Source organism: Streptomyces djakartensis (assembly GCF_014651075.1).
Taxonomy (GTDB): domain Bacteria; phylum Actinomycetota; class Actinomycetes; order Streptomycetales; family Streptomycetaceae; genus Streptomyces; species Streptomyces djakartensis.
In genome coordinates, this window is record NZ_BMWE01000011.1 from 230687 (window position 1) to 287434 (window position 56748).

At 71.2% G+C, this 56748-nt stretch carries 49 protein-coding genes, 9 tRNA genes and 1 riboswitch (2 of these 59 only partly in view); of the genes, 30 read left to right on the forward strand and 28 right to left on the reverse strand.

Features of this window, described 5'->3' with window-relative positions; genetic code table 11:
* The 3 genes from IE212_RS20780 to IE212_RS20790 all read left to right on the forward strand — a co-directional run.
* Positions 1-516 carry the 3' portion of a hypothetical protein gene (locus IE212_RS20780; RefSeq protein ID WP_190199439.1) on the forward strand. It extends 1311 nt beyond the left edge of the window, so 516 of the gene's 1827 nt are visible here — the last part of the coding sequence; its start codon lies off the left edge, out of view; it ends in the stop codon at positions 514-516.
* Positions 517-756: 240 nt separating this feature from the next.
* Entirely contained in the window at positions 757-2232 is a 1476-nt protein-coding gene (locus IE212_RS20785; RefSeq protein ID WP_190199378.1) for a N,N-dimethylformamidase beta subunit family domain-containing protein, read from the forward strand.
* 70 nt (positions 2233-2302) lie between these two features.
* Entirely contained in the window at positions 2303-3202 is a 900-nt protein-coding gene (locus IE212_RS20790; RefSeq protein ID WP_190199379.1) for a phosphoribosylaminoimidazolesuccinocarboxamide synthase, read from the forward strand.
* A gap of 52 nt (positions 3203-3254) precedes the next feature.
* On the opposite strand, the gene IE212_RS20795 is transcribed toward IE212_RS20790, so the two are convergent.
* From IE212_RS20795 to IE212_RS20830, 8 genes are all read right to left on the reverse strand, one after another.
* Positions 3255-3330 (reverse strand) — tRNA-Gly (locus IE212_RS20795).
* Positions 3331-3352: 22 nt separating this feature from the next.
* Entirely contained in the window at positions 3353-3973 is a 621-nt protein-coding gene (locus tag IE212_RS20800; RefSeq protein ID WP_190199380.1) for a response regulator transcription factor, read from the reverse strand.
* Positions 3970-5283 carry a sensor histidine kinase gene (locus IE212_RS20805; RefSeq protein ID WP_190199381.1) on the reverse strand — a complete coding sequence of 438 codons (1314 nt, stop codon included), beginning with the start codon at positions 5281-5283 and terminating at the stop codon, positions 3970-3972. Before IE212_RS20805 ends, IE212_RS20800 begins: the two co-directional genes overlap by 4 nt.
* A 22-nt stretch (positions 5284-5305) precedes the next feature.
* Positions 5306-6109, reverse strand: coding sequence for an ABC transporter permease (locus tag IE212_RS20810; protein WP_190199382.1), 804 nt, complete (start codon positions 6107-6109; stop codon positions 5306-5308).
* Positions 6106-7077 carry an ABC transporter ATP-binding protein gene (locus IE212_RS20815; protein WP_190199383.1) on the reverse strand — a complete coding sequence of 324 codons (972 nt, stop codon included), beginning with the start codon at positions 7075-7077 and terminating at the stop codon, positions 6106-6108. The genes IE212_RS20810 and IE212_RS20815 overlap by 4 nt, the downstream gene beginning before the upstream one ends.
* 141 nt (positions 7078-7218) lie before the next feature.
* Positions 7219-7291 (reverse strand) — tRNA-Gly (locus IE212_RS20820).
* Positions 7292-7372: 81 nt separating this feature from the next.
* Positions 7373-7444 (reverse strand) — tRNA-Gly (locus IE212_RS20825).
* Between the two features lie 135 nt (positions 7445-7579).
* On the reverse strand, positions 7580-7897 hold the full coding sequence (locus tag IE212_RS20830; protein ID WP_190199384.1) for a histone-like nucleoid-structuring protein Lsr2: 318 nt from the start codon (positions 7895-7897) through the stop codon (positions 7580-7582).
* A 323-nt stretch (positions 7898-8220) separates the two neighbouring features.
* Here IE212_RS20830 and purS point away from each other — a divergent pair, with 323 nt between their 5' ends.
* From purS to purM, 9 genes are all read left to right on the forward strand, one after another.
* On the forward strand, positions 8221-8484 hold the full coding sequence (gene purS, locus IE212_RS20835) for a phosphoribosylformylglycinamidine synthase subunit PurS (RefSeq protein WP_030897988.1): 264 nt from the start codon (positions 8221-8223) through the stop codon (positions 8482-8484).
* Positions 8481-9161, forward strand: a complete 681-nt coding sequence (gene purQ / locus IE212_RS20840) for a phosphoribosylformylglycinamidine synthase subunit PurQ (RefSeq protein ID WP_190199385.1) — start codon at positions 8481-8483, stop codon at positions 9159-9161. The genes purS and purQ overlap by 4 nt, the downstream gene beginning before the upstream one ends.
* Entirely contained in the window at positions 9158-11416 is a 2259-nt protein-coding gene (gene purL / locus IE212_RS20845; protein WP_190199386.1) for a phosphoribosylformylglycinamidine synthase subunit PurL, read from the forward strand. Before purQ ends, purL begins: the two co-directional genes overlap by 4 nt.
* 113 nt (positions 11417-11529) lie before the next feature.
* Positions 11530-12030: an ArsR/SmtB family transcription factor gene (locus IE212_RS20850; protein ID WP_190199387.1), complete on the forward strand. Its 501-nt coding sequence runs from the start codon at positions 11530-11532 to the stop codon at positions 12028-12030.
* Between the two features lie 34 nt (positions 12031-12064).
* Positions 12065-12898: a M23 family metallopeptidase gene (locus IE212_RS20855; protein ID WP_190199388.1), complete on the forward strand. Its 834-nt coding sequence runs from the start codon at positions 12065-12067 to the stop codon at positions 12896-12898.
* A 5-nt stretch (positions 12899-12903) separates the two neighbouring features.
* Positions 12904-13701, forward strand: a complete 798-nt coding sequence (locus tag IE212_RS20860) for a maleylpyruvate isomerase family mycothiol-dependent enzyme (protein ID WP_190199389.1) — start codon at positions 12904-12906, stop codon at positions 13699-13701.
* A 37-nt stretch (positions 13702-13738) separates the two neighbouring features.
* Positions 13739-14512, forward strand: a complete 774-nt coding sequence (locus IE212_RS20865; protein ID WP_190199390.1) for an META domain-containing protein — start codon at positions 13739-13741, stop codon at positions 14510-14512.
* 62 nt (positions 14513-14574) lie between these two features.
* Positions 14575-16101, forward strand: a complete 1527-nt coding sequence (purF, locus tag IE212_RS20870) for an amidophosphoribosyltransferase (protein WP_190199391.1) — start codon at positions 14575-14577, stop codon at positions 16099-16101.
* A gap of 44 nt (positions 16102-16145) precedes the next feature.
* Positions 16146-17225: a phosphoribosylformylglycinamidine cyclo-ligase gene (gene purM, locus IE212_RS20875; protein WP_190199392.1), complete on the forward strand. Its 1080-nt coding sequence runs from the start codon at positions 16146-16148 to the stop codon at positions 17223-17225.
* A gap of 81 nt (positions 17226-17306) precedes the next feature.
* On the opposite strand, the gene IE212_RS20880 is transcribed toward purM, so the two are convergent.
* Together IE212_RS20880 and IE212_RS20885 are read right to left on the reverse strand one after the other, a co-directional pair.
* Positions 17307-17552, reverse strand: coding sequence for a DUF3073 domain-containing protein (locus IE212_RS20880; protein ID WP_030251636.1), 246 nt, complete (start codon positions 17550-17552; stop codon positions 17307-17309).
* Between the two features lie 306 nt (positions 17553-17858).
* The gene (locus IE212_RS20885) at positions 17859-18962 is read right to left on the reverse strand and encodes a Leu/Phe/Val dehydrogenase (protein ID WP_190199393.1); all 1104 of its coding nucleotides are present in this window, start codon (positions 18960-18962) and stop codon (positions 17859-17861) included.
* 223 nt (positions 18963-19185) lie between these two features.
* Between IE212_RS20885 and IE212_RS20890 the strand changes: the two genes are divergently transcribed.
* Entirely contained in the window at positions 19186-20031 is an 846-nt protein-coding gene (locus tag IE212_RS20890; protein ID WP_190199394.1) for a DUF8083 family protein, read from the forward strand.
* Between the two features lie 597 nt (positions 20032-20628).
* Complete coding sequence (gene bldC, locus IE212_RS20895) at positions 20629-20835, forward strand: developmental transcriptional regulator BldC (protein WP_003949541.1); 207 nt, start codon at positions 20629-20631, stop codon at positions 20833-20835.
* Positions 20836-21296: 461 nt separating this feature from the next.
* Here bldC and IE212_RS20900 read toward each other — a convergent pair whose 3' ends face one another.
* The 7 genes from IE212_RS20900 to IE212_RS20930 all read right to left on the reverse strand — a co-directional run bounded on the left by IE212_RS20900 (position 21297) and on the right by IE212_RS20930 (position 28181).
* Entirely contained in the window at positions 21297-21497 is a 201-nt protein-coding gene (locus IE212_RS20900; protein ID WP_190199395.1) for a DUF6274 family protein, read from the reverse strand.
* A gap of 253 nt (positions 21498-21750) precedes the next feature.
* Positions 21751-21825: transfer RNA gene (locus IE212_RS20905), tRNA-Asp, on the reverse strand.
* A gap of 93 nt (positions 21826-21918) precedes the next feature.
* A complete protein-coding gene (gene hrpA / locus IE212_RS20910) occupies positions 21919-25863 on the reverse strand; it encodes an ATP-dependent RNA helicase HrpA (protein ID WP_190199396.1) in 3945 nt (1314 codons plus the stop codon).
* A gap of 335 nt (positions 25864-26198) precedes the next feature.
* Positions 26199-26272: transfer RNA gene (locus tag IE212_RS20915), tRNA-Phe, on the reverse strand.
* Positions 26273-26296: 24 nt separating this feature from the next.
* Positions 26297-26371, reverse strand: a tRNA-Asp gene (locus IE212_RS20920).
* A gap of 37 nt (positions 26372-26408) precedes the next feature.
* Positions 26409-26481 (reverse strand) — tRNA-Glu (locus tag IE212_RS20925).
* 80 nt (positions 26482-26561) lie between these two features.
* On the reverse strand, positions 26562-28181 hold the full coding sequence (locus IE212_RS20930) for a metallophosphoesterase family protein (RefSeq protein ID WP_190199397.1): 1620 nt from the start codon (positions 28179-28181) through the stop codon (positions 26562-26564).
* An 83-nt stretch (positions 28182-28264) separates the two neighbouring features.
* Between IE212_RS20930 and IE212_RS20935 the strand changes: the two genes are divergently transcribed.
* The 4 genes from IE212_RS20935 (at position 28265) to IE212_RS20950 (ending at position 31799) form a co-directional block, all read left to right on the forward strand.
* Entirely contained in the window at positions 28265-28615 is a 351-nt protein-coding gene (locus IE212_RS20935; RefSeq protein ID WP_190199398.1) for a metallopeptidase family protein, read from the forward strand.
* A gap of 88 nt (positions 28616-28703) precedes the next feature.
* On the forward strand, positions 28704-29246 hold the full coding sequence (locus IE212_RS20940; protein ID WP_190199399.1) for a hypothetical protein: 543 nt from the start codon (positions 28704-28706) through the stop codon (positions 29244-29246).
* A 282-nt stretch (positions 29247-29528) separates the two neighbouring features.
* Positions 29529-31610 carry a DEAD/DEAH box helicase gene (locus IE212_RS20945; protein ID WP_190199400.1) on the forward strand — a complete coding sequence of 694 codons (2082 nt, stop codon included), beginning with the start codon at positions 29529-29531 and terminating at the stop codon, positions 31608-31610.
* A gap of 116 nt (positions 31611-31726) precedes the next feature.
* Positions 31727-31799 (forward strand) — tRNA-Lys (locus IE212_RS20950).
* A gap of 130 nt (positions 31800-31929) precedes the next feature.
* Here the strand turns inward: IE212_RS20950 and IE212_RS20955 are convergent.
* Together IE212_RS20955 and IE212_RS20960 are read right to left on the reverse strand one after the other, a co-directional pair.
* Positions 31930-32346, reverse strand: a complete 417-nt coding sequence (locus IE212_RS20955; RefSeq protein WP_190199401.1) for a YeeE/YedE thiosulfate transporter family protein — start codon at positions 32344-32346, stop codon at positions 31930-31932.
* Complete coding sequence (locus tag IE212_RS20960) at positions 32346-33005, reverse strand: YeeE/YedE family protein (protein WP_190199402.1); 660 nt, start codon at positions 33003-33005, stop codon at positions 32346-32348. The genes IE212_RS20955 and IE212_RS20960 overlap by 1 nt, the downstream gene beginning before the upstream one ends.
* Positions 33006-33975: 970 nt before the next feature.
* Here IE212_RS20960 and IE212_RS35775 point away from each other — a divergent pair.
* Positions 33976-34218: a DUF8730 family Cys-rich protein gene (locus IE212_RS35775; RefSeq protein ID WP_506005131.1), complete on the forward strand. Its 243-nt coding sequence runs from the start codon at positions 33976-33978 to the stop codon at positions 34216-34218.
* Between the two features lie 336 nt (positions 34219-34554).
* Here the strand turns inward: IE212_RS35775 and IE212_RS20965 are convergent, their stop codons facing one another.
* Both IE212_RS20965 and IE212_RS20970 read right to left on the reverse strand, forming a co-directional pair.
* Positions 34555-35391, reverse strand: a complete 837-nt coding sequence (locus tag IE212_RS20965) for an RNA polymerase sigma factor SigF (protein WP_190199440.1) — start codon at positions 35389-35391, stop codon at positions 34555-34557.
* 321 nt (positions 35392-35712) lie between these two features.
* Positions 35713-36207, reverse strand: a complete 495-nt coding sequence (locus IE212_RS20970; RefSeq protein ID WP_190199403.1) for a MarR family transcriptional regulator — start codon at positions 36205-36207, stop codon at positions 35713-35715.
* Positions 36208-36410: 203 nt separating this feature from the next.
* Here IE212_RS20970 and IE212_RS20975 point away from each other — a divergent pair, with 203 nt between their 5' ends.
* From IE212_RS20975 to IE212_RS20995, 5 genes are all read left to right on the forward strand, one after another.
* A complete protein-coding gene (locus IE212_RS20975) occupies positions 36411-37604 on the forward strand; it encodes a PP2C family protein-serine/threonine phosphatase (RefSeq protein WP_190199441.1) in 1194 nt (397 codons plus the stop codon).
* Between the two features lie 112 nt (positions 37605-37716).
* Positions 37717-38616, forward strand: a complete 900-nt coding sequence (locus IE212_RS20980) for an STAS domain-containing protein (protein ID WP_373301413.1) — start codon at positions 37717-37719, stop codon at positions 38614-38616.
* 41 nt (positions 38617-38657) lie between these two features.
* The gene (locus IE212_RS20985; protein WP_190199442.1) at positions 38658-39056 is read left to right on the forward strand and encodes an STAS domain-containing protein; all 399 of its coding nucleotides are present in this window, start codon (positions 38658-38660) and stop codon (positions 39054-39056) included.
* Complete coding sequence (locus IE212_RS20990) at positions 39056-39499, forward strand: anti-sigma regulatory factor (protein ID WP_190199405.1); 444 nt, start codon at positions 39056-39058, stop codon at positions 39497-39499. Before IE212_RS20985 ends, IE212_RS20990 begins: the two co-directional genes overlap by 1 nt.
* Positions 39499-40560: an ATP-binding SpoIIE family protein phosphatase gene (locus tag IE212_RS20995; RefSeq protein WP_190199406.1), complete on the forward strand. Its 1062-nt coding sequence runs from the start codon at positions 39499-39501 to the stop codon at positions 40558-40560. Before IE212_RS20990 ends, IE212_RS20995 begins: the two co-directional genes overlap by 1 nt.
* A gap of 95 nt (positions 40561-40655) precedes the next feature.
* Here the strand turns inward: IE212_RS20995 and IE212_RS21000 are convergent, their stop codons facing one another.
* The 3 genes from IE212_RS21000 to IE212_RS21010 all read right to left on the reverse strand — a co-directional run bounded on the left by IE212_RS21000 (position 40656) and on the right by IE212_RS21010 (position 42594).
* Positions 40656-41198: a MarR family winged helix-turn-helix transcriptional regulator gene (locus tag IE212_RS21000; protein ID WP_229864486.1), complete on the reverse strand. Its 543-nt coding sequence runs from the start codon at positions 41196-41198 to the stop codon at positions 40656-40658.
* 100 nt (positions 41199-41298) lie between these two features.
* Positions 41299-41940 carry a GTP cyclohydrolase II gene (locus IE212_RS21005; protein ID WP_190199407.1) on the reverse strand — a complete coding sequence of 214 codons (642 nt, stop codon included), beginning with the start codon at positions 41938-41940 and terminating at the stop codon, positions 41299-41301.
* 138 nt (positions 41941-42078) lie between these two features.
* Entirely contained in the window at positions 42079-42594 is a 516-nt protein-coding gene (locus IE212_RS21010) for a MarR family winged helix-turn-helix transcriptional regulator (RefSeq protein WP_190199408.1), read from the reverse strand.
* 78 nt (positions 42595-42672) lie between these two features.
* Between IE212_RS21010 and IE212_RS21015 the strand changes: the two genes are divergently transcribed.
* The 4 genes from IE212_RS21015 (at position 42673) to IE212_RS21030 (ending at position 46508) form a co-directional block, all read left to right on the forward strand.
* On the forward strand, positions 42673-43803 hold the full coding sequence (locus IE212_RS21015; RefSeq protein ID WP_190199409.1) for a dihydrofolate reductase family protein: 1131 nt from the start codon (positions 42673-42675) through the stop codon (positions 43801-43803).
* Positions 43804-43858: 55 nt separating this feature from the next.
* A tRNA-Met gene (locus tag IE212_RS21020) sits at positions 43859-43932 on the forward strand.
* Between the two features lie 289 nt (positions 43933-44221).
* Positions 44222-44378: riboswitch (cyclic di-AMP (ydaO/yuaA leader) on the forward strand.
* An 11-nt stretch (positions 44379-44389) separates the two neighbouring features.
* The gene (locus tag IE212_RS21025; RefSeq protein ID WP_190199410.1) at positions 44390-45418 is read left to right on the forward strand and encodes a M23 family metallopeptidase; all 1029 of its coding nucleotides are present in this window, start codon (positions 44390-44392) and stop codon (positions 45416-45418) included.
* A 145-nt stretch (positions 45419-45563) separates the two neighbouring features.
* Positions 45564-46508, forward strand: coding sequence for an aldo/keto reductase (locus IE212_RS21030; RefSeq protein WP_190199411.1), 945 nt, complete (start codon positions 45564-45566; stop codon positions 46506-46508).
* 37 nt (positions 46509-46545) lie between these two features.
* On the opposite strand, the gene IE212_RS21035 is transcribed toward IE212_RS21030, so the two are convergent.
* From IE212_RS21035 to IE212_RS21050, 4 genes are all read right to left on the reverse strand, one after another.
* A complete protein-coding gene (locus IE212_RS21035; protein ID WP_190199412.1) occupies positions 46546-47991 on the reverse strand; it encodes a PrsW family intramembrane metalloprotease in 1446 nt (481 codons plus the stop codon).
* 58 nt (positions 47992-48049) lie between these two features.
* Entirely contained in the window at positions 48050-48880 is an 831-nt protein-coding gene (gene trmB / locus IE212_RS21040) for a tRNA (guanosine(46)-N7)-methyltransferase TrmB (RefSeq protein ID WP_190199413.1), read from the reverse strand.
* A gap of 321 nt (positions 48881-49201) precedes the next feature.
* Positions 49202-50407 carry an L-2-hydroxyglutarate dehydrogenase gene (gene lhgD / locus IE212_RS21045; protein WP_190199414.1) on the reverse strand — a complete coding sequence of 402 codons (1206 nt, stop codon included), beginning with the start codon at positions 50405-50407 and terminating at the stop codon, positions 49202-49204.
* 68 nt (positions 50408-50475) lie between these two features.
* Complete coding sequence (locus tag IE212_RS21050; protein ID WP_190199415.1) at positions 50476-51900, reverse strand: NsdA family TPR-like regulatory protein; 1425 nt, start codon at positions 51898-51900, stop codon at positions 50476-50478.
* 753 nt (positions 51901-52653) lie between these two features.
* Here IE212_RS21050 and IE212_RS21055 point away from each other — a divergent pair.
* Positions 52654-54768, forward strand: a complete 2115-nt coding sequence (locus IE212_RS21055) for an asparagine synthase-related protein (protein ID WP_190199416.1) — start codon at positions 52654-52656, stop codon at positions 54766-54768.
* A 386-nt stretch (positions 54769-55154) separates the two neighbouring features.
* Positions 55155-56748: the 5' end (the start) of an AfsR/SARP family transcriptional regulator gene (locus IE212_RS21060; protein ID WP_190199417.1), read on the forward strand. Its footprint extends 1691 nt past the window's final position; only the first 1594 of its 3285 coding nucleotides appear in the window; the start codon lies at positions 55155-55157; its stop codon lies off the right edge, out of view.

A 56748-nucleotide genomic window follows, 5' to 3' on the forward strand; every position in this document is an offset into this window, starting at 1 on the left:
ACCGGCGAAACACATCGCGCCGCCAGAGCGCCGGAGCCGCCTCCCGGCGACGACGAGGACCTCACCGGCACCACCCCCCACAGCGCCACCCTGGCGGCCAGACTCAGCGCAGAACTGGCCCGCGAGGAGGCCACCGCGGCGCCCGGCCCGTCGACCTCCGCCTCCTCCGCCGCCGCGTCGGCCGCCTCACCGACGGCCGGCTCACCGGCCACCCCGGACCTCGCCCTCTGGGACGACCGGGCCCTTCCCCTCTTTCCCCTCCAGCCCCCGCGCACGGCCCGCGAGCTGCTCGCCGACCACCTCACCGCGATGGTCTGCTGTGCCGCCATGGACACCGCCGACGCGACTCCGGGCCTGGACTGGCTGGACGGCCCGACCCTCCTCCACAACGGCGAACGCACCGCCGATCTGACGCCCAGGGTCCTCACCCTGATCGAGGACGGCGACCCCACCCCGCTCCGCGTCTGGCTCGCCGAACTGGGGATACGCCCGGAGAAGCCCGTCCGGCTCGCCTGATCCGGACGCCGCACGAGCGGCTCCCTCGCCCGGATCTCCGACTTCCGCTTCTGGCCGATTCAAAACGAACAGTGACGAAGTGCGCGCGTTATGTGATGTGCTTGGACCGTTCGCGCACATGGCAAGGTCGGGCGACATACGACAAACACATAAGCGAGCCGCTGTCGCCCAGTCAGCAGGACCTGGCACACACCACACCGGTACGCGCACACACGGGGGCGAAGGGGAGGGGAAACAGGCATGGGATCTCAGCAGATCCGCCGCTGGGAGTCGGGGGCGCTGGCGCACGCCGTGACGGACCCCTTCGGGCAGGGCCCCGTACCGTGGCTGCGCGGCAACGTGACGTACTTCGACGACACCGGCCAGATCGTCCCCTGGTACGTGGACCTCGACGCGCCCCACACCGGGAAGAAGACCGGCCGCTCCGGTGGTCCCCGCGCGGCCGACGACGTCCACCTCCAGATCAAGGGCTTCACCTCGACCTGCGCGGTCGCCCCAGGCGAGGCCATCGACTTCCACATCACCGTCGACCCGCCGCAGGAGTTCGGCGTCGACATCTACCGCATCGGCCACTACGGCGGTGACGGCGCCGCGAAGATCACCACCAGCCCGCGCCTGTCCGGCATCGTGCAGCCCCCGCCGCTCACCGCGGACCGTACGGTCTCCTGCCACCACTGGTGGCTGTCATGGCGGCTCCAGGTCCCGTCGGACTGGAACATCGGCGCGTACGTGGCCGTCCTCACCACCGCCGACGGCTACCGCTCCCACGTCCCCTTCACGGTCCGCCACGACCAGCCCGCGGACCTGCTCCTCGTCCTGCCCGACATCACCTGGCAGGCGTACAACCTCTACCCGGAGGACGGCCGTACCGGTGCCAGCCTGTACCACGCCTGGGACGAGGAGGGACGTCTGCTGGGCGAGGCCGACGCCGCCACCACGGTCTCCTTCGACCGTCCGTACGCGGGCGCCGGCCTCCCCCTGCACGCCGGACACGCCTACGACTTCATCCGCTGGGCCGAGCGCTACGGCTACGACATCGCCTACGCCACCGCCGGCGACCTGCACGCGGGCCGTGTCGATCCCACCCGCTACCGCGGCCTGGTCTTCCCCGGACATGACGAGTACTGGTCGGCCGCCATGCGCGGCACCGTGGAACTGGCCCGCGAAGCCGGCACCTCGCTCGTCTTCCTCTCCGCCAACTCCATGTACTGGCAGGTGGAACTGGGCCCCTCCCCGTCCGGCGTCCCGGACCGCCTGCTGACCTGCCGCAAGCGCCAGGGCCCGGGGAAGCCGGTGCTGTGGCGGGAGATCGACCGGCCGGAGCAGCAGCTGATCGGCATCCAGTACGCCGGTCACGTCCCCGAGCCGCACCCGCTGGTCGTGCGCAACGCCGGCCACTGGCTGTGGGAGGCGACCGGCGCGCGGGAGGGGGAAGAGATCGAGGGCCTGGTGGCGGGGGAGGCCGACCGTTATTTCCCGCGCACCCCCCTGCCCGAGCACGCCGAGCGGGTGCTGCTCGCCCACTCCCCCTACACCGACCGGCAGGGCGCACTCCGCCACCAGGAGACGTCCCTCTACCGCGCTCCCTCCGGTGCCTGGGTCTTCGCGTCAGGGACGTTCGCCTGGACACCGGCCCTGGACCGCCCCGGTCACGTCGACGCCCGCATCCAGCGCGCCACCGCCAACCTCCTCGACCGCATCTGCAAACGCGACTGACCCGCTGTCCGCGGTCACTCCCCGCATACGGGAGAATCGACCCACTTGGACAGAACCACGGGGAGGAACCGTGTCCGGATTCGTAGAAAAGCCCGAGCCGATCCAGGTTCCGGGCCTGGTGCACCTGCACACCGGCAAGGTGCGCGAGCTGTACCGGAACGAGGCGGGCGACCTCGTGATGGTCGCCAGCGACCGCATCTCCGCGTACGACTGGGTGCTGCCGACCGAGATCCCCGACAAGGGCCGGGTCCTCACCCAGCTCTCCCTGTGGTGGTTCGACCGGCTCGCCGACCTGATCCCCAACCACGTCCTGAGCACCGAACTGCCCCCGGGCGCACCCGCCGACTGGCAGGGCCGGACGCTGGTCTGCAAGTCCCTCCAGATGGTTCCGGTGGAGTGCGTGGCCCGTGGCTACCTCACCGGCTCGGGCCTGGCCGAGTACAACGAGACCCGCACGGTCTGCGGCCTCGCCCTTCCCGAGGGCCTGACCGACGGCAGCGAACTGCCCGCCCCGATCTTCACCCCGGCCACCAAGGCGGAAGTCGGGGAGCACGACGAGAACGTCTCCTACGAGGAGGTCGCCCGCCAGGTCGGCGCGGACACCGCGGCCCGGCTGCGCCAGGCGACCCTCGCCGTCTACTCCCGGGGCCGGGACATCGCCCGGGAGCGGGGCATCATCCTCGCGGACACCAAGTTCGAGTTCGGCTTCGACGGCGACGACCTGGTCCTCGCGGACGAGGTCCTCACCGCGGACTCCTCCCGCTTCTGGCCGGCCGACCAGTGGCAGCCGGGCCGCGCGCAGCCCTCCTACGACAAGCAGTTCGTCCGCGACTGGCTGACCTCGGCGGAGTCCGGCTGGGACCGGGGGAGCGAGCAGCCGCCGCCCCCGCTGCCGCAGCAGGTCGTGGACGCCACCCGCGCCAAGTACGTGGAGGCGTACGAGCGCCTGACCGGCACGAGCTGGTCGTAACGCCGCGGCGCACACGCAGAAGCCCCCCGGCCGGAACCGGGGGGCTTCTCGCTGGAGCGAACGACGAGGTTCGAACTCGCGACCTCAACCTTGGCAAGGTTGCGCTCTACCAACTGAGCTACGTTCGCATGCGCCGTGGCGCGGGAACCACTATACCCAACCTCGCTCCCGCGCGAGCCGCACCGCCGCATGCCGGTTCTCCGCCCCGAGCTTCGACACCGCCGACGACAGGTAGTTCCGCACGGTCCCCTGTGACAGCGCGGCCCGTTCCGCGATCTCCGCGACAGGGGCCCCGTCGGCCGCCAGCTCCAGCACCTCGGCCTCCCGCGCGGTCAGCGGCGAGTCCCCGGCGGCGATCGCGTCGGCGGCCAACTCCGGGTCGACGTAACGATTACCGGCGTGCACCGTGCGGATGATCTCCGCGAGCCGCTGCGCGCTCACGGTCTTCGGCACGAACCCCCGCGCCCCGGCCGCCAGCGCCCGTTTCAGATGCCCGGGCCGCCCGTGACTGGTGACGATGAGCACCTTGCAGGCGGGCAGTTCGGCACGCAGGCGTGTGGCGACCTTCACACCGTCGGCGCCGGGCATCTGGAGATCCAGCACCGCGACGTCGGGCTTGTGTGCCCGGGCCATGGCCAGCGCCTCCGGCCCGGTGGCCGCCTCGGCGACGACCACGAGGTCGTCCTCCATCGCCAGCAGCGCGGCGAGTGCCCCGCGGATGAGGTGCTCGTCGTCGGCGAGCAGCAGCCGTACGGGTTCCGCGGCGGTCATGGCGTGACCTCACTCACAGGCCGTGTGGAGGCGGTCGGGGGGCCGAGCCGGGCGGGGCGGATGGCGTCCGTGCCGGAGGGGCCGGACCCGGAGGGGGGCACGGCCTGAGACGGCAGAGGAATCTCCGCCGTAAGCCGGAACAGCCCCTGACCCGCGGGCCCTGCCTCCAGCGTCCCGTCGATCTCCGCGAGCCGTTCCCGCAGCCCGGCGAGCCCGGAGCCGGACCCGTTGTCCGTCGCGCCCTCGCTCGCTCCGTCGTTCTCCACGACTAACACCACACGTCCCTCCAGCACCCGCAGTCGCACCACACACCGCCGCGCGTCCCCGTGCCGCAGGACGTTCGTCACGGCCTCCCGCACCACCCATCCCAGGGCGGACTGCACCCCGGCCGGCAGCCCGGCTGCCGCCCCGCTCACCGTGCAGTCGATGCCGGCCGCGGCCAGCACCCCTTGCGCACCGGCCAGTTCGGAGCCGAGGTCGGCCTCCCGGTAGCCGCGGACGACCTCCCGCACTTCCCGCTGCGACTCCTGCGCGAGCCGCTGCACCTCGACCATCTGGTCCACGGCCTCGGGCCGCCCCCGCTGAGCCAGCTGCACGGCGAGCTCGCTCTTGAGCGCGATGACGGCGAGGTTGCGGCCCATGACGTCGTGCAGATCGCGCCCGAACCTCAGCCGTTCCTCGGCGACGGCGAGCCGGGTCCGGGTCTCGCGGGCCTCGTCGAGTTCGTAGACGGCGTTGAGCAGCCAGACCGAGAAGACGGCCGTGAAGGCGAGGAAAGAGCCGCCCGCCAGCACGATCAACGCCCTGAAGAACGCGGCGAGCGCGGAGGCGCCGAGAGCGAACGCCACCAGCCAGGCCCCCAGGGCGAATCCGCCCGCGATTGCGAACGTGCGCCGCCGGTCGCGGACGCCGAGCGCGATGATCCCCGGGCCGAAGATCAGAACGACCCCGAACATGGCGCCCGCGGCGCTGTCGGCGTCCTCACCGCGCGGTCCGTACTCGACGATGCCGATCGCCACGACCGAGACCGCGGCGGTGACGGCAGCCAGGGTCCACAGCAGTCCAAGCGGCTGTGGCCTGCGGCCACGCGTCCAGTCCAGCGCCCGGGACACGGTGGCGAAGCAGATCACGGCGTGCAGGGCCACCATGAGCAGCACCCAGACGCCGAGCCGTGGGCCCAGCGGGGCGACGGACGTGAGCCCGACGGTGCAGAACTCGATCATCGCGAATAAGTGGAACGACCACCGCGTGTACGTCTCGACCTTCTCCGGCGTGGTCTTGCGCCGCCACCACCTGCCCGGCCCCCGCATCAGCCCGTCCTTCCCCCTCCGGTCAACGCCGCGGTTCCCAGCGGAACCACCGCCGTACAGCAAACACCGACACCACGATCCAGGCCACCGCCGTGGCGACGGCGCCCAGCGTCTCGTTCGCCGAGAGGTCACCGGTCCAGCCGCCGCGCACCAGGGTGACCACGGGCGTCAGCGGCAGCAGCGCGCAGACGGAGGCCACCCGGTCCGGAAGCAGCTCCAGCGGGAAGAACATGCCCGAGCCCAGCATCGAGACGAGCATCAGCGGCATCGGCGTGACCTGGGCGCTCTCCCCGGTCCGGGTGAAGCTCGCGGTGACCGCGGCGAGGGCGGCGCACATCACGAGCCCCGACAGCAGTCCGAGGACCGCCAGATGAGGCGCCGACGGCGCGGACATGTCCAGCAGCAGTGCGCAGCCCGCCGCCAGCAGCAGGCACTGCGCCAGCCCGGTGAGGACGGCCGGCAGCGCGGAACCGGCCAGGATCTCGACGTCCCGCACCTCACCGGTGCGCAGCCGCTTGAGGACGAGTTCCTCACGCCGGACGACGAAGGTGCCGACGAGCACCGAGTAGACGGCGAACAGCAGGGAGAAGCCGACCGCCGCGGGCAGCACCAGGGTGCCGGTGTCCAGTCCGGCTTCGGCGAGGTCCATCTCCTGGGACGCCTGCGACGTGCTGACCGGCAGCACCAGCGGTACGAACAGCGCGGCGACCAGCGCGCCCCTGGTCCGCCCGAGCAGGGTCAGCTCGGCGCGGGCGAGCGCCGCCATCCGGCTCAGCGCGGTGGTCGCCGCCGGCACCGGGCGGGACGTCGGGTGGGTGGCGCTCATGCCGCGTACTCCTTCGTGCTCGTTCCCCTGGTTCGTTCCGCGGAGACCTCCTTGGCGATCCGGAGGAACGCCTCTTCCAGGGAGGCCGACCGCACGTCCAGGCGGCGCAGCTCGACCCGGGCCTGTGCCGCCCACATCAGCAGCCCGGTGGCCGTCCGCTGCGGTTCATGGGTGCTCAGCCGGATCATCCGGCCGTCGGTGTGGTGCCCGGCCACGCCCAGCTCGCCGAGCGGGGGAAGGTCACCGGCGAAGTAACCGTCGGGCAGTTCGAAGGAGATCCGGGACGGTTCGGTGGCGGTCACCTCGGCCGGGGTTCCGGTGGTGGCGAAGCGGCCCTCGTGCATGATCGCCAGCCGGTCGGCGAGATTCTCGGCCTCCTCCAGGTAGTGGGTGGTCAGCAGCACGGTCGTCCCGCCGTCGCGCAGCGCGCTCACCAACTCCCGGGTGTCCCGGCGGCCCTCGGCGTCCAGCCCGGTGGTCGGCTCGTCCAGGAAGAGCACCTCGGGGTCGCCGAGCAGCGCGAGTGCCAGGTCCAGCCGGCGCCGCTGCCCGCCGGACAGCTGCTTGACCCGGGTGCGGGCCTTCGACTCGAGCCCGACCAGCGCCAGCACCTCCGCCGGCGGCCGGGCTCCGCTGACGCACCCCGCCCACATCCGGGCGGTCTCCGCGACGGTCAGCTCGGAGGGGAACCCCCCTTCCTGGAGCATCACGCCGGTGCGGGGCCGTACGAGGGACCGCTCGGTGTACGGGTCGTGTCCGAGAACCCGTACCCGCCCGTCGGCCGGTGCGGCGAGCCCTTCCAGTAGTTCGACCGTGGACGTCTTGCCCGCGCCGTTGGTGCCCAGCAGGGCGAAGATCTCCCCGCGCCGTACGGAGAAGCTGATTCCGCGGACCGCCTCGAACCCGCCCCCGTACACCCGCCGCAGGTCAGTGACCTGAATCACGTGTTCGTGTCCGTAGGTTTCCATGCCCTCAGGGTTCCGTCTCCGCGGGGCCGGTCGCAGTGCGCGCTGTCATCACTAGGCATGACAAACGTCAGAAGGACCTCGGACGGGCGCTCGACAGAAACGAAAAGACCCCGGTCCTGATGGACCGGGGTCTCATTCCCGAGCGGACGACGAGGTTCGAACTCGCGACCTCAACCTTGGCAAGGTTGCGCTCTACCAACTGAGCTACGTCCGCATATGCCCCCGGCCAGCTTTCACCGACCGGTGCGAGCACCAGCCTACCTGATCCACAGCAGTGGCCGGTACGGCGGTGCAGAGCGGGTGACAGGAATCGCACACTGCGCCTACCCCCTGGAAGGGGGTTGTTCTACTACTAAACTACACCCGCACGTCTCCGTTGAGCTGGGCCTTTCGGCCTCGCCCCGCGGCGTGCTCCAGACTCTAGCTGATCAGCGGGGGTGCTGCGCAAGTCGGTTGCCGCGAGGGGTGGGTGACCGGCCGTCGGCCCAGGCTCACCGGGCCGTCACTGCGCGGCGGTGAACGCCTCGTAGACCTTCTTGGGGATGCGCCCGCGCGCGGGGACCTCCATCTTGTTGGACTGGGCCCAGGCGCGCACGGCCGACGGGTCGGGGGCGACCTCCGTCTGCCGGTACGCCCGGCCCGAGCGGGACCGCTTGCGGCCGGCCTCGACGTAGGGCGCGAGGGCCTTCCGCAGTTCGCCGGCGTTGACTTCGCTCAGGTCGATCTCGTACGACTTGCCGTCCAGTCCGAAGGCGATCGTTTCCGTCGCTTCCGAGCCGTCGATGTCGTCAAAGAGAGTGACCACGACCTTCTGCGCCACGAATATCGGTCCCTTCTTGCGGCACTTTGCCAATTAGTTTGTACAGTGCCCGGCAATGCATGGTGAAGCCCGACTAAATCCTCCCGCGTGTCCAAAATCAAGAGGGAGCGGAGCGACTTCTAACGAAGCGTGATGGCGGGAGACGGGTGGGCGCAATACCTTTCGGGCGTCGGTCCGGAATCTTTCCCGCAAATTTTCGCGTGTGCGCCCGTCGATGCCGGATCGTGATGACGGTCACGTAGATTCCTACAAGTCGACGCGCGTAGAAATTTTGTGCGGGTAGTCTGAAGGAACCTGCTCAGCACCACACACCGGGAGTGCCAGTGGCACGCGTCGTAGTCGACGTCATGCTCAAGCCGGAGATCCTCGACCCCCAGGGCCAGGCGGTGCAGCGCGCACTGCCGCGGCTGGGTTTCGACGGGATCTCGGACGTCCGCCAGGGAAAGCGTTTCGAACTGGAAGTTGACGGGCCGGTCGACGAGGCCGCCCTCGCCCGCATTCACGATCTTGCGGAGTCCTTCCTCGCGAACACCGTGATCGAGGACTTCACCGTCCGGGTCGAGGAAGCCGCGGAGGCCGTGAAGTGACCGCTCGTATTGGCGTCGTCACTTTTCCGGGCAGTCTGGACGACCGGGACACGCAGCGCGCGATCCGTCTCGCCGGGGCCGAGCCGGTCGCCCTGTGGCACAAGGACAAGGACCTCAAGCAGGTCGACGCCGTGGTGCTGTGCGGTGGCTTCTCCTACGGCGACTATCTGCGGGCCGGGGCCATCGCCCGTTTCTCGCCGGTGATGGAGCCCCTGCTGGAGCAGGCGAAGGCCGGTCTGCCGGTGCTCGGCATCTGCAACGGCTTCCAGATCCTCACCGAGGCACACCTGCTGCCCGGCACGATGCTGCGCAACGACCACCTGCACTTCATCTGCCGCGACCAGAAGCTGCGGGTGGAGAACGCCGAGACCGCCTGGACCACCGACTACACGGCCGGCCAGGAGATCCACATCCCGCTGAAGAACAACGACGGGCAGTACGTCGCCGACGAGCGCACCCTCGACGAGCTGGAGGCCGAGGGCCGGGTCGCCTTCCGGTACCTCGACTTCAACCCCAACGGCTCGCAGCGCGACATCGCGGGCGTCACCAACGCGGCCGGGAACGTCGTGGGCCTCATGCCGCACCCCGAGCACGCCGTCGAGCCGCTGATCGGCACCGGTCGCACCGACGGCCTCCCGTTCTTCACCTCGATCCTCAAGAAGCTGGTCAACGCATGAGCCGGACGCCTCTGGACACGGTCGAGCACGCGGCCGCGACCCCCGACGTCGAGCTGCCCTGGGCCGAACTCGGCCTGAAGAAGGACGAGTACGAGCGCGTGGTCGAGATCCTCGGCCGCCGGCCCACCGGGGCCGAGCTCGCCATGTACTCGGTGATGTGGTCGGAGCACTGCTCGTACAAGAGCAGCAAGGTCCACCTGCGCCAGTTCGGCGAGAAGGCCCCCCAGTCCGACGCGATGCTCGTCGGCATCGGCGAGAACGCCGGTGTCGTCGACGTCGGCCAGGGCTACGCGGTCACCTTCAAGGTCGAGTCGCACAACCACCCGTCGTACGTCGAGCCCTACCAGGGCGCGGCCACCGGTGTCGGCGGCATCGTCCGCGACATCATCGCGATGGGCGCGCGGCCGGTGGCCGTGGTCGACCCCCTGCGCTTCGGCGCCGCCGACCACCCCGACACCAAGCGCGTGCTGCCGGGCGTGGTCGCCGGCATCGGCGGCTACGGCAACTGCCTGGGTCTGCCCAACATCGGCGGTGAGGTCGTCTTCGACGCCTGCTACCAGGGCAACCCGCTGGTCAACGCCGGTGCCATCGGCGTGATGCGGCACGAGGACATCCACCTCGCGAAGGCGTCCGGCGCGGGCAACAAGGTCATCCTGTACGGCGCCCGGACCGGCGGTGACGGCATCGGCGGCGCCTCGATCCTCGCCTCCGAGACCTTCGACGACGCCAAGCCCTCGAAGCGCCCCGCCGTCCAGGTCGGCGACCCCTTCCAGGAGAAGCTCCTCATCGAGTGCACCCTGGAGGCGTTCAGGGAGAAGCTGGTCGTCGGCATCCAGGACCTCGGCGCGGCCGGCCTGTCCTGCGCCACGTCCGAGCTGGCGTCGAACGGCTCGGGCGGCATGCGCGTGACGCTCGACGACGTCCCGCTGCGCGACTCCACGCTCTCGCCCGAGGAGATCCTCATGAGCGAGTCGCAGGAACGCATGTGTGCGGTCGTCGAGCCGGAGAAGGTCGACCGCTTCCTGGAGATCTGCGAGAAGTGGGACGTCATCGCCACCGTCATCGGTGAGGTGACCGACGGCGACCGCCTGGAGATCTACTGGCACGGCGGCAAGATCGTCGACGTCGACCCGCGGACCGTGGCGCACGAGGGCCCGGTCTACGAGCGCCCGTACGCCCGCCCGTCCTGGCAGGACGAACTCCAGGCGGACGACGCCGGCAAGCTGCCGCGGCCGGCGACCTCCGAGGAGCTGAAGGACCAGGTCCTGAAGCTGGTCGGCTCCCCGAACCAGGCCTCCAAGTCGTGGATCACCAGCCAGTACGACCACTTCGTGCAGGGCAACACCGTCCTCGCCCAGCCCGAGGACTCCGGCATGATCCGGATCGACGAGGAGACCGGCCTGGGCGTGGCCATCGCCACGGACGGCAACGGCCGGTACGCCAAGCTGGACCCGTACCACGGCGCCCAGCTGGCCCTGGCCGAGGCGTACCGCAACGTCGCCACCACCGGCGCCAAGCCGCTCGCCGTCTCCGACTGCCTGAACTTCGGCTCGCCCGAGGACCCGGCGGTGATGTGGCAGTTCGCGGAGGCCGTGCGCGGTCTCGCGGACGCCTGCCAGCAGCTCGGCACCCCGGTGACCGGCGGCAACGTCTCGCTCTACAACCAGACCGGCGAGGCGGCCATCCACCCGACCCCGGTCGTGGCGGTCCTGGGCGTCATCGACGACGTCGCCCGCCGTACCCCGGTCGCCTTCCAGGAGGAGGGCCAGCTGCTCTACCTCCTCGGCGACACCCATGAGGAGTTCGGCGGCTCGGCCTGGTCCCAGGTCGTCCACGACCACCTCGGCGGTCTGCCGCCCAAGGTCGACCTGGAGCGTGAGCGGCTGCTGGCCGAGATCCTGATCTCCGCCTCCCGCGACGGCATGATCGACTCCGCGCACGACCTGTCCGACGGTGGTCTGATCCAGGCGGTCGTCGAGTCGGCCCTGCTGGGCGGCAAGGGCGCGCGCCTGATCGTCCCGGACGGTCTGGACGCCTTCACCTTCCTGTTCTCGGAGTCGGCCGGCCGCGCGGTCGTGGCGGTGCCGCGCTCCGAGGAGGTCCGCTTCAACGACATGTGCGGCGCGCGTGGCCTTCCGGCCACCCGCATCGGTGTCGTCGACGGCGACTCCCTGGACGTCCAGGGCGAGTTCACGCTCTCCCTGTCCGAGCTGCGCGAGGCACACGAGGGCACGATCCCGGCGCTGCTGGCGTAGACCGGCCGTCACGGAGCCCCCGCCCGATTCGTCGGGCGGGGGCTCCGTCGTGCCCGGAGGGAGCACCACACAGGGTCTTACACGCTATTACGTACTTACGTAAGATCGCGGGCATGGATCTGGAGCAGCGTGTCGCCGATCTCGAGCGCCGCGTCGCGGAGCTGGACGGCGCTCAGCGCGGCGCACCCCGCCTCGACGAGGGCGACTTCTGGGCGCTGAACGGACTGAAGGAGAAGCTGTCCGAACTGGACGCGGCCGACGGCGGCGTCCTCTACACCGGCTCGGTGACCCTGCCGACGGGTGAGGCCTACTCCTGGCAGATGGGTGCCCTCACGGAAGGCCTGCTGGAGGACGACTGGGCCACGGCCGCCGAGTCCTTCGCGGCCCTCGGTCACGCGGTCCGGCTCCGGCTCCTGCGCGAGATCCTCGGCGGCCGCCGCACCGCCGCCGAACTCGCCGGACTGGATGAGGTTGGCACGACCGGCCAGGTCTACCACCACCTGCGCCAGCTCACCGGCGCGGGCTGGCTGCAGACGACCGGCCGGGGCCGCTACGCGGTGCCGCCGGCCCGGGTCGTACCGCTGCTGGTCGCGCTGTCGACAACCCGCTCGTAGACCCCATGGACCCCGACCCGAATAGGGGAACAGAATGTCCGCCCGCAAGTTAGGCATGCTCACCTACCGAGGACTGCAGCTGACCTTCCTCGGCCTCGTGACCGCCCAAATCAGCCTCGGCTGGGACTACGCGGCATGGTGGAACCTCCTGCCCCTCGCCCTGGCCTACGCCGTCGTCACCGTCGGCAACCGGTGGGGCGGTGCCCCCGATAGCCCCCGCGTCGTCCCTGAAACCCTCGAGGTCGCCCCGCCCGTCACCGGCCGCTGGTCCGCCCTGAACAGCCCGGCCGACCGGACCCCGAGCCACGGCACCCACGCCCACGGCCAGACCTACGCCATCGACGTCGTCGCCGAGCGCACGCCGGGCGCCCGCCCCGCCTTCCGCTGGCTGTGGCCGATCGCCCGACGGCCCCAGGCCTTCCCGGCCTTCGGCGCCCCCCTCCTCGCGGTCGCCGACGGCACCGTCGTACGGGCCGCCGACGGGCATCGCGATCATCTGAGCCGCAACTCCCTCCTCGGGCTGCTGTACCTGATGCTCCTCGAGGGATCCGTGCGCGAGCTGGCGGGCGTCCACCGCATCCTCGGCAACCACGTCATCCTCGACCTCGGCAACGGCACCTACGCTGCTTACGCCCACCTCCAGCGCGGCTCCCTCACCGTCAGGGAGGGAGACCGCGTCCACGCCGGACAGCCGCTCGCCCGCTGCGGCAACTCCGGCAACTCTTCCGAGCCGCACCTGCACTTCCAGCTGATGGACGGCCCGGACCCGGACGCGGCCCGCGGCGTCCCCTTCACCTGGAGCGGCATCGGCGTGCCGCGCGACGGCGAGACCTTCGAAGCTCCGTCCACAGCCGTCGCCCTAGGCTGACGCCCATGCCCCCGGCCAGGAAACGCACCCGCAGCTACGACCCCGTCAAGACCCGCACGGCCGTGCTCGCGCAGTACGGACACGTCCGGGCCGGTGTCGCCACGCTCACCCCGGACCAGCTCGCCCTGCCCACCCGGCTGGGCGACTGGACGGTCCGGGAGCTGGTCGCGCACCTCGGCATGACCCTCGGGGCGGTCTCCGCCCTGCTCGGCCTGCCCGAGCCGTCCGAGCAGGACGGCACGCTGCTCGACTGGCCCTTCGCGATCGCCGCCGACGCACCGGCCATCGCCGCGCACGCCCGTGAGCTGGCCGAACGCCACCCGGACCCGGACGCCCACCTCGCCGCCGCGGAGGAACGCTTCACCGCCGACCTCGCCGCGCGCCCGGGCACCAGGCTGCTCCCCACCAGCGCGGGAGCCCTGCCCCTGGCCGACTACCTCGTCACCCGCACCGTCGAACTCGTCGTCCACACCGACGACCTCAACGCCGCTGTCCCCGGCCTGGACATCCCCTACGACCGTCAGGCCCTCGCCGCCTGCACCCGGCTGCTCGCCGACGCGCTGGCCGCGAAGGCGCCCGGCGGCTCGACGGAGGTGCGGGTGCCGCCGTACGCGGTGGTGCAGTGTGTCGAGGGGCCGAGGCACACCCGGGGCACCCCGCCCAACGTGGTCGAGACGGACCCGCTGACCTGGCTCCGGCTGGCGACCGGGCGGCTGACCTGGCAGCAGGCGGTCGAGGACGCGCACGTCAGCGCCAGTGGGGAGCGGGCGGACCTGTCGGCCTACCTGCCACTGATGGCATAAGGGGAACCGATCCCCCCGGGTCACCCGTCGAAGCGGCATGGACAGGCAGAAGCAGCGCATCACCCTGACGGCCGCGGCCATGCTCGTCCCGCTCATGGCGGCCTGTGGAGCTGAGCAGGCGGACGGCGGCAGCGCCTCGGTCGGTGCCGGCAAGCCGGTGACCGGCGTGCGGTGGAACGTGGACAGCGTCACCGCCGACGGCAGGACCCATGAGGCACCCGACGGCGCCCACATGACCATCGACAAGGGCCGGGCCGAGGGCAGCTTCGGCTGCAACGACTTCGGCGCCGAAGCCACCGTCGACGGCGACCGCGTCCGGCTCAGCAAGACCAGGGCCACCGAGATGGCGTGCGAGAACAAGCCCATGGCGTTCGAGGAGACCCTCGCACGCACGCTCTCCGACCAGGAGTTCAAAGCCAGGGTGGACGGCGACCGCCTCACCCTCACCACCGAGCAGGGGGACACCGTCCGCCTGACCGAGGCGAAGGACGCCCCGCTGAGCGGCACCAGGTGGACCGTCACGGCCCCGGAGGCCGACGGCCGCGCCCACCTCACCTTCGACGCGAGGAAGGGCACCGTCTCCGGCAGCCTCGGCTGCAACAAGGTGAACGCCGAGGCCACCGTGCGCGACCGCGATATCACCCTCGGCCCCCCGGCCACGACCCGAATGATGTGCGAAGACTCACTCATGGCCGACGAGAAGGCTCTGCTGCGTCTCTTCGACGGTGAGCTGAAATACCGCGTCGAACACCAAACCCTCACGCTGACCAGCGACAACGGCATGACGGTGCGAGCTGTCGCCGGGCAGTGACCCACGAAAAGTCCGGTATCCCCAATTCGGACCAGTGGGCGACCTCGCCTACACTCGGTGGCGTGCCACGTGGTGACGGACGACTCAACCACGACCTGCTCCCCGGCGAGAAGGGCCCCCAGGACGCTTGTGGCGTCTTCGGTGTCTGGGCTCCGGGCGAAGAGGTCGCCAAGCTCACGTACTTCGGGCTCTACGCCCTCCAGCATCGAGGCCAGGAATCCGCGGGAATCGCGGTCAGCAACGGCTCGCAGATCCTCGTCTTCAAGGACATGGGCCTGGTCTCCCAGGTCTTCGACGAGACCTCCCTCGGCTCGCTCCAGGGTCACATCGCGGTCGGTCACGCCCGCTACTCGACCACGGGTGCGTCCGTGTGGGAGAACGCCCAGCCGACGTTCCGCGCGACCGGGCACGGCTCCATCGCGCTCGGCCACAACGGCAACCTCGTCAACACCGCCCAGCTCGCCGAGATGGTCGCCGACCTGCCCAAGCAGGAGGGCCGCACCCCGCGCGTCGCGGCGACCAACGACACCGACCTGCTCACCGCGCTCCTCGCGGCCCAGACGGACGAGGACGGCAAGCCGCTGACCATCGAGGAGGCCGCGCACAGCATCCTCCCGCAGGTCAAGGGCGCCTTCTCCCTCGTCTTCATGGACGAGCACACCCTGTACGCGGCCCGCGACCCGCAGGGCATCCGCCCGCTGGTCCTCGGCCGGCTGGAGCGCGGCTGGGTCGTCGCCTCCGAGTCCGCGGCCCTCGACATCTGCGGCGCCAGCTTCGTCCGCGAGATCGAGCCGGGCGAGTTCGTCGCCATCGACGAGAACGGCCTGCGCAGCTCCCGCTTCGCGGACGCGAAGCCCAAGGGCTGTGTCTTCGAGTACGTGTACCTGGCCCGCCCGGACACCGACATCGCCGGCCGGAACGTCTACCTCTCCCGCGTGGAGATGGGCCGCCGCCTGGCCAAGGAGGCCCCGGTCGAGGCCGACCTGGTCATAGCGACCCCGGAGTCGGGCACCCCCGCCGCCATCGGTTACGCGGAGGCCTCCGGCATCCCCTTCGGCAACGGCCTGGTGAAGAACGCCTACGTGGGCCGTACGTTCATCCAGCCCTCGCAGACCATCCGCCAGCTGGGCATCCGCCTGAAGCTGAACCCGCTGAAGGAAGTCATCAAGGGCAAGCGCCTGGTCGTCGTCGACGACTCGATCGTGCGCGGCAACACCCAGCGCGCCCTGGTCCGCATGCTCCGCGAGGCGGGCGCCGCCGAGGTCCACATCCGGATCTCCTCGCCGCCCGTGAAGTGGCCCTGCTTCTTCGGCATCGACTTCGCCACCCGCGCCGAGCTCATCGCCAACGGCATGACCGTCGAAGAGATCGGCACCTCCATGGGCGCCGACTCCCTGGCGTACATCTCCATCGACGGCATGATCGAGGCGACCACCATCGCCAAGCCGAACCTGTGCCGCGCCTGCTTCGACGGCGAGTACCCGATGGACCTCCCGGACCCCGAGCTGCTGGGCAAGCAGCTCCTGGAGACCGAGCTGGCCGCCGGCCCGGCCGCCACGGCCGCCGCCGACGCGATCCGCCGCCCGTAGTCAGCCCGTATCACCTGCCGTACGACACGAAAGCTCTCACAGCCATGTCTGAGAACCCCAGTGCCGAGGGCGGCGCCAGCTACGCAGCCGCGGGCGTCGACATCGAAGCCGGCGACCGCGCCGTCGAACTCATGAAGGAGTGGGTGAAGAAGGCCCAGCGCCCCGAGGTCCTCGGCGGCCTCGGCGGCTTCGCCGGCCTCTTCGACGCCTCCGCCCTGAAGAACTACGAGCGGCCCCTGCTCGCCTCCGCCACGGACGGCGTCGGCACCAAGGTCGACATCGCCCGGCAGATGGGCATCTACGACTCCATCGGCCACGACCTGGTCGCCATGGTCATGGACGACATCGTGGTGTGCGGCGCCGAGCCGCTGTTCATGACCGACTACATCTGCGTCGGCAAGGTTCACCCCGAGCGGGTCGCCGCCATCGTCAAGGGCATCGCCGAGGGCTGTGTGCTGGCCGGCTGCGCCCTGGTCGGCGGTGAGACGGCCGAGCACCCGGGCCTGCTGGGCGAGGACGACTTCGACGTCGCCGGCGCCGGTACGGGCGTCGTGGAGGCCGACCGACTGCTCGGCGCGGATCGTATCCGGACGGGTGACGCGGTGATCGCCATGGCGTCCTCCGGTCTTCACTCGAACGGGTACTCCCTCGTCCGGCACGTCCTGCTGAACCAGGCCGGCCTCGCGCTGGACGCCCACATCGACGAGCTCGGCCGCACCCTCGGCGAGGAGCTGCTGGAGCCGACGAAGATCTACTCGCTGGACTGCCTGGCCCTGATGCGCACCACCGAGGTGCACGCCTTCAGCCACGTCACCGGCGGCGGACTCGCGGCCAACCTGGCCCGGGTCATCCCCGACGGCCTGCACGCGATCGTCGACCGCTCCACCTGGACCCCGGCCCCGATCTTCGACCTCGTCGGACGGACGGGCCAGGTCGAGCGCCTGGAGCTGGAGAAGACCCTCAACATGGGCGTCGGCATGATCGCGATCGTGCCGCAGGAGTCCGTGGACGTGGCCCTGGCGACCCTCGGCGACCGTGGTGTGGACGCCTGGGTGGCAGGCGAGATCACGGACCGGGGCGAGCACCCCACGGGTGCCGCCCTGATCGGTGACTACGCGAGCTGAGCACGGGGTCGTGACCTTGCGCGCAGCACAGAACCCGGTCGGTGACCGAAGTCCCCGACCGGGTGAGTGCTCAGTGCAAGGTCAAGCGCCGCGACGATGTTGTGAGGACTGGTCGTCCTCGTCGTCGTCGTCCTCGTAGAGGTCGGCGTACCGTGCGTACAGGTCGTCGTCCTCATCGTCTTCGAACGGCTCGCCGTTAGGCGGCTGCGGATTCGAAGGCGATGCACCCAGCTCCTCAGCCAGGCGTGAGAGGTCAGTCCCACCGCTGTTGTACTTCAGCTGGCGGGCGACCTTCGTCTGCTTGGCCTTGGCCCGGCCGCGCCCCATGGCTCGACCCCCTCAACGACGGGGCTCGACGGCCCCAGAGTCTTGACACGCGTTCATGGTCCGGCACGGACTCTCCGCGGAGAGACCGGTCCGTAGGGCTTCCACGGTACCTGAGCCCGCGCCCATACGATACGTCGCCCGCATGACGTGCCCGTGCCCAGGACCTTCGAGGCGCCCCGTCCTCGCTGGTCAACCGCGATTTTAACCACTTATCGGCGGTCGACCCGCCGGTAGAAGTGAGAGTTCTCTCTAACTGCCCACCGACGGGTACCGGCCAAACGTGCGAGGCCCTCGAAGCGGCGCCCGTCAGCGGGCCCGGCGCGCCGCGGCCGCGTCGTGCATCCGCTGCTCGGCGATCCGGTCGGCCGCGGCGGCCGGCGGAATGCCGTCTTCCTTCGCACGTGCGAATATGGCCAGCGTGGTGTCGAAGATCTTCGCCGCCTTCGCCTTGCACCGCTCGAAGTCGAAGCCGTGCAACTCGTCGGCCACCTGGATGACGCCGCCGGCGTTCACCACGTAGTCCGGCGCGTAGAGGATCCCGCGGTCGGCGAGGTCCTTCTCCACGCCCGGGTGGGCGAGCTGGTTGTTGGCGGCGCCGCAGACCACCTCGGCGGTCAGCACGGGAACGGTGTCGTCGTTCAGGGCGCCGCCCAGCGCGCAGGGGGCGTAGACGCCGAGACCGTCGACGCGGATCAGCTCGTCGGTGTCCCTGACCGCGACGACGTCGCGGTGCCGCTCGGTGATCCGCCGTACGGCTTCCTCGCGCACGTCCGTGACGAAGACCTCGGCGCCCTCCTTCACGAGGTGCTCCACCAGGTGGTGGCCGACCTTGCCGACGCCGGCGATGCCCACCCGCCTGGCCCGCAGCGACGGATCGCCCCACAGGTGCTGCGCGGAGGCCCGCATGCCCTGGTAGACGCCGTAGGCGGTGAGGACGGAGGAGTCCCCGGCGCCGCCGTTCTCCGGGGAGCGCCCGGTGGTCCAGCGGCACTCACGGGCCACGACGTCCATGTCGGCGACGTACGTGCCGACGTCGCAGGCGGTGACGTACCGGCCGCCGAGCGAGGCCACGAACCGGCCGTAGGCGAGGAGCAGCTCCTCGGTCTTGATCTTCTCCGGGTCACCGATGATCACGGCCTTGCCGCCGCCGTGGTCGAGACCGGCCATGGCGTTCTTGTACGACATGCCGCGGGCGAGGTTCAGCGCGTCGGCGACGGCCTCCGCCTCGTTCGCGTACGGGTAGAAGCGCGTACCGCCGAGCGCGGGGCCGAGGGCGGTGGAGTGCAGGGCGATGACGGCCTTGAGGCCGCTCGCGCGGTCCTGGCAGAGGACGACTTGCTCATGTCCCCCCTGGTCCGAGTGGAACAGGGTGTGCAGTACATCAGCAGGTACGCCGGTTACGTCGGTCACTGTGGTGACTCCTGAGTAGTTGCGGCGGGCGGAGACAGGGCTCCCGTGCGGGTGGCGGGAACTGTTGAGCATGAGATTAGAGCCTGGTCGGCCCGTCGGCCGCACAGTGCTCAGGATCACCTCCGACTGGAGTACGCACGTGCGACGATTTGCATAGATTTCCCGTGCGTTTGTGAGTGGGTCCGGCAGGTTTTCGCGACGGCGCGCGGGGGAGGGAGCAGGCGTGCCCAAGGTGTCCTCGGTGATCGTCCCCTACGCGAGCTATCTGCGCGTGTACGAACCGCTGGCCGCCTTCCCCGAGCCGGAGCGCAGCCAGTGGGCCCGCTACGCCCGTCGTACGGACCGCCCCTCGTACCAGGACGAACTCCGCCGCGCCCTGGCCGGTTTGGCATCCACCCCGCCGGTCCCGGTGCCGGTGCACGAGAGCGAGGACGCCTTCGTGCTCGAGGTGGAGGGCGTCGTCTGCGTCTGCCCCTGGCGCACCCGGCTGCGCGGCTGGCTGGCGCTGGACGAGCTCTCCGAGGAGCTCCCGCCGCCGGTCCTGGACGCGGTCCTGCCGCCCGTTCTGCGCCGCCAGGCCGCCCAGGACTACGAGCGCTGGCTGGCGATCAACCCGGACGCCCGGCCGTGGATCCGCACGGCGACCTGGCAGGTGCCGATCAACTGGTTCGTGCTGGTCTCCGACGAGGAGCGCGAGTACGACAAGGGCGACAGCGTGGACAGCACGCCGGTGCTGCGCTACCGCACGCCCATGGTCCAGGCCCGGCGGCGGGTGGCCCGGGGGCTGAGGGCCCTGAGGGAGGCCATGGACGAGGGGCCGCTGATCGACGGCCTGATCGACGTCGGGCGCTGGCTGGAGGAGTTCCACCCGCGCTCGCTCGTGGAGCTGGACTACGGCGGTCTGGTGCACGCCCTGCCGGCCGGGACGCTCGAGGACGACCATTCGGCGGCGGACGTGGCCGAGGGCATCGCCGCGCTGCGCCGGGGGGACGGAGAGGCCGCCGGGGCGGCGTACGCCCGGCTCGTGGAGCGGTGGCGTTCCGTGCGGGATCTTCGGTCGGCGAACTGACCTCTGACCTTCGGCTCCTACGGACCGCTCCCGGTCGGTCACGAACTGACGTTTGACGAACCGCCCGTTTTGGGGTTTCGTCCTCGCACCGACGTTCCCGATGATCCCCTCCGTGATTGCTGAGGCTTCGTCAACAACGGACGTAGGTCCCGATCCGGGCGTACCTCTCAAGTAGGCCAAGCGTGACGGACTACACGTACGCGGCCCTTGCGCCCCTTGCCCCTCCTCATGCCAAAATAGGACAAGGAGTCCGGGGGGCTCCTTCCGTCCCATTGCGTTGCAGTGTGGGCGGAATCTCAGCATTGCACGCTTTGGGGGGTCTGGTGCCTCCTGATCGCCCTGTGACTGATCGTCACAGTGGCGTGACTGTCCGCTATGGCATGGTCCATCGGCTTCCGTCGCTGATGAACACCTGGGAGGGCAATTCCATCGGTTTGGCCGACGCGGCTGGACAGATGGTGTAGTTGTAGTGCCGAGGACAAGCCGTTCGTCCTATAACCGACTCGACTCGCGTCCGCCATTTCGGGCAACGCGGGTCAAGGTGCAGAATTTAGAGGAAAGAACCGAGAAGGTTCGGTTCTCCCGAGGAGGCCGCTCATGACCGCTCGCACCCCTGATGCCGAGCCGCTGCTGACCCCGGCTGAGGTCGCCACCATGTTCCGCGTCGACCCCAAGACGGTCACGCGGTGGGCCAAGGCCGGCAAGCTCACGTCGATCCGCACGCTCGGCGGGCATCGCCGCTACCGCGAGGCGGAGGTCCGCGCCCTGCTCGCGGGCATCCCGCAGCAGCGCAGCGAAGCCTGAACAACTGAATAACCGGGCAAACCGGCTGGTCCCCCACTGGCCGAGGCGCCCGGAACCACAGCTCCAAGCGACGCGGGTCCTGCCCCAACAGGGCTCTCGCCCACGCCAGTCAGAGCTATTCGGACACATAACAGGGTGCGTCGTCGATCGCGCTGGACTCCGCCGGGTCCAGCGCGATCTTTTTTGTGCGCCCGCTGCGGACCGACCGGACGGACTGTGCGCGGACTTGTCGAAGTCTGGGGAGGGGTGACGGATCATCTGTGCGAGACACCGTAAGACTGGTGCAATTGCACATATTAAATTGACCCCTTGTAGGCGGGGAGTAAGTACCGCACTTTCCAAAACTCATGCGGTGACACCCGTCACATACCGACCGGCTTGTTAGCTCCCTCGCCGGTGCGGTAGAGGAGCCTCCGGGTCCAGCAGCCCGCGTGCGTACGGCTGTTGGGGTCGGTCCTCGATCACGCCCGCGCCGGGCTCTGACCCTCGACGGCCTCCTCGGGGGTCTGTGCGGTGCACGCGGGGGATTCCATCGACTCCATCGCCAGGCGCAGCAGGTGGTGGCAGATCGGGCAGTGACGGGTGAGATGCCGGTACGACGACGCGGCCGCCAGGTGCGCACGCAGCAGGGCCCGCGTCTCGTGCCTAGCCGATGCCGTCATGCGCCACCTCCCAGGACCGCACGGAGAGCGGCCCTGGTTTCTGGGTACCGAGCGATTGAAGGGCCGTCAAGACGGCGCGACGGCACCGGAGGGGGCTCACGGAGCGCTCGACGGACCTGACGGGATGGGCCGCGTCCGATCGGAGCTGCGCCGGGGGGCAGCCCCCACCTCGACAGGGTGGTGTCGGGGCGCAGTCGGAGACCATGAGAAAGGGCCCGCGTCCCTTGCGGGATGCGGGCCCTTCTCTTCACTGCGGTCCTGACGGGATTTGAACCCGCGGCCTCCACCTTGACAGGGTGGCGAGCACTCCAAACTGCTCCACAGGACCAGGTTTCGCAGTGCGATTCGTGCGTTGCGCTGCGAGAAGAGACTGTACAGGAGGGTGAGCGCCTGGTCGAACTCACTCTGGGTGCTCACGCCCTCACGGCGCCGCCGCGTCGATCGCCTTCACGATCCGCTTGTCGGAGACGGGGTACGCCGTGCCCAGCGCGTGGGCGAAGTAGCTGACCCGGAGCTCCTCGATCATCCAGCGGATGTCCAGCACCGACGACGGGACCGGCCGGCCCTGCGGCATCTGCTCCAGGAGCCAGGCGTACTCGTCCTGCATCTCCTGGACCTTCTGCATCCGCGTCGTGTCCCGCTGGACGTTGGTCGGCATCTGCTGGAGGCGGCGGTCCGCCGCGACCAGGTAGCGCATCAGGTCCGGCAGCCGCCGCAGCCCCGCCTCGGTCACGAAGCCCGGCTTCACGAGGCCGTCCAGCTGCTTGCGTACGTCCTGCAGGTTCGGCAGCAGCGCGGGACTGCGCACGGCCTTCAGACGGCGCTCACAGGCCTGCCAGGCGGCCAGCACCTGCTGCACCTGGCCCACCGTGCGGACGGTCGTGTCGACGATCTCCGCGCGCACCTTGTCGAACAGCTTCCGGTACGACTCCTCGTCCCAGGCCGGCCCGCCGAAGTCCGCGATCAGCTTGTCGGCGGCCGCCATCGCGCAGTCGTCGAACAGGGCCTGGATGGAGCCGTGCGGATTCGAGGACAGCGCCAGCTTCTGGGCGTTCGTCAGCTTCTCGGAGGCGAACTTCGCCGGGTTCACCGGGATGTTGCGCACGACCAGCCGGCGCGTGCCCTTCCACATCGCCTGCTGCTGCTCGGCCTCCGTGTCGAAGAGGCGTACGGAGACCGTGTCGCCGTCGTCGACCAGCGCCGGGTACGCCTTCACCGGCTGACCCGCCCGCCGCGTCTCGAAGACACGGGTGAGCGTGCCGATCGTCCAGTCGGTGAGGCCCTCGCGTTCCAGCGACTCGCCGCCCCGGCGCTCCGCGGTGGCCGCCGCGGCCTGGGAGAGGGCCTTGCGCGCCTTGGGCCGCAGCCGCAGCTTCAGCGCCTCCAGGTCCTTGTCCTCCGCCAGCTTCCGCCGCCGCTCGTCGACGATCCGGAACGTGACCCGCAGATGGTCGGGGACCTTGGACCAGTCGAAGTCGTCCGCCTCGAAGGGCACCCCGACCATGCGCCGCAGTTCACGGGTCATGGTCGTGGTGAGCGGCTCCTGCAGGGGCACCGCCTTGTCCAGGAACGCCTTCGCGTAGTTCGGCGCGGGCACGTAGTTGCGGCGGATCGGCTTCGGCAGCGACCGGATCAGCTCCGTGACCAGCTCCTCCCGCAGGCCCGGGATCTGCCAGTCGAAGCCCTCCTCGGTGACCTGGTTCAGCACCTGGAGCGGGATGTGCACGGTCACGCCGTCCGCGTCCGCCCCCGGTTCGAACTGGTACGTCACACGGAACTTGAGGTTCCCCTGCCGCCAGGAGTCCGGATAGTCGGCCTTGGTGACCTCCCCCGCCTTCTCGTTGATGAGCATCTCGCGCTCGAAGTCGAGGAAGTCGGGCCGCTCGTGCCGCTTGCGCTTCCACCAGGAGTCGAAGTGGGCGCCGGAGACCACGTGTTCGGGGATCCGCTGGTCGTAGAAGTCGAACAGCGTCTCGTCGTCGACCAGGATGTCCCGGCGCCGGGCCCGGTGCTCCAGCTCCTCGACCTCGGTGAGGAGCCTGCGGTTGTCCGAGAAGAACTTGTGGTGCGTGCGCCAGTCGCCCTCGACGAGCGCGTTCCGGATGAACAGCTCGCGGCTGACCTCCGGATCGATCCGGCCGTAGTTGACCTTCCGCTGCGCCACGATCGGGACGCCGTACAGCGTGACCTTCTCGTACGCCATCACCGCGGCCTGGTCCTTCTCCCAGTGCGGCTCGCTGTAGGTGCGCTTGACGAGGTGGGCGGCGAGGGGTTCGACCCACTCGGGCTCGATCTTGGCGTTGACCCGGGCCCAGAGGCGGGAGGTCTCGACGAGTTCGGCGGACATCACGAAGCGCGGGGGCTTCTTGAAGAGCGCCGAGCCCGGGAAGATCGCGAACTTGGCGTTACGGGCGCCCAGGTACTCGTTCTTCGCGCCATCCTTGACGTCCTTCATGCCGACGTGGGACAGCAGCCCCGCGAGGAGGGAGACATGGATGCGGTCGGCCGGCGCGTCGTCCTCGTTGAGGTGGATGCCCATCTGCTTCGCGACCGTGCGCAACTGGCTGTAGATGTCCTGCCATTCACGGATGCGAAGGAAGTTGAGGTACTCCTGTTTGCACATCCGGCGGAAGGCGGACGAGCCCCGCTCCTTCTGCTGCTCGCGGATGTACCGCCACAGGTTGAGGTAGGCCAGGAAGTCGCTGGTCTCGTCCTTGAAGCGGGCGTGCTGCTGGTCGGCCTGGGTCTGCTTGTCGGCGGGGCGCTCACGCGGGTCCTGGATGGACAGCGCGGCGGCTATCACCATGACCTCGCGCACGCAGCCGTTCCTGTCCGCCTCCAGGACCATGCGGGCCAGGCGCGGGTCGACGGGCAGCTGGGCGAGCTTGCGGCCGGTGTCCGTGAGCCGCTTGCGGGGGTCCTTCTGCGCCGGGTCGAGGGCGCCCAGCTCTTGCAGCAGCTGCACGCCGTCGCGGATGTTGCGGTGGTCCGGCGGGTCGATGAAGGGAAACTTCTCGATGTCGCCGAGGCCGGCCGCGGTCATCTGCAGGATGACGGAGGCGAGGTTGGTCCGGAGGATCTCCGCGTCCGTGAACTCCGGACGGGCGTTGAAGTCGTCCTCGCTGTAGAGGCGGATGCAGATGCCGTCCGAGGTACGGCCGCAGCGGCCCTTGCGCTGGTTGGCGCTGGCCTGCGAAACCGGCTCGATGGGCAGCCGCTGGACCTTGGTGCGGTGGCTGTAGCGGGAGATCCGCGCGAAGCCCGGGTCGATGACGTACTTGATGCCCGGGACCGTGAGGGACGTCTCGGCGACGTTCGTCGCCAGAACGATCCTGCGTCCGGTGTGCGGCTGGAAGACGCGATGCTGCTCGGCGTGGGAGAGCCGGGCGTAGAGCGGCAGGATCTCCGTGAAGCGGTAGTTCTTCTTGGTGAGGGCGTCCGCGGTGTCCCGGATCTCCCGCTCACCGGAGAGGAAGACGAGGATGTCGCCCTTCCCCTCCTTCTGGAGCTCCTCCACCGCGTCGGTGATCGCGGTGATCTGGTCGCGGTCGGCGTCGTCGGAGTCCGCTTCCAGGAGCGGCCGGTACCGGACCTCCACGGGATAGGTCCGGCCGCTGACCTCGACGATCGGGGCGTCGCCGAAGTGCCGCGAGAAGCGCTCGGGGTCGATCGTCGCCGAGGTGATGACGACCTTGAGATCGGGCCGCTTCGGCAGCAGCTGGGCGAGATAACCCAGCAGGAAGTCGATGTTGAGCGACCGCTCGTGAGCCTCGTCGATGATGATCGTGTCGTAGGCGCGCAGCTCACGGTCGGTCTGGATCTCGGCGAGGAGGATGCCGTCCGTCATGAGCTTGACGAAGGTGGCGTCCGGGTCGACCTGGTCGGTGAAACGGACCTTCCAGCCGACGGCCTCGCCCAGCGGGGTGTTCAGCTCCTCCGCGACGCGTTCGGCGACGGTACGCGCGGCGATCCTCCGCGGCTGCGTGTGACCGATCATGCCGCGCACGCCCCGGCCGAGCTCCATGCAGATCTTGGGAATCTGCGTCGTCTTGCCGGAGCCCGTCTCGCCGGCCACGATCACGACCTGGTGGTCGCGGATGGCCTCGGCGATCTCGTCCTTCTTCTGGCTGACCGGCAGTTGCTCCGGGTACGTGACCTCGGGAACCCGGGCTCGCCGGCCGGCCATCCGCTCCTCGCCCTTGACGACCTCCGCCTCGATCTCGGCGAGCACGGCGGCACGGGCCTCCGGCTTACGGATCTTGCGCGCACCTTCGAGCCTGCGCCCGAGCCGGTGCGCGTCGCGCAGGGACAGCTCGGTCAGGCGGGGGGCGAGGGCGCCGAGTGCGGGGGCGGATTGCGTAGACATACGCGGTCCAGGATCTCATCCCGCGGATTTTCGTGGCTAACGCTTTTGCGGGCGGCGGTCGGCAGGGGGCGGCCTGCGCTTATTCCGGCGGGGGCCGGGGCGCGTTGCGCGTTGCGCGGGGTGGGTGGGTCGGGGACGTGTCGGGGGGTGTCCGTCCTCGGAACGGCGCGATGGAGTCGGATGCCGAGTGACTGTTCGTTGACGCGCCAACCGCTGCGGGCGGACACCCCCCGACACGTCCCCTTCTCGCCGTGCGTGTGTGCGGGTGCGGGTGCCTTAGCGGTGGCCAGGGGAAAGCGAAACCCCCGTCGAGATCTCGACGGGGGTTTTCATTGTGGCTGGGGCCGGGGTCGAACCGGCGACCTTCCGCTTTTCAGGCGGACGCTCGTACCAACTGAGCTACCCAGCCACGAGGTTTCACGTGAAACCTCAGCGGTCCTGACGGGATTTGAACCCGCGGCCTCCACCTTGACAGGGTGGCGAGCACTCCAAACTGCTCCACAGGACCAAGCGTGTCGTACGACAGTGTCGCACAGGGTGGTGCGTGCCCCCAACGGGATTCGAACCCGTGCTACCGCCTTGAAAGGGCGGCGTCCTAGGCCGCTAGACGATGAGGGCTATCGGCCCGCCTGGGCGCTTCTCAGCGCGTCGGGGACGTGAGAAGCATATGGGATGGCGGGAGGTATCGCCAAAACGGTTTAGGGGCTGGGGGTCGCGGAGGGGGTGGGGGCGCCCGATCCGGATGGGGTGGGAGTGCCTGTTCCGGAGGGGTCGGAGGTGCTGGGGGAGGGGGCCGCGCCGGGCTGGTTCTCCTCGGGGAGGTGCCGGCTGACCTCGGCTGTCGTGAGACCGAGGCCGCCCAGTTCGATCTCGTCCCAGGCCTGGAGGCGGCGGGTGTCCCGGTCGAAGTAGAGGATCGACGCCTCGATCGGGTCCGGGTGCTTGCCCTCGATGGCACGCAGGCCGCTGCCGCCCGTGGAGCCCTCGACGCGCAGCCGGGTTCCGTACTTCATGACTTCCATCTCGTCGTGGTGGATGTGACCGGCGAGGGCCAGGGGGACCTCGCCGTCGACCTCGCGGGCCGCGGAGGGTTCGTGGGCGATGGCGACGTCGACGGGAGTGCCGGCGGCGCGCTGGTCGCGCAGGGCGGTGGCCAGGCGGGCGCCGGCGAGTTCCTGGGATTGCTCGGCGCCGATGCTCTTCGAGCGGTCGGGGGTGTACTGAGGGTCGCCGATGCCGGCGAAGCGCAGTCCCTTGATCGTCGTCGCCCGGCCGTCGTCCAGGACGTGGACGTTCTTCAGGCCCTCCAGGTAGCGCTGGGTGATCACCGAGTCGTGGTTGCCGCGGACCCAGACATAGGGGGCTCCGAGGTCTTCGATGGGGTCGAGGAAGCCGTTCTCGGCGGCCGTGCCGTGGTCCATCGTGTCGCCCGAGTCGACGATCACGTCCACTTTGTACTGCTCCACGAGCGAGGCGATGATCTTCCAGCTCGCCGGGTTGAGGTGGATGTCGGAGACGTGCAGGACCCGGATGGTCGAGGGGTCGGGCGCGTAGGCGGGGAGGGTGGACGTGGCGTCGTAGAGCTTGGTGACGTTGGTGACCAGGCGGGCCAGTTCCTTCTGGTAGACGTCGAATTCGGTGACGATGCTGCGTGCGTTGCCGACCAGGGAGGGGGCCGAGGTGAGCAGGCCGGAGAACTTGGGCTCCAGGACGGAGTCGGGGCGCCAGGTGGCGTAGGCCGTGCCGCCCGAGGCTGCGAGGAGGGCGAGGGCGAGACCGCCGGCCGCCAGGGCGCGGCGGGGGCGGCGGTAGACCACGAGGCCCAGGGCGGTGGCGCCCGCGACGACGGCGACGCAGGAGCGTACGGCCAGGTCGAGGGTGCCGCGGCCGACGTCCTCGGTGACCTCGTCCTGGAGGCCGGAGAGCCGTTCGGGGTGGTCGACCAGGGCCTGGGCGCGGTCGGGGTCCAGCTGGTCGACGTTCACGTCGAGGCGGACGGGGGCGATGTGGCTGTCCAGTTGCAGGGCGCCCAGGGGGGAGATGTTGATCTTGGTGCCGCCGATGGCTGAGGGGCGCAGGGTCATGGTGGTGTTCATGGGGCCGACCGGGACCCGGACGTTGCCGACGACGAGCAGGCCCAGCCAGGCGCCGAGGAGGACCACGGCCACGAGTCCGACCGCGCGGGTCCACGGGTGTGGCTGCGACACGAGCGCGATGGTGGCCGGGGCCTGGCGGGAGCGGTAGCGGCGGGCGAGGGCTCTCGGGGCCTTGCGGATCGGGTTCAGGACACGCAGGGCAGCGGCGGGGACGCGGACCATTGGTCCCGTATGCCCAAGTCCCGGGCCGGATATGCGACGCCGGACGGCTCTCGTACGGCCGGGCCGTGGCCGACAATGGGCCTGTGCTGGAGATGACGCGCGAGGAGTTCGAGGAGCTGGTCGCCGAGGCGCTCGACCGGATCCCGCCGGAGCTGACGCGACTGATGGACAACGTCGCGGTGTTCGTCGAGGACGAGCCGCCGGCGGACGATCCCGAGTTGCTCGGGCTGTACGAGGGGACTCCGCTGACCGATCGGGGTGAGTGGTACGCCGGTGTGCTGCCGGATCGGATCACGATCTACCGGAACCCGACGCTGCGGATGTGCGAGTCGCGGGAGGACGTCGTCGCGGAGACGGAGATCACGGTGGTGCACGAGATCGCACACCATTTCGGGATCGATGACGAGCGTCTTCACGCTCTGGGGTACGGGTGAGCCGTGGTGTGAACGCGGGCCGCGTGTCCTCTTGCGGGCGGCGGGAGTTGGAGTTGTTGACTCCATCACCCTTCCCGGAGGTGGCCCCGTGCGCCCCTTGTACGTACCCGTCCGCCTGGCCGCCACCGTCGTGGCCGTCGCCGCTGCCGCCGGCTGTATGAGCGTCGGCGACGACGGCGCGGGTGGGAGCGCGAAGCCGTCGCACTCCGCCGGGCAGCGTGACGGCAAGGCGCCTGACGGCGGGGCGGCGGTCTCGGGCGGCGGTGCCGCGGACGGTGCGGCGGCGGCCGGCGAGGAGCACGGGCGGGACAAGGGCAAGAAGGGCAAGAAGGGGAAGAAGGGCAAGGGCGGCGGGGCGGGGGAGTCGGCGTCTCCCGAGGCGTCGCCGTCGGCCGGGGCGAGCGCGTCCGCGCCGGGCCGGGAGAAGCCGGGGAAGCCGGATCGGCCCGCGCCGAAGCCCCCGGCACCGCCCACCCCCACCCGGACGGCCGAACCGGAGCCCACGCCGACACCGCCGGAGCCGACGACGTCCCCGGAGCAGACGCCGGAGCCGTCGTCGTCGGCGCACGAGCCGCCCGAGCCGCAGCTGGCCGAGCGGGAGCCGGCCCCGGAGGCGGGCTCGCCGGCGTAGCTTCGCGGCGACCGGGGCCGGGCGTCGTCGCGACGGGAAGAAAACCGGGCCCGATCGCCTTGTAACGGGAGCCATACCGGTCCGGTTTGCCTTGCGAGGCCCGGAGTGCGTATGGTGGCAGATCGTTTGATCCCATCTTGCCCGGCGCCACCGCAGAGCGCGCCGTGTGGCGCGTACTCTCCTTTGCCGTGGTGGACCGCATTGAGGCGGTCGTATTGCGAAGCGAATCACGGAGTTGACGGGCGCGTGCCGACTTGAGACTCCGGAAGGTTTCGCATTCGCATGTCCATTGCCAGTACTGACCACGTCGTCGTGCCCGAGAACGAGGCAGCCGAGGACGCCCCCCAGGTCACTTTCGCCGACCTGGGCCTGCCCGAAGGCGTTGTGCGCAAGCTCGCGCAGAACGGCGTGACCACCCCCTTCCCGATCCAGGCGGCGACCATCCCGGACGCCCTGGCCGGCAAGGACATCCTCGGCCGTGGCCGCACCGGCTCCGGCAAGACCCTCTCCTTCGGTCTGCCGACGCTGGCGACGCTCGCCGGTGGCCGTACCGAGAAGCACAAGCCGCGGGCCGTCATCCTCACGCCGACGCGTGAGCTCGCCATGCAGGTCGCCGACGCGCTCCAGCCCTACGGCGACGTCCTCGGCCTCAAGATGAAGGTCGTCTGCGGCGGTACGTCGATGGGCAACCAGATCTACGCCCTGGAGAAGGGCGTCGACATCCTGGTCGCCACCCCGGGCCGGCTGCGCGACATCATCAACCGCGGCGCCTGCTCGCTGGAGAACGTGCAGATCGCGGTCCTCGACGAGGCCGACCAGATGTCCGACCTGGGCTTCATGCCCGAGGTCACGGAGCTGCTGGACCAGATCCCGGCGGGCGGCCAGCGCATGCTGTTCTCCGCGACCATGGAGAACGAGATCAAGACTCTCGTCGACCGGTACCTGAACGACCCGGTCAGCCATGAGGTCGACGCCGCCCAGGGCGCCGTGACGACCATGTCGCACCACATCCTGATCGTGAAGCCCAAGGACAAGGCGCCGGTCACCGCCGCGATCGCCTCCCGCAAGGGCCGCACCATCATCTTCGTGCGGACCCAGCTGGGTGCCGACCGTGTCGCGGAGCAGCTGCGCGACTCCGGGGTGAAGGCCGACGCGCTGCACGGCGGCATGACCCAGGGCGCGCGGACCCGGACCCTGGCCGACTTCAAGGACGGGTACGTCAACGTGCTCGTGGCGACCGACGTCGCCGCGCGCGGCATCCACGTCGACGGCATCGACCTGGTGCTGAACGTGGACCCGGCCGGCGACCACAAGGACTACCTGCACCGGGCGGGCCGCACGGCGCGCGCCGGCCGCACGGGCACGGTCGTGTCCCTGTCGCTCCCGCATCAGCGGCGGCAGATCTTCCGGCTGATGGAGGACGCGGGCGTGGACGCCACGCGCCACATCATCCAGGGCGCGGGCGCCTTCGACCCGGAGGTCGCCGAGATCACCGGTGCCCGCTCGATGACCGAGGTGCAGGCCGAGTCCGTGGGCAACTCCGCGCAGCAGGCCGAGCGTGAGGTCGCCCAGCTCACCAAGGAGCTGGAGCGCGCGCAGCGGCGCGCGAACGAGCTGCGTGAGGAGGCCGACCGGCTGCTCGCGCGGGTCGCGCGTGAGCGGGGCGAGGAGCCGGTCGCGGTGGCGGCCGGTGAGTCCGCCGAGGCGCCGGCCGGCGTCGAGGCGTCCGTGCCCGAGCAGCGCACCGCGAAGGACGCCGAGCGTGCGGAGCCCGCCGAGGGTTCTGCGCCGTACGAGCGGCGGGAGCGGCGCGAGGAGCGTGGCGGCGGCTTCCGGCGTGACGACCGTGGCGGCCGTTCCTTCGACCGTGACCGGGACCGTGACCGTGGGGGTCGTTCGTTCGATCGGCGTGACGACCGGGGTGGCTTCAACCGCGACCGCGACCGGGATCGTGACCGGGGCGGGCGTTCCTTCGACCGCGACCGTGGCTTCCGCCGGGACGACCGGGCGGACCGGGCGGACCGGGCGGACCGGGGCGACCGCGGTGACCGGGGCGAGCGTGGCGGCTTCCGGCGTGACGACCGTGGCGCGCGTTCCTTCGACCGTGACCGCGGGGGCCGTTCGTACGAGCGGCGCGACGAGCGCGGCGGGTTCAACCGCGACCGGGACCGTGGCGGCTTCCGCCGGGACGAGCGCGGCGGGCACCGGGGCAGCGACCGTCCCTTCAACCGGGACCGCCGGGACGACCGTCCGGGCTTCCGCTCCGGTGGCCACGACCGTCCGTACGGCCGTCGTGACGACCACCGCGGCGGCGGTTCCTTCGGCCGCCGCGAGGACAAGCCGCGCTGGAAGCGCAACGGCTGACGCACCGCGTCGGTGACACCTACCGGGCCTGTTTCCCCCTTCGGCACGGCCGGGTCCCCGATACCTGATCGGAGACTCGGCCACGGCGGGCTATGCTCGTGGGGGCAACATCGCCTGGGCCCTTAGCTCAATTGGCAGAGCAGTGGACTTTTAATCCATTGGTTGTGGGTTCGAGTCCCACAGGGCCTACAGAGGAGCCCCAGTCCAGACTCCGTCCGGACTGGGGCTCCCTGCTGTTTCGGCGTGGTCGCCGGATCATGCCACGACCGGGAGCATCGACACACGACGCCTCAACCCGCATGGTGGTGGGGGTGGTTGGTCACAACCCGCAGGAACCGCGGTCGAGGTGGAAGTACCGGGCGTTGGCCCAGCGGCACAACCGCATACCGACGATGACGCCGACGATGGTGATCAGGGCCGGAAGGTAGCCGCTGGCGACCTGGATGATCGGGATGGCGGGGCACCCGCCCGAGATGGCCCAGCCGGTCCCGAACAACAACGCGCCGGGGACCACGCCGGCGTGGATACGCCCTGGGGTACGGCGGACCCGCAGCAGCGCGAACGCGCACACGATGATCACCACCGCGCCCACGAAGGAGAGGAGCATGCGCGGGTCCTGGAAGGTGAACATGCGGTTCAGCTCGGCGTAGTCGCCGAAGCCTATGTTGGTGACGGTGTAGCCGAGGGCCAGTCCGGTGATGATGCTGGCCAGCAGTACCGCGCCTCGGGTGCGCATCAGATCACCTTCCACAGGAGGAACGACACCGCGACGGCGGTGCCGAAGAAGACGGCGGTCGCGACGATGCTGACCGGGCGTAGCCGGCCGCAGCCGCTGAGTCCGTGGCCGGAGCTGCATCCACCGGCCAGCCGAGTGCCGAAGCCGACCAGCACGCCTCCCGCGAACAGCACGGCGATCATGGTGGCTGAATCGGCGGTGACCAGGTTCCGGAACCCCGGGCCCATGTCGAAGCGGAGGTGGAACCGCCCGGAGGTGACTGCGGCGATGAGTCCACCGAGGAAGATCGACACCAGCAGGACAGCCTGAGTGATCAGTGGGGCCGGGCGCAGGCTGGTGGCTGCCGGGCCCTCACTCGCTGCCGATCCGGCCTCGGCTCCGGGTGGCTGCGAGGTCCCGTACGGGACCTGCGGAACGGTGGACGTGGTGGTGGCGGTGGTGCCGAAGTGTTCCGCCGTGGCTGCGGCAAGCGCCTCGGCGAGAGCTTGATCGTCGGTGAACTCGTCGTCCATCCGCTCGAGCTGGCGTTCGCGGCGCCAGTGCAGCACGCGATCCCACGCTGCCGACACCCCGAGAGACCGATCGGTGCTGAGGGTGTGGTTGATCGTGACCAGAGCGAGGCCGACAGCGCCCGCCCACCAGGGCCAATAGGTGCTCATGCGGGTCCTCTCATCCAATCGGCGAGTCGAGCCCACCAGCCGCGCTTCGGGCTGGGCACCTGCCGTGCGTGTCGAACGGGGTTGTCCGCAGGTTCGGCAGCCTGCGGGGACGGTGCCGGCTGGTCGTGCCGGACACCCGCCGGCGGGGGTGTCGCCCCGGACTGGGCCATGGCCTCGGGTGTCGTGGCTCCAAGTCCGGACGGTGACCGCCCATATGGCTGGAACGGTGCCGACTGGGGCCAGGACGCGGCCTCAGGTGCCCCCGGGACGGGTTGTGACGGCGAGGGCTGTCGGGGTGCCGCCGTCGCGCTGGTGGCGCCCGATTGGTCCACCCCGGCCGGAGCCTCGAGGTGTCGCGCGCGGGCTCCGTTGGGCAACAGGCTGATCGGCACACGCTCGCCGGTGAGGGACATCTGGTAGCGCGCACAGCCGAGCCATCGATCCGCGCTGTCGCAGTAGTACTCGCGCCAGCCTTGCAAACTCGCCCTGAGTACGGGGAAGAGGGGGCATCCTGCGGCATGTGAGCAACTCACGTTGCTCCCTCCTGACCGGCACACCTCCCTCCGTGAAGAGCGGTTGCCGTTCTTGATTGCTGCCCTCGCTGTGCTCGGTCGACAGTTTGTATGGCAATGTGGTGACGGGCAGTGACAAATAAGGTGCTGTGTCTCCATTTCTCGACCGGGCGAGATGCAACCATTGTTTAGGGCCTCGGGCAACTCGGGAATTCCTCGAGCAGGCTCCTCGGCGCTGCTTGGTGAGATACTCTCCGCGACGGACATGCGGCGTCTGCCTCTTGTATCCGGGTATTTACGTCCGTCAACGAGGCTGCTCGGAGCGGGTTTCGGCTCCCTGTGTGCGGCCTGCGCCAGCGTGAGGTGGCCGTTCCTGAATGCGGGTGGATATTCTGAGGCCTATTGTGGCGGCGGCGTGAATATCGTGGAGATCGAATAAGGATTGAGGGGGGTTGATCATGTGCCAGCGCGCTGTCTGCCCGTCGTGCCGGAAAGTGACCTATGAGGGTTGCGGAAAGCACGTGGAGCAAGTACTCATGGGAGTACCGGCCGTTCGGCGGTGCATGTGTGATCCTGCGGAATCCAGGAGTGCCCGCACGGTGGAAACGACGGCTCGACCAAAGTCAGTGCCACCCCGGCAGGGCGGGGAGAGGGGCGGCTGGTGGGCCCGGCTCGTCGACTGGGCGAAAAGCCCGGCATGAAGTGAGCGCCCAGGGTGCACGCTTGCCGGTCCTTCAGGCAGCGCCGCCGGGTGCGGGGGCCGGGCGCCGAGCTCCTTGCGGCGAACCGCCGACGGGCGACTGAGCCCCGTCGTCGCCGGCGGGTTCGTCGGCCCTCGAGGACTCCGAGGCCGGCTCTGCACGGCCGGCCCCGCGGAAAGGTATGGGGCCCGGCCACCGCCCTGGAGCTGGAGCTCTGACGTCTCCTCCCGTGGCCCGGCCCCTGTCAGGCCTGGGACCTGTCATTCGGATCACGCCGCAGACGCGGGGCATGGCACGCGCTGCCGATTCCCTGCGCCGTGATCCGAACGACAGACCCTAGCCCGTGGCCAGCATCCCCGACCGGAGTCGCGCCACCGTGCGGGAGATCAGCCGGGACACGTGCATCTGCGAGATGCCGAGGCGCTTGCCGATCTCCGCCTGGGTGAGTTCCTCCACGAAGCGGAGGTGGAGGATGAGGCGCTGGCGTTCGTCGAGTTCGGCGACGAGCGGGGCCAGCGCGTGGAAGTCCTCGACGAGTTCCAGCGCCGGGTCCTCCTTGCCGATGAAGGCGGCGAGCGTCGCCTCGCTCTCCTCGGAGTCGCTGCTGATCGTGGCGTCCAGGGAGGAGGACGAGTAGCCGTTCGCCGCGACCTGGGCCTCGACGACCTCCTCCTCCGACAGGTTCATCAGCGCCGCCAGTTCGGCGACCTTCGGTGCGCGGCCGAGGCGGGAGGCGAGTTCCTCGGTGGCCTTGGCGAGTTCGGTGCGCGCCTCCTGCAGGCGGCGCGGCACGTGCACCGCCCAGGACGTGTCGCGGAAGAACCGCTTGATCTCGCCGACGATGTACGGCACCGCGAAGCTGGTGAACTGCACCTCGCGGGAGACCTCGAAGCGGTCGATGGCCTTGATGAGGCCGATGACTCCGACCTGGACGACGTCCTCCATCGCCTGGCCACTGGCGCGGAACCGGCGGGCCGCGAACCGCACCAGCGACATGTTCATCTCGATGAGCGTGTTGCGCGCGTACTGGTATTCGGGCGTGCCCTCCTCCAGTACCGAGAGGCGGTCGAGGAACTGGCCGGTCAGCTCGCGCGCGTCCTGCGGGGCGAGCTTCTGCGGCTCCGCGATCTGCGGAAGGTCCTCGCCGCTCGCGGTGCAGGAATCCGTCTCCATGCCGATACGCGTTGTCGCCGTCACGGGCCCTCCCTCGTAGTTCCGGCCCGCTCCCATCCCCCGACAGGCCACCTCACGCCCCGTTACCCGCACTCGCCGGGCTCATGCCCCACAGGACGCAGGCAGAGACGTAGACCACAGTCGGCGCAGGTCGGGGCGGTGACGGGGTATCCGCACCAGCGGCACGGAGGGGAGGCACGGGAAATGCCGGGAGCGGACAGTTGTCGTTTGACAACCATAGTCGGAGAGCAACAGAGTAGCCGTGGCAGATGGGCCCGGGGAAGGATCCGGAATGTACAACCCGGTGCCGAGACGGGCGGTTCAGGCAGTCCGGGAGCCGGAGGTGCGGGCGTCGTCGGAGTCGTCGTGTATCTGGGCCGCCGCCGCGTCGCAGAACGCCTCCAGCCCCTGCAGCAACGCCACCCGCTTGGCGGCGGGCATCTGGTCGAGCACCGCGCGCAGCGCCTGCTCCCGGCGGGTGCGCAGGTCGGCCAGGAAGACGCGGCCCCGGCCGCTGAGGTGCAGGCGCACCTCGCGGCGGTCCACCGCGCTCACCTCGCGCTCGACGAACCCGGCCGCCTGCAGCCGGTCGCACAGCCTGCTGGTCGAGGGCGGGGTGGAGGCGAGGCAGTCGGCCAGGGTGCGCAGGTTGATGCCCTCGTGGTGCTCGAGCATGAGCAGTACGCGCAGTTGGGACGCGGAAGCGGGGGCCGTCGAGGCCCGGCCCCAGAGGACCTCCAGCAACTCCGCGGCCGTCGAGGTCACACGCGCGACCTCTGCTGGCTCAGGGCGGGGTGGGAGGGAAGTCACAGTCACACTCTCGCAGGCACCGGGATGGCCGTCAGCGTACTAGGCGTACGGGCGCGGGGGCGGAATCCGACCGTGCCGGCAGCCGCCCACCGCGCCCCCGGACACGCGCGGCCGATCCCGTATCCGGGGATCCGCGCCCAAGCCCCCGTACCCGTGGACCCGTCGACGACCGAGAAGAGATTGGTGCTCAGACCATCGTGACGACGATCGTGAACAGATTCGTCGCCGCCGAGCGCGCCCTGCGCACGGCGGCGCCCCACCGACTGCTGGACGAGGTCCGTCGTGTACTGACCGATCAGTACGCGGCGGACTCCGTCGAGCTTTACCTGGCCGACTACGGACTGACGGTGCTTCAGCCGGTGTCCGTGCTGCCGCACACCCTGCAGCCGGTGTCCGTGCACAACAGCCCGGCGGGCCGGGCCTTCGGCGCTCAGGAGCCGTTCCTGGAGTCCCTCGCGGGTGACCTGGTACGCGCGCAGCTGCCGGTCACCGTGCGCGGCGACCGGCTCGGCGTGCTGACGGTGACCCTGCCGGGCGGCGAGCACGCCGACGGCTGCCTGGGTGAACTCGCCGAGATCGCCCAGGTGCTCGGGCACGAGGTGGTGGTGGCCGAGCGGGACACCGACCTGTACCTCCAGGCCCGGCGCAGGGACCGGCTCACCCTGGCCGCCGAGATGCAGTGGCAGCTGCTGCCGGGCCGTTCCTGCTCCCGCCCCGAGTACGAGCTCGGCGCGCAGCTGGAACCGGCGTACGCGATCTTCGGTGACAACTTCGACTGGTCCGCCACCGCCGACCGGCTCAGTCTCTACGTCACCAACGGCATGGGTGAGGGCATAGAGGCCTCGCTGCTGACGAACCTGGCGATCAGCGCCCTGCGCAACGCGCGCCGGGCCGGTCTGCCCCTCGCCGACCAGGCGGCCCTGGCCGACCAGGCGGTGTACGCCCACTACCGGGGCCGCTGCTACCTGTCCGTGCTGATGCTCGACATCGAACTGGCCACCGGGCGGGTCCGCGCGGTGGACGCCGGTTCCCCGCAACTGCTGCGGCTGCGCCGGGGCGTGGTGGAGCGGATGCCCTTCGACGCCCAGCTGCCGCTCGGCATGTTCGAGGAGACCGACTACGTCGCGCAGGAGTTCCGGGTCGAGCCCGGTGACCGGCTGGTCTTCGTCAGCGACGGGGTGTACGACGTGGCATCCCCGGGCGGCGAGGCGTACGGCGAGGCCGCCCTGGCCCGGGCGATCCAGTCGACCCGGCTGCTGCCGGCCGCCGAGGTGCCCCGGGCGATCCTGCGCGAACTGACCGGCCACCGCGGCAGAACCGTCGCGGACGACGACGCCCTCGTGGTGTGCCTCGACTGGCGTGGCCGGCATTGGCCGGGGGAAGGCGCAGACAGGGGGCGTTGACGACGAGTTGTTTGTGGTGTCGCATGGCGGCACTAATGTTTGTCATACGGCAAGTAACGGGTTGAGGCGCCGTGGCGCGACCTCGGTTCGGCCCGTGTAAGGAGCGATGCAGGTGTCGGTGGCGGAAGAGAACGCGGATCAGGAGCCGGCGGCCCAGCAGGTGAGCGCCTTCCTCGAACGGCGCCGCGAGCAGATCGCCCAGCGGTGGGCGGACTCGGCGCTGTTCCGCACGGTCTTCACCGTGGCACGTGACGAGGCGGTGGAGGCCGGCAGGTCCGTGACGGCGGCGCTGGCCGCGGTGGCGGCCTCGGGAGGGCTGGAGGACATCCGGGCCTCCGGGTTCGAGGCGGTGCGCGACCAGTTGGGGCGCATGGCGGCTTCCCGCGCCCGCACGGGCATCGACCCGGACGGGATCGCCAGGGAGGTGGCCGCCCTGCGCGAGCCGGTGACGGAGCTGCTGCGCGCCGAGTTCGAGGATCCGGACGCCCCGGAGGCCCAGAGGTGCGTGGTGGCGCTGACCGTGCTCATGGGCACGCTGCGCCTGGTCGTGATGGAGACCACGGTCAGCGCGGGCGAGGAGCTGATCGCCCGGCAGCGCGAGCAGCTGCACGAGGTGGCCACCCCGGTGATCAAGCTCTGGGAGAGCACCGTCGCCGTACCGCTGATCGGCACCCTGGACAGCGCCCGCAGCCAGGTGGTCATGGAGAGCCTGCTGGACGCGATCGTCGCCGAGCGCGCCCGGTACGCCATCCTCGACATCACCGGCGTGCCCACGGTCGACTCGCTGGTCGCCCAGCACCTGATGAAGACGGTGGCCGCGGCCCGGCTGATGGGCGCCGAGTGCATCGTCTCCGGGATCCGGCCCGCCATCGCGCAGACCATCGTCCACCTGGGCATCGACCTCGGCACGGTGCTCACCCGCTCGAGCCTGGCGGACGCCCTGGCCTACGCGCTCAGCCGGCAGGGCGTGGCCATCTCGCCGGTCACGGCGGCCGACGCGGGAGCGCGGTGACCGGGGCCGCGGGGAACGGACCCGCGGGTTTCGGGCACCCGGTGGCCGGGGCCGTGGGCGGGCACGCCTTCACGGTTCCGGTGCTCAGACTGGGCGACACCTTGCTGGTCACCCTCCAGGGTGAGCTGCACGACGGGATGGCCGAACAGCTCCAGCACGACATCACGGACCGGATCGCGCACACCCGGGTGACCGGCGTGGTCATCGACATCTCCGGCGTGGAGATCGTCGACTCCTTCCTGGGGCGGGTCCTCGCCGAGATCGCCGCCGGAGCGGGACTGCTGGCCGCCCGCACGGTGCTGGCCGGGATGCGCCCGGCGGTGGCGATCACCCTGGTCGAGCTGGGCCTCAACCTGCCCGGGCTGCTCACGGCCCTGGACGTCGAACGCGCGATGGAGCTGCTCGCCGCCGGTGAGCCAGAGGGCGGGGGGAGTTGGTGATGCAGGCCTCGCGCCATGCCGTCCCGGCCACCCTGCCGATCGGCTCGGACGCCGACCTGGCCTGGGTACGGCAGCAGGTCCGGCAGGCCGCCGCCGAGCTCGGTTTCGGCCTGGTGCAGCAGACCAAGCTGGTCACCGCCGCGAGCGAGCTGGCCCGCAACACCCTCGTCCACGGTGGCGGCGGTCATGTGGTGCTCACCCCGCTGGACACCGGCCAGCCGCTGGGACTGCGGTTGTCCTTCGTCGACGACGGGCCCGGCATCAGGGACCTGGACCAGGCGATGACCGACGGCTACACCAGCGGTGGCGGGCTCGGTCTCGGCATGAGCGGGGCCAAGCGGCTGGTCCACGAGTTCGAGGTGGAGAGCCGGCCCGGGGAGGGGACCACCGTCACCGTCACCGCGTGGGCCACCACCGTGCCCCCGTCGCGCCCGGGGGTGTGATGAGCAGGGTCTGGGACGTGCCGGTGGACGACTCGACCCGGGTGCGGGACGTCCGGGTGGCGGCGGAGGAGGCCAGCGCGTGCGCGGGGCTCGGCCCGGACCGCACCGCGACCGCCGCGCTCGTGGCGACGGAGCTGGCGACCAACCTGATCCGGCACGCGGACAGCGGGCGCGTCCTCATCGACCTGGTCGAACGTCGGCACGCCGACGGCCGCCGCAGGTCGGTGCAGCTCGTCTCGCTCGACCACGGCCCCGGCATTCCGGACGTCGCGGCGGCGATGCGTGACGGCTACACCACCGCGGCCTCCCTGGGGGCCGGGCTCGGCACGTGCCGGCGCATAGCGAACGACTTCGACCTGCACAGCGCGCCCGGCCGGGGCACCGTGGCCGTGGCCCGCATCGACCACGAACCCGCCGCAGGCCGGACGGGGACGCCCGTGCGGGGGCCGCGCGCGGGCGGCGTCAACGTCCCCCTCGGCCGCGCCCAGCACTCCGGCGACGCCTGGAGCCTGGTGGGCGAGGGCGACCGGCCGACCCTCCTGCTCGCCGACGGGCTCGGTCACGGGGCCAAGGCGGCCGAGGCCTCCGGCGCCGCGGTGGACGCGCTGCGCGGCCTGGCGGGCATGCCGCCCGACGAGATCCTGCGGCGCCTGGGCCGGGTCCTGCGGCCCACTCGGGGAGCGGCTGTCGCGGTGGCCCAACTCGACCTGGCGGCCGGGCGGTTGCACTTCGCCGGGATCGGCAACGTCAGCGGCCGGCTGCGCACCGGCGGCAGGTGGAGGCCGCTGCTGTCCCAGCCCGGCATCGTGGGCGCCCAGGTGCCTGCGTCCGTGTCCGTGCAGCGGGAGCCGTGGCAGGACGACTGCCTGCTCGTCCTGCACAGCGACGGGCTGCCCGGCCGCTGGACGCCTCCCGACGACACCGTGCTCCTCGGCTGCGACCCGGCGGTGGTGGCCGCGGTGGTCCTCAGGGACGCGGGCAGCGCGGCTCGCGCGGTGGGGGACGACACGTGTGTGGCGGTACTGACCGGCGCCGTGCGCCGTGACGGCCCGAGGGGCTGACGGGCGAGGGGGTCTGGAAACCGCCGGGCCTGCCGGGAGCCGCCTTGCCTGCCGACGCGCTCGGGGCTGCATCCGTCCGTGAGCCGTGCCGGCCGTCACTGCCCGTCGGACCGGTCGTTCCTGCTCGTACCGTCGTTGCGGGAAAGCCTCGCGTCCCACGCCGCGAGGAACCCCCGCAGGCCCGTGCGCAACGCCGCCCGTTCCGCCGGAGCCATCGCCGCCAGTGCCGTGGCCAGGGCCTCGGACCGGCGGCCGGCGATGTCGCCCAGGACGTGCTGTCCGTGCTGGGTGAGCCACAGCTGGACCTCGCGGCGGGTGTCCGGGTGCGGGGCGCGCGCCAGCAGCCCGGCCGCCGCCAGGCGGTCGCAGAGGCGGCTGGCCGTGGGGAGGCCGATGTCCAGCCGGTCGGCCAGGGTCGTGAGGTTCAGCCCGGGCGCGGCCTCCAGTATCCGAAGTGCCCGCAGTTGGTGCAGGGACAGCCGCAGCGAAGCGCCCTGGGCGGCGACCGACCACAGGGTCGTCAGGCTCTCCACGGCAGTGGCGATCTGTGACGCGACGGCCTCCGGGCCATCGCCCGTTCCCCTCGCCCGGTGGTCACCGGGGCCGCCGAGTTCGGTCACGAAACGGTCACTTTCCATAAGCTCCGGGTACTGCGGAGGTCGCCCTCTTTCAAAGGCTCTACCCGATGAGCCGAAAGGCAAGCAGGCTCGTTCGCCGCCCCGGCCGGGACCGGGGCGCTCAGCCGACGCTGAGCTCCGTCAGGGCGGCCAGCGGAAGCGTGTGCTGCGTCTGGAGGACCTTCGCGCGGAGGTAGCGGACGTTGTGCGCGGTGGTGAAGACGCCCGTGGGGACCCGGTCCCGGACGTCGACTCCCAGGTCGCGCAACTGGCCGGCCTTGTCCGGGTTGTTGGACAGCAGGTCCAGCTCGCCGATGCCGAGGGCCCGGAGCATCTGGGCGGCCGCCGTGTAGTCGCGGGCGTCCTCCGGCAGCCCCAGGGCGGCGTTCGCCTCGTACGTGTCGAGGCCCTCGTCCTGCAGGGCGTACGCGTCGAGCTTGTTGTAGAGACCGATGCCCCGGCCCTCCTGGCGGAGGTAGAGGAGCACGCCACCGCGGTCCGCTATGCGCTCGACCGCCTCGCGCAGCTGCGGACCGCAGTCGCAGCGGGCCGAACCGAACACGTCCCCGGTCAGGCACTCGGAGTGCAGCCGCACCAGCGGGACCGGACCGGGTTCGCCCAGGACGACGGCCACGTGCTCCAGGCCGTCGGCCAGGCCGTGGAAGGTGACGAGTTCGGCGTCGGCCTGGTAGCCGTCGTGGAAGCGCAGCGGGACCCGGACGCGGGAGCGCGGGGTGGCGATGACGGCGCGGGTGTCGGGCATGCGGGGCCTCCGGGTTCCGTTCCTGTTCGGCTGCACAGCCGTACTGATCTGCTTCAGATTTGAAGCAGATCCACGGACCGGAACACTACCCTTGCTTTAAATTTGAAGCAATGAGAGTGCGGCGCCCTGTGGCGCGGGTCACGAACAGGCCGGCGACGACCTCCGCCGCCACGGAACGTCGTCCGAAGCGGGCCGCGCCCCGTCCTCCTGGAGCCCCTGCGCGATCGCCGCGGAGATCTCCTCGAGCTGTCCCACCTGCTCCTCGCTGAGCCGGTCGAACAGCAGGCTCCGCACGGTCTCGACGTGCCCGGGCGCGGCGCGATCCAGTACGGCGAACCCGTCGTCGGTCAGGGCCGCGATGCTGCCCCGTTTGTCGTACCGGCAGGCCTCGCGCCGCAGCAGGCCGTCCTTCTCCAGCCGCGTCACCGCGTACGTCAGCCGGCTGCGCGTGATCTTCAGCCGCTCGGCGAGGTCGGTCATCCGCAGCCGGCGTTCCGGGGACTCCGACAGCACGGACAGGATGGAGTAGTACAGATGCGGCATGCCGGCGTCCTGCTGGAGCTGCCGGTCGATCGCGTCCTCCAGGAGCAGCGAGGCGGCGACGTACGCGCGCCAGGCGCGTTGCTCCTCGGGGGTGAGCCAGCGAGTCGTCATGCCACCAGTGTAGGTTTGTTTCAAACTTGAACCAAGCCTGTCCCGTTAGTCAGCCGTTCCACCGAGCCGGGAGCGTCGATGCCCCACCCGTACGTCCTGCTGTCCGCCGCCGTCTCCCTCGACGGCTACCTGGACGACACCGGCCCCGAACGCCTGCTCCTGTCCGGCCCGGCCGACTTCGACCGGGTCGACGAGGTCCGGGCGTCCGTCGACGCGATCCTGGTCGGCGCCGGGACCATCCGTGCCGACAACCCGCGGCTGCTGGTCAACTCGGACGAGCGGCGCGCCGCCCGCACGGCCGCCGGCAAACCGGAGTACCCGCTGAAGGTCACCGTCAGCGGCTCCGGCGACCTCGACCCGGCGGCCCAGTTCTGGCACACCGGCGGCGAGAAGGTCCTCTACACCACCGACGAGGGCGCCGGACGCGCCCGTGCCCTCGGCCTCGCCGCCGACGTCGTCCCCCTCGGCCCCGACCTCGACTGGCGCCGGCTCCTCACCCACCTGCACGACGTCCGGGGCGTGCGGCGCCTCATGGTCGAGGGCGGCGGCCTGATCCACACCCAACTGCTCACCCAGGGCCTCGCCGACGAACTCCAACTGGTCCTCGCCCCGCTCTTCGTGGGCACCCCCGACGCACCCCGCCTCTTCGGGCCCGGCGGCTACCAGTCCGGCCGGCTCCGGCTGCTGGAGACCCGCCGGATCGAGGACGTGGTCCTCATGCGGTACGAGCCGACCGCTCCGGGCGCCGGCCCGCTCCCCACCGCCGCCGACCACCACTGGCTCGCCCTCGCCTGCGAACTGGCCGACCGGTGCCCGCCCTCGGACACGGCGTTCAGCGTCGGCGCGGTGGTGGTCGCGGCCGACGGCACGGAACTGGCCCGCGCTCACTCCCGCGAGGCCGGCGACCCGGTCGCGCATGCCGAGGAGGCGGCCCTCGCCAAGACCGACCCGGCCGACCCGAGGCTCCCGGGCGCGACGGTCTACAGCAGCCTGGAGCCCTGCGCCCGCCGGGCCTCCCGCCCCGCACCCTGCGCCCGGCTGATCCTCGACGCGGGCGTACGGCGGGTCGTCACGGCCTGGCGTGAGCCGGACACCTTCGTGGCCGCCGCCGACGGCAGTGGCGTCCTGGCGGGCGGGGGAGCGCAGGTCGTCGTTCTCCCCGAGCACGAGGACGCAGCCAAGGCCCCGAACCGGCACCTGCTGACCTGAACCAGTGGGTGTGTGCGAGCCGTCCCGCGGATGACGTACACTGGTGTCACAACGACGCGGGGTGGAGCAGCTCGGTAGCTCGCTGGGCTCATAACCCAGAGGTCGCAGGTTCAAATCCTGTCCCCGCTACTGAAGGCCGAGGGCCGGAATCCGAAAGGGTTCCGGCCCTCGGTTCGTTACGGGCCTCCGTCATCACAGGCAGTGAGCGAACCGCACCGCTCCGCGCCGCTACTGACGCACCGTCATAAACATTGAATCGCTTGCGGAGTGGTCAACTCGCCCGATTTGAGCCGGTCGCAGCAGGTAAGTCCGCAGGAAAAAGGTTAATGATCAAGCGGAATCGCTGGAATACCCACCGCGCGTCTATTAACGTTCGATAACGCAGCGCGGTCGTCCCAGCCGTCACAGAAGGCGGCTCCGTGCGCACGCGCCGAATCCCGAAAGGGAACCGGGGAACCACCACTTGGGGTGAATCGGGCGTATGCCGCCGTGGAAGCACGGTAGTTATACGCGCGTAGGAGACCTTCCTGCTCCGAACCCGTCAGCTAACCCGGTAGGCGAGAAGGAAGGAAAGGAGTACGCCCACGTGGCGTCCAACCGGCCTGCCCCCGCGGCCCCGTCCGCGCTGACCCAGCGCGACACCGAGACCTTCGGCTACGGCGGTCACCGCACCGACGAGGGCCCGTTCCAGGAATGGAACCCCAGCGCGGAGTCCATTCGTCCCGTCCGTGGCCGGCATCGCGTCACCAAGCAGCGCGGCGGAGGTCTCGCCCGCAGCTCCACCGTCCTGGGCGTCGGCGTCATAGCCGCCGTGGGCGCGGGCGGTATGGCCAGCGCCCAGACCGGCAAGCCGCCGGTGTCGATCTCCGTGTCGGACCTTCCCTCCGTGGGTTCCCTCATCTCGGACGACGACACCCCCGAAGGCTCAGCCACTCCGCTCAGCGACCTCGCCGCGGCGTCCGCCGAGACCGAGAAGGGCTCTTCCGGCGCCGGTGAGGCACTGCGCGCCCGGATCATCGCCCAGGCCGAGTACCAGCAGGAACAGATCGAGACCAAGGCGGCCGAGGAAGCCGCGGCCGCCGCGGAGAAGGCCGCCGAGGAAGCCGCCGCCAAGGCGGAGGCGGAAGCCAAGGCCAAGGCCGCCGAGGCCAAGCGGAAGGCCGAGGAGGAGGCCCGGAAGAAGGCCGAGGCCGAGCGGCTCGCCGCCCTCGCCAAGCAGTACACGCTGCCGACCTCCTCGTACACCATCACCTCCAGCTTCGGCCAGGCCGGCGCCTACTGGTCCTCCGGCTACCACACGGGCCTGGACTTCGCCGCGCCCACGGGCACCCCCATCAAGGCGGTGCACAGCGGCACCATCACCGAGGCCGGCTGGAACGGGTCGTACGGCTACAAGACCGTCCTCACCCTCGATGACGGCACGGAGATCTGGTACGCGCACCAGTCGTCCATCGGCGTCAGCGTCGGCCAGAAGGTCAGCACGGGTGACGTCATCGGCCGCGTGGGCGCCACCGGCAACGTGACCGGGGCGCACCTGCACCTCGAGGTCCACACCGACGGCTCCGGCGGCATCGACCCGATGGCGTGGCTGCGGGGCAAGGGACTCAACCCGTAAGCGGCGCCCACCTGTCGAAGAACCGGCGGCCCTGACGACGACCCCCCGACGTCAGGGCCGCCGGTCTCGCTGTGGCAGGAGCGTTTACGGGAGTTTTGCGTCCCCCGCGGAATGGGGCGCTTCCGTACGGTCGTTGACGTGGAGCATGACTTCTCTTCGCAAGCTCGGCTCCTCCGACCTCGAGGTCTTCCCGCTCGCCCTCGGCGGCAACGTCTTCGGCTGGACCGCCGACGAGGACCGGTCCTTCGCCGTGCTCGACGCCTACACCGCCGCCGGCGGCAACTTCGTCGACACCGCCGACGTCTACTCGGCGTGGGCCGACGGCAACCAGGGCGGCGAGTCCGAGACCATACTCGGCAAGTGGCTCGAGGCGCGCGGCAACCGCTCCGACGTCATCGTCGCCACGAAGGTCAGCCAGCACCCCGAGTTCCGGGGCCTGTCCGCCGCCAACATCAAGGCCGCCGCCGACGCCTCCCTGCGGCGCCTGCGCACCGACCACATCGACCTCTACTACACCCACTTCGACCAGCCCGACGTGCCCGTCGAGGAGATCATCGGCGCGCTCGACGACCTCGTGAAGGCCGGGAAGGTGCGGCACATCGCCGCCTCCAACATCTCCGCGGAGCGGCTGCGGGCGTCCCTGGAGTTCTCCGACCGCGAGGGCCTCGCCCGGTACGTGGCGCTCCAGCCGCACTACAACCTCGTCTCCCGCGGCACCTACGAGGGTGAGCTCCAGGACCTCGCCGAGCGGGCCGGCCTCGCGGCCGTTCCGTACTACGCGCTGGCGTCCGGCTTCCTCACGGGCAAGTACCGGCCCGGTACGGCCGTCGAGAGCGCACGTGCCGGGGGTGCGGCCAAGCACCTGGAGACCGAGCGGGGGCGCCGCGTGCTCGACGCGCTGGACGAGATCGCCGGGGCCCATGACGTTCCGCCGGCCACGGTCGCCCTGGCCTGGCTCGCGGCCCAGCCGACGGTGACCGCGCCGATCGCTTCCGCGCGGACCGTGGAACAGCTGCCCGCGCTGCTGGGGGTCGGGGAACTGACACTGACCGAGGCGGAGGTTCGGCGGCTCACGGAGGCCTCGGCCTGACGCATGCCCGCCCGGGGCAGGCCGGGGGTGCCTCCGGCTAGGAGCGGTACGGGTTGTACGCGGGGGACGGGTTGTACGTGGGCGACGGGGTGTATGCGGGGGACGGGCCGTAGGTGGGCTGTGGGCTGTGTGTGGGGGACGCGTTGTGGGCGGCGTGCGGCTCGTATACGGGGTGCGGGGTCGGATGATGGCCGTACCCGTACCCGTACGCCCCGTACACCGGCCAGGGTGGTGCCGACACAGGGACGGGCGGGGCCGTCGTCCGTGCCGCGTGGTCCAGCGCGGGGCGGGCCGCCTCCCTGCGCCGCCACAGTTCCTGGAGGAGTTCCCGTTCCCGGGCGGTGAAGCCGGCACCGGCGCGGCCTCGGCGGCCGCGGTGGCGCAGGAACGCCAGGGACGTCGCGTACCCCTCGTACTGAGCCACCGCCCGCGCCGCCGCCTTTCCCGCGTGACGGCGGGCGTACTGGCGGGCGATCCGCCGGGCCCGCATCGAGCCGAGCGCGTACGGCTCCGCCGGGGCCAGCCAGCCGGCCACGGCGTACGCGGGCAGTTCCTCCCGTACGGTCCGCAGCTCGCGCTGCCGGGTCCAGACGACCAGCCACGTCAGCAGCCCGAAGATGGGCACCATGAACGCCGCGTACACCGCGAAGAACCCGTACTCGCCGAGCGAGGACGAGCCGTTCCACATCGCGTGCATGCCCATCGCGAGCAGCAGCCCGCCGAGCGGGAAGGCGACGCGGCGGGTGTGCTGGCGTTCCGAGGCGAGCGCGGAGATCCCGAAGCCGATGCCGGTGAGGACCGTGAAGAGCGGGTGCGCGAACGGCGACATGATGATCCGCACGAAGAAGGTCGCCGCCGTGACGGAGGCGATGCCGGTGTCGCCGGTGAGCTGGTCGGTGCCGAAGGCCGTGCCCAGGTAGAGGATGTTCTCCGTGAACGCGAAGCCGGTGGCGGTGATGCCGGCCAAGACGACACCGTCGACGATGCCGGTGAAGTCGCGGCGCCGGAAGAGGAAGACCAGCAGGACGGCAGCCGCCTTGGCCGTCTCCTCCACCACCGGCGCTATCACGGTCGCGCCGAGGGTGTCCGCGCTGGACGGGTCCGCGGTCGCGGTCGCTATCCATCTGGTCGCGAAACTGTTGGCGACGATGGCTATCAGCGCGGCCGCGCAGGCGCCCCAGGCGAAGCAGAACAGCAGGTTCCGCCACGGGCCCGGTTCGACCCGGTCCAGCCAGCGGAACGCGGCTGTGAGCAGGGGCACCGGCAGCGTGGCCAGCCCGAGCCCGACCAGGAACCCCTCCGTGCCGGTCTCCTCGCGGACCAGGGCGAGGATGACCAGGCCGGAGATCGCGAGAAGCGTGATCAGCGCGCAGTAGCGCACCCAGGCGCGCTGCCACCAGTGGGCGTGCCGCAGGGGGCCGGCGGCCGGTGCGCCGGCGGCGGGGCCGCCGGGGCACGGCGGGTGTGGGGGGCAGGTGGCCACGGCATTGACCCTAACGACGGGTGGGCGCTGTCCGCAGTCGGAAGCGGTACGGGTGCGGTCAGGCGCCGGCGAGGGGCTGGTCCACGTGCTGTACGCGACGGAAGAGGAGGTCGTTCACGACATGTCCCTTGTCCAGTCCCTGCCCCTCGAAACGGGTCAGTGGACGGAAGTCGGGACGCGGCGCGAAACCGCCGTCCGCCTGCGTGTTCTCGAAGTCGGGATGAGCCGTGAGAACCTCGAGCATCTGCTCGGCGTACGGTTCCCAGTCGGTGGCGCAGTGCACGATCCCGCCGGGCTTGATGCGGGTGGCGGCGAGGCTCAGGAAGTCTGGCTGGATGAGCCTGCGCTTGTGGTGCCGCTTCTTGGGCCAGGGGTCCGGGAAGTAGACGCGGAGTCCGTCGAGGGAGTCGGGGGTGAGCATCTCGCGGAGCAGGATGATCGCGTCGCCGTTGCCGACCCGGATGTTGGACAGGCCGTTGCGGTCGGCGAGATTGAGCAGGTTGCCCTGGCCGGGGGTGTGGACGTCGACGGCGAGGATGTTGGTGCCGGGGTCGGCGGCGGCCATCTGGGCGGTGGCTTCGCCCATGCCGAAGCCGATCTCCAGGACGACGGGGTTGTCGTTGCCGAACAGCTCGGGGAGGTCGAGGGTGTGGCGGCCGTCGATGTCGAGGCCCCACTTGGGCCACAGGCGCTGCAACGCGTCGGCCTGACCCGCGGTGACCCGGCTCCGCCGAGGCTGGAAGCTGCGGATCCGCCGCTCGAAGTGAGACCCGGCGGGATCGGCCTTCGGCCCGTCGGGAAAGCGCGGCTCTCCCTTGGCCCGGGTGCGCCGGATGGAGTCACCGGGGGTGAGGGGTGCGGTTTCGGGGGTGTTGGCGGAGTCAGACACAGTGCCCCTGATTTTACGGGGTGGCCTGCGCTGGGTGGGTGGGTCGGGGCCGCGCCGGGGGGTGTCCGTCCTCGGAACGGCGCGATGGAGTCGGATGACGACTCACTGGTCCGTTGACGCGCCAACCGCTGCGGGCGGACACCCCCCGACACGTCCCCTTCCGTGCGTACGCGGCTGCGGGTGCGTCGTGGCCGCCCCAGCTGCGGGCAGTCGTGCCGCTGGGGGCGGCACGGGTGGGCGCAGCGGCACCCCGCAACGCCGGGCTGCGCAACGCCCCCGCCCCAGCGACAACACCGGGCACCTGACAACCGGCCCTGACAGTCACAGCGCTGCCAGCACCCGACGCCCCACCTCCCGCCCGATCGGCAAAGACGCCGTAGCCGCAGGAGACGGCGCGTTCAGCACATGCACCGCACACGCCCCCTCCCGGATCAGGAAGTCGTCCACCAGCGTCCCGTCCCGCAGCACCGCCTGCGCCCGCACCCCCGCCGCCGTCGGCACCAGGTCACTCTCGGACACCCCGGGCAGCAACCGGCGCACCGCCTCCGTGAACGCCCTCTTGGACAGCGACCGCCGCATTTCCCCGGCCCCGTACCGCCAGTGCCGGCGGGCTATCCGCCAGGACCCCGGCCAGGTCAGCGTCGCCCCCAGCTCGCGCAGGCGGACCGTGCCCCAGCCGTACCCCTCGCGGGCCAGCGCCGGCACCGCGTTGGGGCCGATGTGGACGCCTCCGTCGATTCCGCGGGTGAGATGCACCCCGAGGAACGGGAACGCGGGGTCGGGCACGGGATACACCAGTCCCCGCACGAGGTCCGGCCGGGCGAGTTCGTAGTACTCGCCGCGGAACGGCACGATCCGGACCTCCGGGTCGTCGCCGGTCAGCCGCGCGACCTCGTCGGAGTGGAGGCCGGCGCAGTTCACCAGGACCCGGCCGCGGACGATGTCCCCGGAGGCCGTGAGCACGGCGACACCCCGGTCGGGCCGGCGGGCGACGCGGACGACCCGCGTGCCGTACCGGATCTCCGCCCCCGAGCCGTGGGCCAGCTGTCGCGCGACCGCGACGAAGTCGCAGATCCCGGTCGTGCCGACGTGTATCGCGGCGAGCCCCCGCACCTCCGGTTCGTACTCCGTGATCTGCGACGCGCCCAGTTCCCGCACCGGGATGCCGTTCTCCCGGCCGCGCTGGACGAGGGCGTGCAGGCGGGGCAGTTCCGAGCGGTCGGTCGCGACGATCAGCTTTCCGGTGACGGCGTGCGGGATGCCGTACTCGGCGCAGAACTTGACCATCTCGGCGGCTCCCCGCACCGCGTAGCGCGCCTTGAGGGAGCCGGGACGGTAGTAGATGCCGCTGTGGATGACACCGCTGTTGCGGCCGGTCTGGTGCCGGGCCGGGCCGGGCTCCTTCTCCAGGACGGTGACACGTGTGCCCGGTGCGGCGCGTGTGATGGCGTACGCCGTGGACAGACCGACGATCCCCCCGCCGATCACCAGCACGTCACAGTCGTACGCGGCCCGCACGAGCACCACCTCCGCTACCGATAGTGCACTGCACCACTGACAGAGCGTTCAAACGCCGAGAGGGGGATCGCAGTCGCTCACGCGGGCGCCATCAGCAGAGGCCGCGCGCGCTCCCGGAGCTCCACCACCCGCGGCTCGTCACCGTACGGTTCGAGCCGGTGCAGGAGATCCTTCACGTACTCCGTGGTCCGGGCCGACGAGATGCGCCCGGCGACCTCCACCGCCCGCACCCCCTGCTCACAGGCCGCGTCGAGGTTCCCCGACTCCAGTTCGGCAACCGCCGAGACGACCAGACGCAGTCCGTGCGAGCGGACGAACTCCTCCGTCGGCTTCGACAGGGCTTGCTCGGTGAAGCGGCGGACCTGGCGGGGCGCCTTGAGGTCGCGGTAGCACTCGGCGGCGTCCGCGGCGAAACGGTCGTAGGAGTAGAAGCCGAGCCAGCTCGGGTCGTTGTCACCGGGTCGGGCCCGCTCCAGCCAGCTCTCGGCCGCCTTCAGGGCGCCGCCGGCCGCCTGGGCGTCGTTCGCGCGTGCGTGCGCGCGGGCCTCGACGAGGCGGAAGAAGCTCATGGTGCGGGCCGTGGCCAGTCCGCGGTTGCGTTCCAGGGCGGCCTGGGCGAGGTCCACACCCTCGTCGCCGAAGCCCCGGTAGGTGGCCTGGAGGGACATGGAGGCCAGGACGTAGCCCCCGAGGGGGACGTCCGCCGCCGCCCGGGCAAGCCGCAGGGCCTGGATGTAGTAGCGCTGGGCCGCCTCCTGCTGGCCCGTGTCGAAGGCCATCCAGCCGGCGAGGCGGGTGAGTTCGGCGGAGGCGCCGAAGAGGGCACGGCCCACCTCGTCGGAGTAGGAGCCGAGCAGCAGAGGGGCCGCCTCCACCCTCAAGCACTCGGGGACCATCGACGAACGCCAGTCGCCGCCGCCGTACTTGGAGTCCCAGCGCCGCGCGTCCTCGGCGGCCTCCCGCAGCTTCTGCACATCGCTGTGGCCGACTTTGAGCGGTGCGCCGGAGTCCTCGGCCGGACCCACGTCCCGTGCGACCGAACTGTCGGCCGGGGTTATCAGCCATCGTGAGGCGGGCGTTGCATAAGCGCTCACTGCGAACGATCCGGCGAGCGACTGCCAGATGCCGCCGGATCCGGCGCGGCGGCCGGCGAGGTCGAGGCGGTACAGCTCCGTCGCGGACCTCACCGCCTGTCCGACGTCCCGCGGGAAGGCGAGACCGACTTCGGGCGCCGGGTCCGCGTCCGCCAGGCCGATCTCGTGGAGCGGCACCGGGCGGCCGAGCTTCTGGCCGATGGCGGCGGCGATGAGATGCGGCGCCGCGCCCTGGGGCACCATGCCCTTCGACACCCAGCGCGCCACCGACGTCTTGTCGTAACGAAGCGTCAGGCCACGCTGGGCGCCAAGATCGTTGACGCGCCGCGCGAGGCCCGCGTTGGAGATTCCCGCGAGGGCGAGAACGGCGCCGAGCTTTTCGTTCGGCCCGCGTTGCTCCCTGGACATGCGCCACCCCTCGACACAGACGGCTGCCGCGCTGGCATAACCGTGCGGCATTCGTAAACCCAGCGTAGTTCGCCGCATCCCAAGCGTTAAGGGGCATTGTTCCGGTTGGCGGGATTGTGGTCCGTACGGAAGTACGGGTCGTATACGGGCAGTTGCGGCGTGCTCCCACTGTGTGGCCGTGCGCCTGTGTGTGCGCTCTTCTCCAGCCATCACGGGAGCGCTTCCATGGTCCACGCGTGGGTCGGCCCGCTGTACTGGGTCCAGTGGGCTGGGGGACACCGCCGCCTTCATCCCCGCGGGCGGCGGAGGGGTCCGGGAGGCGTGCTCCGTCTCCCGGGCCGCGCGATCGCGCGATGGTGCGCGGTGTCTGCACGGAGAGTGTTCGATACTGTCTGCGACGCGCCGATTTGGCTGAAAATAGACCCTGCGGGGTGAGGGTTTCAGGGCTGCGACCATGGCACTTGGTGGCGCACCGGGCGTAATTGGGGCGTGTATCGGGGGCGCATTCGCGTCGCAATCGTGCTGAGTCTCCCCTCTTCTCCCTTCTCTTCCTTCTTCCTTCCGCCTCCGTCGTCCGTATCTTCTTGTGGCGTTCGGTTGTTCGGGGTTGTTCGGGACGGTGTGGGTGGCTCCGCCGGGGCGCATTCAGCGGAGCGCAAGCGGCGCGGGCACCCTCTGGAACGCTTCCTTCATGGCAGCATGGTGAACCGGTTCGTACGGTGCACTGGTTGTCCACAGCCTGTGGAGGCGGCGATGCGGTGGTTGGTGGGATGGAGCAGCACCGCCGCGGGAGCCGTCGCCGCCGGTGCGGCGGGGGCCACCGGGCCCGACGGCGAGACCGTGCACCCGGTGGGATCCCAACTCCTGTGGGGGGACCCGGACCCACTGTGGGCGGTCGGCGACTGGCGCCCCGACGAGATCCGGGTCGTGAAGGCCGACGACCGCACCCGTATCGCCGTCCTCGGCATCTGCGGCGCCACCGACGAGCAGTTGCGCGTCGCCCTGTTCGCCGCGCGCGGCGGGGCACTTCGGCACCTGACCGCCTGGCCGGGCAGCTACACCGCGATCGTGCAGGTCGGCCGGAGGGTCACCGTCTGCGGCGACCTCGCGGGCGCGCGGCCGGTGTTCCACACGCCCTGGGCCGGCGGTACGGCGTACGCGACGGCCGCGCTGCCGCTGGCCGACCTCATCGAGGCCAACCTCGACTTCGGGCACCTCGCCGCACTGCTGGCCGCCCCCGACGTGCCCGCCGCGCTCCACGACTCCACGCCCTACGACGGCGTGAAGCGTGTTCCTCCGGGGCACGCCCTCATTCTGCGCGCCGGGGCACGTGAGATCGCCGGGTACGAGCCCGTCGCCTCGCTGGCGGTCGCCGCACCCGCGGCCGATCCCGACAGCGCGGTCGACGCCGTGCGCGACGCGCTGGTGGAGGCCGTACGGACACGGCTGTCCGCGCCGCGGCACGTCCCGGGGGCGGACATCGACCCCGGCCCCGTGCCGGGCATGGGGCCCGCGGAGCGGCGCGCCGCGCGCGGGATGCCGGTGCCCGGAATCGGGGCGGACCTGTCCGGCGGGCCGGCCTCGGGGACGCTGGCGCTGCTCGCCGCGGGCCTGCCCGGGATGCCGGGCACGGTGCTCGGCCACGGCACGGGCGCGGGGGAGCGGCTGCTGGCGGTCACGTTCAACGACCTCACCGCCCGGGGGCGGGAGGCCGAGCTGGAGCGGGCGGGTGCGCTGGCCGCCAACCCGCGACTGCACCACGTCGTCGTGGCCGGCGGGGAGGAGACCCTTCCGTACGCCGACCTGGACGGTCCGCTGACGGACGAGCCCGGCGCGTCCCTGGTGGCGGCGTCCCGGCACCGGGCCCGGCTGGCGGCCGGCAGCGCGGACCACTTCACCGGCTACGGTGCCCGGCAGGTCCTGGACGCGCATCCCGCCCGGCTGGCCGACCTGCTGATGGACCGCAAGCGGCGCCACCTGGTGCGGCCCGTCGCCGCGCTGGCCAAGGCGGACGGCTCCGTGCTCGTCCCCGCGCGCGTGTACGCGGCGGCGAGGCGGCTCTCCCGTACGCCGTACCGGGCCGGGGTCGAGTCCCTGGCCTCGCGTCTGCTGGACCACCGGGTCGACGACGGACTCGGCGCGCCCGGCAACCCGGTGGAGGCCTCCCTCGCCGCGCTGACCTGGGGCAGACCCGGGCCGGCGGCGCACTGGCTGACCGGTGAGGCGCTCGCCGAAGTATCGGTTCGTCTCCAGGCGTCCACGCACCGGTCGGAGCTGGTGGGGCCGGGGCAGCGTCCGGGTGACTTCCGCGCGCGTGCGGCGCTGGCGCGGTACGCCGCGGATCTGCGGGTGCTGGAGCAGGCCGCGGAGGTCCGCTTCCAGCGGCTGCACGCGCCCTTCCTCGACAACCAGGTCGTGCGCGCGGCCCGGGCGTTGCCCGAGGCGTTGCGGGTACGGCCGGGGGCGAGGGCGGCGATCCTGCGTACGGTGCTGGAGGGGGCCGGGGTACGGGAGCTGCCGCCCGGGTGGGGCGCTCCCACCCAGGAGACGGCGGCGGCCGCGGCCCGTACGGGGCTGAGGGTGGCCGCGGACTCCCTGGTCGCTTTGTTCGACACGCCGCTGCTGGCGGAGGCCGGTCTGGTGGAGGCCCGGGTGGTCCGCAAGGCCCTGCGCGGCGCGGCAGCCGGCGAGCCCCTCCCCCTGGACGGCCTCGCGGACCTGGTCTCCCTGGAACTGTGGCTCCGCCGCCTGCTGTCCCGGCGCGGCACCTGCTGGACGGGAACACCGGCCCGGCAACGCGCGGTACCGGCGGGAATCGCCCCGCAGCGGGGGGCGCTGGGGGCGGGGGCCGGGGCGCGGCGCGCGTGACGCCTGTGCGGGGTGGGTGGGTCGGGGACGTGTCGGGGGGTGTCCGTCCTCGGAACGGCGCGATGGAGTCGGATGACGAGTGACTGTCCGTCGACGCGCCAACCGCTGCGGGCGGACACCCCCCGACACGTCCCCTCCCGTACGTACGCGGCTGCGGGTGCGTCGTGGCCGTCCCAGCTGCGGGCAGTCGTGCCGCTGGGGCGGCACGGGTGGGCGCAGCGGCACCTCGTCTCGCCGAGTTGCGCAACGCCCCGCCCCCAGCACCCACGCCGAGCACCTGCGAACACACCCCGCACCGACGCCGAGCACCCGCAAACACACCCCGCACCAACGCCCCGCCGCGAAAACCCCCCAGCCCTCGCCCCCACCCCGGCCACAATGACCCCGTGCGGTACAAAATCCTGGGCATCACCGAGGCACACGACGAGCACGGCAAGGCCATAGCCCTCGCCGGCCCCCGCCTCCGCGCCCTCCTCACCGCCCTCGCCCTGCGCCCCTCCCGTGTCACCACACCCCAGACCCTGATCGACGAGGTGTGGACGGACGACCCGCCCCATGACGCCCCCGCCGCCCTCCAGGCCCTGGTCGGCCGACTCCGCCGAGCCCTCGGCAAGGACGCCGTGTCCTCCGAAACCGGCGGCTACCGCCTCGCGGCCACCCCGGACGACATCGACCTCTTCGTCTTCGAACGGCTCGTCCGGCAGGGCACCGACGCGCTCGCCGAAGGCGACCCCGCCCGAGCGGAAGGCCACCTCGACGCCGCCCTCGCCCTCTGGCGCGGCCCCGCCCTCGCCGACCTCCCCGACCGCGCGGCCGCCACCCGCCCGGAGGCGATCCGCCTCGAAGCGGCCCGGGCCAGAGCCGAGGCCCGCCTACGGCTCGGCCGTGCCCGGGACGTCGTACCGGAACTGCGGGAACTGACCGCCGTCCACCCGTACGACGAACCGCTGCACGCCCTCCTCGTCCGCGCCCTGCGTGACACCGGCCGCGAGGCCGATGCCCTCGCCGCCTACGACACCGCCCGCCGCGCCCTCGCGGAAGGCCTCGGCACCGACCCCGGCCCTCAGCTGCGCGCCCTCCACGCCGACCTGCTGCGCTCGGCGCCGGACAACGACAGACCTCCGCCCGGGCGGCCCGAGCGCACCGGCAACCTCCGCCGCCGCCTGACCTCGTTCGTCGGCCGGGAACCCGAGATCCACGCCATCCGTTCCGACCTGCACCGGGCCCGTCTCGTCACCCTCACCGGACCGGGCGGCTCCGGGAAGACCCGCCTCGCCGAGGAGGCCGCCGCCGGGCTCCCGCAGGCCTGGCTGGCCGAACTCGCCCCGCTGGACCGGCCGGAGGCGGTGCCGGGCGCCGTGGTCAGCGCGCTCGGTCTGCGCGAGACCGTGCTGATGACCAGCGAGCTCACAGCCGTACTGGACGACCCCGTCGATCTGCTGGTGGAGTACTGCGCCCCGCGCAGCCAGCTCCTGATCCTGGACAACTGCGAGCATGTCATCGGTGCCGCCGCCCACCTCGCCGAGACCCTGCTGACCCGCTGCCCGGGTCTCACGATCCTCGCCACCAGCCGTGAGCCCCTGGGGGTGCCGGGTGAGGTGGTGCGCCCCGTCGAGCCCCTGCGACCGGACCAGGCCCGCCGCCTGTTCGCGGAGCGCGCCGCCGCCGTCCGTCCCGGCGCGGACGCCGTGCTCCACGACGAACGGGCGGTGGCGGAGATCTGCCGCCGGCTGGACGGGCTGCCGCTCGCCATCGAACTGGCGGCGGCCCGGCTCCGGCTGCTCACACCCCGGCAGATCGCCGACCGCCTCGACGACCGCTTCCGCCTCCTCACCTCCGGGAGCCGTACGGTCCTGCCGCGCCAGCAGACCCTGCGCGCCGTCGTCGACTGGTCCTGGGACCTGCTCGACGAGGCCGAGCGGACGGTGCTGTGCGAGGTGTCCGTGTTCGCGGGCGGCTGGGACCTGGCGGCGGCGGAGG

Excerpts from the sequence above, each read along its gene's own strand:
- IE212_RS20995 (WP_190199406.1), top strand. The coding sequence starts at position 39,499 with ATGAGCAGGGTCTGGGACGTGCCGGTGGACGACTCGACCCGGGTGCGG.
- IE212_RS20805 (WP_190199381.1), bottom strand. The coding sequence starts at position 5,283 with ATGCGGGGGCCGGGCAGGTGGTGGCGGCGCAAGACCACGCCGGAGAAG.
- IE212_RS20860 (WP_190199389.1), top strand. The coding sequence starts at position 12,904 with ATGCCCCCGGCCAGGAAACGCACCCGCAGCTACGACCCCGTCAAGACC.
- IE212_RS21000 (WP_229864486.1), bottom strand. The coding sequence starts at position 41,198 with ATGGAAAGTGACCGTTTCGTGACCGAACTCGGCGGCCCCGGTGACCAC.
- IE212_RS20850 (WP_190199387.1), top strand. The coding sequence starts at position 11,530 with ATGGATCTGGAGCAGCGTGTCGCCGATCTCGAGCGCCGCGTCGCGGAG.
- IE212_RS20785 (WP_190199378.1), top strand. The coding sequence starts at position 757 with ATGGGATCTCAGCAGATCCGCCGCTGGGAGTCGGGGGCGCTGGCGCAC.
- IE212_RS20880 (WP_030251636.1), bottom strand. The coding sequence starts at position 17,552 with ATGGGGCGCGGCCGGGCCAAGGCCAAGCAGACGAAGGTCGCCCGCCAG.
- IE212_RS21010 (WP_190199408.1), bottom strand. The coding sequence starts at position 42,594 with ATGACGACTCGCTGGCTCACCCCCGAGGAGCAACGCGCCTGGCGCGCG.
- IE212_RS20955 (WP_190199401.1), bottom strand. The coding sequence starts at position 32,346 with ATGCGCACCCGAGGCGCGGTACTGCTGGCCAGCATCATCACCGGACTG.
- IE212_RS20800 (WP_190199380.1), bottom strand. The coding sequence starts at position 3,973 with ATGACCGCCGCGGAACCCGTACGGCTGCTGCTCGCCGACGACGAGCAC.
- IE212_RS20810 (WP_190199382.1), bottom strand. The coding sequence starts at position 6,109 with ATGAGCGCCACCCACCCGACGTCCCGCCCGGTGCCGGCGGCGACCACC.
- IE212_RS20945 (WP_190199400.1), top strand. The coding sequence starts at position 29,529 with ATGTCCATTGCCAGTACTGACCACGTCGTCGTGCCCGAGAACGAGGCA.
- IE212_RS20900 (WP_190199395.1), bottom strand. The coding sequence starts at position 21,497 with ATGACGGCATCGGCTAGGCACGAGACGCGGGCCCTGCTGCGTGCGCAC.
- IE212_RS21015 (WP_190199409.1), top strand. The coding sequence starts at position 42,673 with ATGCCCCACCCGTACGTCCTGCTGTCCGCCGCCGTCTCCCTCGACGGC.
- IE212_RS20990 (WP_190199405.1), top strand. The coding sequence starts at position 39,056 with ATGCAGGCCTCGCGCCATGCCGTCCCGGCCACCCTGCCGATCGGCTCG.
- IE212_RS21030 (WP_190199411.1), top strand. The coding sequence starts at position 45,564 with ATGACTTCTCTTCGCAAGCTCGGCTCCTCCGACCTCGAGGTCTTCCCG.
- IE212_RS20855 (WP_190199388.1), top strand. The coding sequence starts at position 12,065 with ATGTCCGCCCGCAAGTTAGGCATGCTCACCTACCGAGGACTGCAGCTG.
- IE212_RS21005 (WP_190199407.1), bottom strand. The coding sequence starts at position 41,940 with ATGCCCGACACCCGCGCCGTCATCGCCACCCCGCGCTCCCGCGTCCGG.
- purM (WP_190199392.1), top strand. The coding sequence starts at position 16,146 with ATGTCTGAGAACCCCAGTGCCGAGGGCGGCGCCAGCTACGCAGCCGCG.
- IE212_RS20965 (WP_190199440.1), bottom strand. The coding sequence starts at position 35,391 with ATGGAGACGGATTCCTGCACCGCGAGCGGCGAGGACCTTCCGCAGATC.
- IE212_RS21055 (WP_190199416.1), top strand. The coding sequence starts at position 52,654 with ATGCGGTGGTTGGTGGGATGGAGCAGCACCGCCGCGGGAGCCGTCGCC.
- bldC (WP_003949541.1), top strand. The coding sequence starts at position 20,629 with ATGACCGCTCGCACCCCTGATGCCGAGCCGCTGCTGACCCCGGCTGAG.
- hrpA (WP_190199396.1), bottom strand. The coding sequence starts at position 25,863 with ATGTCTACGCAATCCGCCCCCGCACTCGGCGCCCTCGCCCCCCGCCTG.
- IE212_RS21050 (WP_190199415.1), bottom strand. The coding sequence starts at position 51,900 with ATGTCCAGGGAGCAACGCGGGCCGAACGAAAAGCTCGGCGCCGTTCTC.
- purL (WP_190199386.1), top strand. The coding sequence starts at position 9,158 with ATGAGCCGGACGCCTCTGGACACGGTCGAGCACGCGGCCGCGACCCCC.
- IE212_RS20930 (WP_190199397.1), bottom strand. The coding sequence starts at position 28,181 with ATGGTCCGCGTCCCCGCCGCTGCCCTGCGTGTCCTGAACCCGATCCGC.
- IE212_RS20815 (WP_190199383.1), bottom strand. The coding sequence starts at position 7,077 with ATGGAAACCTACGGACACGAACACGTGATTCAGGTCACTGACCTGCGG.
- IE212_RS20960 (WP_190199402.1), bottom strand. The coding sequence starts at position 33,005 with ATGAGCACCTATTGGCCCTGGTGGGCGGGCGCTGTCGGCCTCGCTCTG.
- IE212_RS35775 (WP_506005131.1), top strand. The coding sequence starts at position 33,976 with ATGTGCCAGCGCGCTGTCTGCCCGTCGTGCCGGAAAGTGACCTATGAG.
- IE212_RS20865 (WP_190199390.1), top strand. The coding sequence starts at position 13,739 with ATGGACAGGCAGAAGCAGCGCATCACCCTGACGGCCGCGGCCATGCTC.